The 57671-nt window shown below is 60.4% G+C and carries 51 protein-coding genes and 6 pseudogenes (1 of these 57 cut by a window edge); 32 read left to right on the forward strand and 25 right to left on the reverse strand.

What is annotated here, in order from left to right; translation table 11 throughout:
- Positions 1-596 carry the 5' portion of a response regulator transcription factor gene (locus PLD_RS03815; RefSeq protein ID WP_159889979.1) on the reverse strand. Its footprint begins 190 nt before the window's first position, so 596 of the gene's 786 nt are visible here — the first part of the coding sequence; it begins with the start codon at positions 594-596; the stop codon falls past the left edge of the window.
- Between the two features lie 138 nt (positions 597-734).
- Here PLD_RS03815 and PLD_RS03820 point away from each other — a divergent pair, with 138 nt between their 5' ends.
- Both PLD_RS03820 and PLD_RS03825 read left to right on the forward strand, forming a co-directional pair.
- Positions 735-1838, forward strand: a complete 1104-nt coding sequence (locus tag PLD_RS03820) for a polyamine ABC transporter substrate-binding protein (protein ID WP_159889981.1) — start codon at positions 735-737, stop codon at positions 1836-1838.
- A gap of 164 nt (positions 1839-2002) precedes the next feature.
- A complete protein-coding gene (locus PLD_RS03825) occupies positions 2003-3205 on the forward strand; it encodes a contractile injection system protein, VgrG/Pvc8 family (protein ID WP_159889983.1) in 1203 nt (400 codons plus the stop codon).
- A gap of 105 nt (positions 3206-3310) precedes the next feature.
- Here the strand turns inward: PLD_RS03825 and PLD_RS03830 are convergent, their stop codons facing one another.
- The 11 genes from PLD_RS03830 to PLD_RS03880 all read right to left on the reverse strand — a co-directional run bounded on the left by PLD_RS03830 (position 3311) and on the right by PLD_RS03880 (position 13384).
- The gene (locus PLD_RS03830) at positions 3311-4591 is read right to left on the reverse strand and encodes an MFS transporter (RefSeq protein WP_159889985.1); all 1281 of its coding nucleotides are present in this window, start codon (positions 4589-4591) and stop codon (positions 3311-3313) included.
- Positions 4588-7032: a lantibiotic dehydratase gene (locus PLD_RS03835; RefSeq protein WP_159889986.1), complete on the reverse strand. Its 2445-nt coding sequence runs from the start codon at positions 7030-7032 to the stop codon at positions 4588-4590. Before PLD_RS03835 ends, PLD_RS03830 begins: the two co-directional genes overlap by 4 nt.
- A 3-nt stretch (positions 7033-7035) precedes the next feature.
- Entirely contained in the window at positions 7036-7839 is an 804-nt protein-coding gene (locus PLD_RS03840) for a hypothetical protein (protein WP_159889988.1), read from the reverse strand.
- A complete protein-coding gene (locus tag PLD_RS03845; protein ID WP_159889990.1) occupies positions 7829-8743 on the reverse strand; it encodes a DUF692 family multinuclear iron-containing protein in 915 nt (304 codons plus the stop codon). Before PLD_RS03845 ends, PLD_RS03840 begins: the two co-directional genes overlap by 11 nt.
- Positions 8744-8806: 63 nt before the next feature.
- Entirely contained in the window at positions 8807-8965 is a 159-nt protein-coding gene (locus PLD_RS03850) for a TglA family RiPP precursor (protein ID WP_159889992.1), read from the reverse strand.
- Between the two features lie 10 nt (positions 8966-8975).
- Positions 8976-10049, reverse strand: coding sequence for a M50 family metallopeptidase (locus PLD_RS03855; protein WP_159889994.1), 1074 nt, complete (start codon positions 10047-10049; stop codon positions 8976-8978).
- Positions 10050-10117: 68 nt separating this feature from the next.
- Positions 10118-10927, reverse strand: a complete 810-nt coding sequence (locus PLD_RS03860; RefSeq protein ID WP_256674538.1) for a bifunctional 2-polyprenyl-6-hydroxyphenol methylase/3-demethylubiquinol 3-O-methyltransferase UbiG — start codon at positions 10925-10927, stop codon at positions 10118-10120.
- A gap of 121 nt (positions 10928-11048) precedes the next feature.
- Positions 11049-11795, reverse strand: a complete 747-nt coding sequence (locus PLD_RS03865; protein ID WP_102863393.1) for a methyltransferase domain-containing protein — start codon at positions 11793-11795, stop codon at positions 11049-11051.
- Between the two features lie 356 nt (positions 11796-12151).
- Entirely contained in the window at positions 12152-12583 is a 432-nt protein-coding gene (locus PLD_RS03870) for a hypothetical protein (RefSeq protein ID WP_159889998.1), read from the reverse strand.
- A gap of 60 nt (positions 12584-12643) precedes the next feature.
- Positions 12644-13030 carry a hypothetical protein gene (locus PLD_RS03875; RefSeq protein WP_159890000.1) on the reverse strand — a complete coding sequence of 129 codons (387 nt, stop codon included), beginning with the start codon at positions 13028-13030 and terminating at the stop codon, positions 12644-12646.
- A 69-nt stretch (positions 13031-13099) separates the two neighbouring features.
- Positions 13100-13384, reverse strand: a complete 285-nt coding sequence (locus PLD_RS03880) for a hypothetical protein (RefSeq protein ID WP_159890002.1) — start codon at positions 13382-13384, stop codon at positions 13100-13102.
- A 117-nt stretch (positions 13385-13501) separates the two neighbouring features.
- On the opposite strand from PLD_RS03880, the gene PLD_RS03885 reads away from it, so the two are divergent.
- Positions 13502-13939, forward strand: a complete 438-nt coding sequence (locus PLD_RS03885; protein ID WP_159890004.1) for a hypothetical protein — start codon at positions 13502-13504, stop codon at positions 13937-13939.
- A gap of 63 nt (positions 13940-14002) precedes the next feature.
- Positions 14003-14599 carry a hypothetical protein gene (locus PLD_RS03890; protein ID WP_159890006.1) on the forward strand — a complete coding sequence of 199 codons (597 nt, stop codon included), beginning with the start codon at positions 14003-14005 and terminating at the stop codon, positions 14597-14599.
- A gap of 157 nt (positions 14600-14756) precedes the next feature.
- Here PLD_RS03890 and PLD_RS03895 read toward each other — a convergent pair whose 3' ends face one another.
- Positions 14757-16007 (reverse strand): IS256 family transposase, encoded by a 1251-nt coding sequence (locus PLD_RS03895; protein WP_159890008.1) that lies wholly within the window; start codon positions 16005-16007, stop codon positions 14757-14759.
- A 339-nt stretch (positions 16008-16346) separates the two neighbouring features.
- Here PLD_RS03895 and PLD_RS03900 point away from each other — a divergent pair.
- Positions 16347-17515 (forward strand): IS3 family transposase gene (locus PLD_RS03900; protein WP_159890010.1). Its coding sequence is split into 2 segments (ribosomal slippage): positions 16347-16608 and positions 16608-17515, totalling 1170 coding nucleotides; the frame shifts between segments, so codons are not numbered across the junction.
- Between the two features lie 7 nt (positions 17516-17522).
- Here the strand turns inward: PLD_RS03900 and PLD_RS03905 are convergent.
- Together PLD_RS03905 and PLD_RS03910 are read right to left on the reverse strand one after the other, a co-directional pair.
- A pseudogene (locus tag PLD_RS03905) lies at positions 17523-17901 on the reverse strand (XRE family transcriptional regulator); the annotation flags it as partial.
- Positions 17902-18013: 112 nt separating this feature from the next.
- Positions 18014-18946: a LysR family transcriptional regulator gene (locus tag PLD_RS03910; protein ID WP_159890012.1), complete on the reverse strand. Its 933-nt coding sequence runs from the start codon at positions 18944-18946 to the stop codon at positions 18014-18016.
- A gap of 108 nt (positions 18947-19054) precedes the next feature.
- Here PLD_RS03910 and PLD_RS03915 point away from each other — a divergent pair, with 108 nt between their 5' ends.
- Genes PLD_RS03915 through PLD_RS03925 form a run of 3 tightly spaced genes read left to right on the forward strand, consistent with a single transcriptional unit; the run spans position 19055 to position 21399 of the window.
- The gene (locus tag PLD_RS03915) at positions 19055-20140 is read left to right on the forward strand and encodes a TauD/TfdA family dioxygenase (RefSeq protein WP_159890014.1); all 1086 of its coding nucleotides are present in this window, start codon (positions 19055-19057) and stop codon (positions 20138-20140) included.
- Between the two features lie 4 nt (positions 20141-20144).
- Positions 20145-20903 (forward strand): TSUP family transporter, encoded by a 759-nt coding sequence (locus PLD_RS03920; RefSeq protein ID WP_159890016.1) that lies wholly within the window; start codon positions 20145-20147, stop codon positions 20901-20903.
- 16 nt (positions 20904-20919) lie between these two features.
- Entirely contained in the window at positions 20920-21399 is a 480-nt protein-coding gene (locus tag PLD_RS03925) for a YbaK/prolyl-tRNA synthetase associated domain-containing protein (protein ID WP_159890018.1), read from the forward strand.
- Positions 21400-21951: 552 nt separating this feature from the next.
- On the opposite strand, the gene PLD_RS03930 is transcribed toward PLD_RS03925, so the two are convergent.
- Positions 21952-22215: a short-chain dehydrogenase gene (locus PLD_RS03930; protein ID WP_159890020.1), complete on the reverse strand. Its 264-nt coding sequence runs from the start codon at positions 22213-22215 to the stop codon at positions 21952-21954.
- Positions 22216-22675: 460 nt separating this feature from the next.
- Between PLD_RS03930 and PLD_RS03935 the strand changes: the two genes are divergently transcribed.
- The 12 genes from PLD_RS03935 (at position 22676) to PLD_RS03990 (ending at position 34911) form a co-directional block, all read left to right on the forward strand.
- Positions 22676-23473 carry a hypothetical protein gene (locus PLD_RS03935; protein ID WP_159890022.1) on the forward strand — a complete coding sequence of 266 codons (798 nt, stop codon included), beginning with the start codon at positions 22676-22678 and terminating at the stop codon, positions 23471-23473.
- 434 nt (positions 23474-23907) lie between these two features.
- Positions 23908-24510 carry a transposase gene (locus PLD_RS03940; RefSeq protein ID WP_159890830.1) on the forward strand — a complete coding sequence of 201 codons (603 nt, stop codon included), beginning with the start codon at positions 23908-23910 and terminating at the stop codon, positions 24508-24510.
- Positions 24511-24542: 32 nt separating this feature from the next.
- On the forward strand, positions 24543-26219 hold the full coding sequence (locus tag PLD_RS03945; RefSeq protein ID WP_371928903.1) for a ShlB/FhaC/HecB family hemolysin secretion/activation protein: 1677 nt from the start codon (positions 24543-24545) through the stop codon (positions 26217-26219).
- Positions 26220-26240: 21 nt separating this feature from the next.
- Entirely contained in the window at positions 26241-28064 is a 1824-nt protein-coding gene (locus PLD_RS03950; protein ID WP_159890024.1) for a DUF2341 domain-containing protein, read from the forward strand.
- An 11-nt stretch (positions 28065-28075) separates the two neighbouring features.
- Positions 28076-28501 carry a biopolymer transporter ExbD gene (locus tag PLD_RS03955; RefSeq protein ID WP_011061113.1) on the forward strand — a complete coding sequence of 142 codons (426 nt, stop codon included), beginning with the start codon at positions 28076-28078 and terminating at the stop codon, positions 28499-28501.
- A gap of 3 nt (positions 28502-28504) precedes the next feature.
- Positions 28505-29227, forward strand: a complete 723-nt coding sequence (locus PLD_RS03960) for an energy transducer TonB (RefSeq protein ID WP_159890026.1) — start codon at positions 28505-28507, stop codon at positions 29225-29227.
- Positions 29228-29267: 40 nt separating this feature from the next.
- Positions 29268-30968, forward strand: a complete 1701-nt coding sequence (locus tag PLD_RS03965; RefSeq protein ID WP_159890028.1) for a putative porin — start codon at positions 29268-29270, stop codon at positions 30966-30968.
- 17 nt (positions 30969-30985) lie between these two features.
- Positions 30986-31633, forward strand: coding sequence for a DNA repair protein (locus PLD_RS03970; protein WP_159890030.1), 648 nt, complete (start codon positions 30986-30988; stop codon positions 31631-31633).
- Positions 31634-31653: 20 nt separating this feature from the next.
- Positions 31654-32148 carry a YbjN domain-containing protein gene (locus tag PLD_RS03975; RefSeq protein WP_159890032.1) on the forward strand — a complete coding sequence of 165 codons (495 nt, stop codon included), beginning with the start codon at positions 31654-31656 and terminating at the stop codon, positions 32146-32148.
- The gene (locus tag PLD_RS03980; RefSeq protein ID WP_159890034.1) at positions 32145-33107 is read left to right on the forward strand and encodes a peptidylprolyl isomerase; all 963 of its coding nucleotides are present in this window, start codon (positions 32145-32147) and stop codon (positions 33105-33107) included. The genes PLD_RS03975 and PLD_RS03980 overlap by 4 nt, the downstream gene beginning before the upstream one ends.
- 153 nt (positions 33108-33260) lie before the next feature.
- Positions 33261-34238, forward strand: a complete 978-nt coding sequence (locus tag PLD_RS03985) for a LysR family transcriptional regulator (RefSeq protein WP_159890036.1) — start codon at positions 33261-33263, stop codon at positions 34236-34238.
- Positions 34239-34392: 154 nt separating this feature from the next.
- A complete protein-coding gene (locus PLD_RS03990; protein WP_159890038.1) occupies positions 34393-34911 on the forward strand; it encodes a GNAT family N-acetyltransferase in 519 nt (172 codons plus the stop codon).
- 154 nt (positions 34912-35065) lie between these two features.
- Here the strand turns inward: PLD_RS03990 and PLD_RS03995 are convergent, their stop codons facing one another.
- The gene (locus PLD_RS03995; protein ID WP_159890040.1) at positions 35066-35758 is read right to left on the reverse strand and encodes an aspartate/glutamate racemase family protein; all 693 of its coding nucleotides are present in this window, start codon (positions 35756-35758) and stop codon (positions 35066-35068) included.
- A gap of 78 nt (positions 35759-35836) precedes the next feature.
- On the opposite strand from PLD_RS03995, the gene PLD_RS04000 reads away from it, so the two are divergent.
- Positions 35837-36622 (forward strand): helix-turn-helix domain-containing protein, encoded by a 786-nt coding sequence (locus PLD_RS04000; protein ID WP_159890042.1) that lies wholly within the window; start codon positions 35837-35839, stop codon positions 36620-36622.
- A gap of 51 nt (positions 36623-36673) precedes the next feature.
- Here the strand turns inward: PLD_RS04000 and PLD_RS04005 are convergent, their stop codons facing one another.
- The 6 genes from PLD_RS04005 to PLD_RS04030 all read right to left on the reverse strand — a co-directional run bounded on the left by PLD_RS04005 (position 36674) and on the right by PLD_RS04030 (position 45304).
- Positions 36674-37729, reverse strand: a complete 1056-nt coding sequence (locus tag PLD_RS04005) for a lipopolysaccharide assembly protein LapB (protein ID WP_159890044.1) — start codon at positions 37727-37729, stop codon at positions 36674-36676.
- A gap of 74 nt (positions 37730-37803) precedes the next feature.
- Entirely contained in the window at positions 37804-38703 is a 900-nt protein-coding gene (locus PLD_RS04010; protein WP_159890046.1) for a bestrophin family protein, read from the reverse strand.
- 432 nt (positions 38704-39135) lie between these two features.
- A complete protein-coding gene (locus PLD_RS04015; RefSeq protein ID WP_159890048.1) occupies positions 39136-40551 on the reverse strand; it encodes an efflux transporter outer membrane subunit in 1416 nt (471 codons plus the stop codon).
- On the reverse strand, positions 40548-43727 hold the full coding sequence (locus tag PLD_RS04020; RefSeq protein WP_159890050.1) for an efflux RND transporter permease subunit: 3180 nt from the start codon (positions 43725-43727) through the stop codon (positions 40548-40550). The genes PLD_RS04015 and PLD_RS04020 overlap by 4 nt, the downstream gene beginning before the upstream one ends.
- Positions 43728-43742: 15 nt before the next feature.
- The gene (gene mexE, locus PLD_RS04025; protein ID WP_159890052.1) at positions 43743-44990 is read right to left on the reverse strand and encodes a multidrug efflux RND transporter periplasmic adaptor subunit MexE; all 1248 of its coding nucleotides are present in this window, start codon (positions 44988-44990) and stop codon (positions 43743-43745) included.
- 161 nt (positions 44991-45151) lie between these two features.
- On the reverse strand, positions 45152-45304 hold the full coding sequence (locus tag PLD_RS04030; RefSeq protein ID WP_159890054.1) for a hypothetical protein: 153 nt from the start codon (positions 45302-45304) through the stop codon (positions 45152-45154).
- Positions 45305-45443: 139 nt separating this feature from the next.
- On the opposite strand from PLD_RS04030, the pseudogene PLD_RS30995 reads away from it, so the two are divergent.
- The 3 genes and pseudogenes from PLD_RS30995 to PLD_RS04040 all read left to right on the forward strand — a co-directional run.
- Positions 45444-46220, forward strand: a pseudogene (locus tag PLD_RS30995) (PAS domain-containing protein); the annotation flags it as partial.
- A 99-nt stretch (positions 46221-46319) separates the two neighbouring features.
- Positions 46320-46757 (forward strand): annotated as a pseudogene (locus PLD_RS31000) (methyl-accepting chemotaxis protein); the annotation flags it as partial.
- A gap of 145 nt (positions 46758-46902) precedes the next feature.
- Positions 46903-47130 carry a hypothetical protein gene (locus PLD_RS04040; RefSeq protein WP_159890058.1) on the forward strand — a complete coding sequence of 76 codons (228 nt, stop codon included), beginning with the start codon at positions 46903-46905 and terminating at the stop codon, positions 47128-47130.
- Positions 47131-47585: 455 nt separating this feature from the next.
- On the opposite strand, the pseudogene PLD_RS04045 reads toward PLD_RS04040, so the two are convergent.
- A pseudogene (locus tag PLD_RS04045) lies at positions 47586-47972 on the reverse strand (3-(3-hydroxy-phenyl)propionate transporter MhpT); the annotation flags it as partial.
- A gap of 350 nt (positions 47973-48322) precedes the next feature.
- On the opposite strand from PLD_RS04045, the gene PLD_RS04050 reads away from it, so the two are divergent.
- The 8 genes and pseudogenes from PLD_RS04050 to PLD_RS04085 all read left to right on the forward strand — a co-directional run bounded on the left by PLD_RS04050 (position 48323) and on the right by PLD_RS04085 (position 56327).
- Positions 48323-49612, forward strand: coding sequence for an MFS transporter (locus PLD_RS04050; RefSeq protein ID WP_159890060.1), 1290 nt, complete (start codon positions 48323-48325; stop codon positions 49610-49612).
- A gap of 13 nt (positions 49613-49625) precedes the next feature.
- The gene (locus PLD_RS04055; RefSeq protein WP_159890062.1) at positions 49626-51101 is read left to right on the forward strand and encodes a glycoside hydrolase family 32 protein; all 1476 of its coding nucleotides are present in this window, start codon (positions 49626-49628) and stop codon (positions 51099-51101) included.
- Positions 51102-51203: 102 nt separating this feature from the next.
- Complete coding sequence (locus PLD_RS04060; protein WP_159890064.1) at positions 51204-52202, forward strand: LacI family DNA-binding transcriptional regulator; 999 nt, start codon at positions 51204-51206, stop codon at positions 52200-52202.
- A gap of 235 nt (positions 52203-52437) precedes the next feature.
- Positions 52438-52809 carry a DUF4156 domain-containing protein gene (locus PLD_RS04065; protein WP_218575849.1) on the forward strand — a complete coding sequence of 124 codons (372 nt, stop codon included), beginning with the start codon at positions 52438-52440 and terminating at the stop codon, positions 52807-52809.
- Positions 52810-53051: 242 nt separating this feature from the next.
- Positions 53052-53294: pseudogene (locus tag PLD_RS04070) on the forward strand (transposase); the annotation flags it as partial.
- 222 nt (positions 53295-53516) lie between these two features.
- The gene (locus PLD_RS04075) at positions 53517-54863 is read left to right on the forward strand and encodes an IS110 family transposase (protein WP_159890066.1); all 1347 of its coding nucleotides are present in this window, start codon (positions 53517-53519) and stop codon (positions 54861-54863) included.
- Positions 54864-55772, forward strand: a pseudogene (locus tag PLD_RS04080) (IS3 family transposase); the annotation flags it as partial.
- 123 nt (positions 55773-55895) lie between these two features.
- Positions 55896-56327, forward strand: coding sequence for a tetratricopeptide repeat protein (locus PLD_RS04085; protein ID WP_159890068.1), 432 nt, complete (start codon positions 55896-55898; stop codon positions 56325-56327).
- A gap of 286 nt (positions 56328-56613) precedes the next feature.
- On the opposite strand, the gene PLD_RS04090 is transcribed toward PLD_RS04085, so the two are convergent.
- Positions 56614-57528: a LysR family transcriptional regulator gene (locus PLD_RS04090; RefSeq protein ID WP_115582388.1), complete on the reverse strand. Its 915-nt coding sequence runs from the start codon at positions 57526-57528 to the stop codon at positions 56614-56616.
- Between the last annotated feature and the right edge of the window lie 143 nt (positions 57529-57671).

Below are 57671 nucleotides of genomic sequence, written 5' to 3' on the forward strand. Positions count from 1 at the left end.
GTTATCTGCGTGCCCAGTTGACTCATCGTTTCGGGCCATTGAGGCGGGGCACTGAGGTTTTTCTCTACATCAGTCTCAAAGCACATGCGTTGATGCATCAACGCGGTGACCCATGGCTTGATGAGATCCAGCATCGTGATCTGCTCTTGATTGAAGTGGACGCCGCTGCCAATGGAGATGCACAGGGTTCTGTCGGCATCAAGCTGGATGTTGTACTGGACTTCATCGACAGAAATATATTGCGCAAAGTACTTGTGGTAGTACTCGGTTTCCAGAAAGTACTCCGGTGCAATATCCAGCAAGTGAAAAAAACCGCTCTGTGGGTTTTCCCGATTGGCTATATAGAAAGGGTCCAGCAGATAAAGCCCCTTTACATAGAGGTGGATGAAGGCATCGACCTCTTCTACATCCGCAACTTCGGGAAGGCTGACGACTTGCACCTGTTGATTGCTGAAGATTAGAACAACCCAATTATCGATCTGCACATACTCATTGAGCGTCCGAATAAGTGAGCTCCAGAAGTCTGGGCGGTTCAACTGCATGATCAGTTTTCCAATCGATCGATGCCAGGCCAGGTTATGAAGGTCGAGTGGCATTTTCTACCCCTTTTGGGTTAGGGAATCGTAGGTCAAGGGTAAGTAATCGGAGGTATTTACTATTGGCGAAGGCTCGGTATATTCCCTTGCAGGATTTACGACAGCCATGAGGGCACGTCGTCTGGACAAGGATGTTGCATGAGAAAGTCACCGTTGCGAACCGTTTTTTCAGCCGCGCTTCTCTGTGCCGGTATCAGTACATCAGCCGTGGCGGTAGAGCCTGGGATGTACCTGTACAACTGGTTCGGGCTGCTCGCACCAGAAACCCCAAAAGAGTTCGAACGGGCCACCGGCACCCGCATTCACATGGATGCCTTCGACAGCGCCGAGATCATGCAGAGCAAGGTCATGGCCGGGCGCACCGGGTATGACGTGGTGGTGGCGACCTCCAATGTGCTGCCCAGCCTGATCCAGGCCGGCGTGCTGCAGCCGCTGGACCCGGCGCAACTGAGCAATCTGTCCCACGTCGACCCGGACATCCTGGCCCAGCTCGCGGTCAATGACCCTGGCAATCGTTACGCGGTGCCCTATCTGTGGGGCACCACCGGGATCGGCTATGACGTTGACAAGGTCAAAGCGGCCTTGGGTGACAATGCGCCGGTCAACAGCTGGGACCTGATCTTCAAGGAAGAGAACATCAGCAAGCTCAAGTCCTGTGGCGTGGCCATGCTCGACTCTCCCAGCGAGATCATTTCCATCGCCCTGAACTACCTGGGGCTCCCGAGCAACAGCAAGAACCCGGACGACTATCAGAAAGCCCAGGAACTGCTGCTGAAGATCCGGCCTTATATCGTTTATTTCGACTCGTCCAGAATCGACGCTGACCTGGCGGACGGCAACATCTGTGCGGTGGTGGGCTGGGCCAATGGTGCCCTGGCTGCGCAGGCGATAAACGAGAAGGCGAACACGGGGCGCAAGATTAGCTACAGCCTCCCCCGTGAAGGCGCGTTGGTCTGGTCGGAAAATCTGGTGCTGCTCAAAGATGCTCCGCATCCCAAGGCAGGTCTGGCATTTATCAACTACATGATGCGGCCGGAAGTGATTGCCAAGACCTCCAATCACACGCTGTATCCCAATGCCAATAAAGATGCCACTGAGTTTGTCGAGCAAACATTGCGCGACAATCCCTGGATTTATCCAGACAAGAAAACGCTCGCCACCCTGGTTCCACTTGAGCCGCTGCCATTGAAACTGGAACGGATTCGGACCCGGGTCTGGACCAAGGTAAAGAGCAGCATCTGATTTCGTTCGACTCTTCATCTTCTGCCCTGTGCAAGTTTCATCGCCAGTGCGGGCTCATTAGTTAAAACATTCGGTGAAATGTACTTGCCATGCGGAGATCAACTTTCCGCATGGCGGTATGTGCCTGCGTCCATTCAACACCTCAAGCAACAGGAGAACAGTGGATGTTCAGCCCAGCCCATCAAACACCCTTCAGCTTGACACTCGACGCGCTTGATCAGGACGTTCAAGTGCTCGCCTTCACTGGCGAGGAGGCGATCGGCCGGCCTTACTTTTTCAAGGTGGAGTTTGTCTGCGAGCGGCCAGAGCTGGAGTTGCAAAGCCTGGTCGACAGTGAGGCCTTCCTGGCCTTCGACCCCCAGGGCAACGGCGTTCATGGACGCATCTATCACATCGGCAAAGACGCTGAACATTCGTATCCGCAGCGCTACAGTCTGGCTCTGGTCCCGCATTTGTCCTACCTGCGCCATCGCACCAACCAGCGCATCTATCAACAGTTCACGGTGCCGGCCATCGTCGCCCTGATTCTCGAAGAACACGGGATCCTGGGCGATGCCTACCGCTTTGAGTTGGACTCGACCTACCCCGAGCGTGATTGCTGTACCCAGTTTGGTGAAACGGATTTGCACTTCATCCAGCGCTTGTGTGAGGAGGAGGGGATTCACTTTCACTTCCAGCACAGTGCTCAAGGTCATGTGCTGGTGTTTGGCGATCATCAGGCGGTTTTTCCCAGGATCGAGCAAGCCACGCCTGTCGCCCCCGAGGGCGACAGGCGGGCCAACGAGCGACTGATCAAGCCCGCCAGGCAGGTCACCCCGCAGGCCGGTGAGCACCGCCGCGCGGCCTACCGTCCGCTTGAAAGCCAAGGTCAGCAAACCGGGTTAGCCAGTGGTCATGTTCTGGAAATCCCCGGCCCGCCGGGCCAAGAGCGCAATGAGCCATGGCTTCTGACTCGGGTCATCCATGAAGGCAGACAGCCACAGGTATTGAATGAGTACGCCAGTGGCGACCCGGCTGACGATGACCGGCATCCGGGTTACTGCAATCGCTTCATGCTTGTGCCGGGGGATGCGCTCTATCGCCCGCCTTTGGCTCACGAGAAACCGCAGGTGCCCAGCCAGACTGCGCTGGTTATCGCCATGGAAGATGAAGCGCTGCGCACTGATGGGCGCTGCGCGAGGCTCAAAGTCAAGTTTCCCTGGGATCGGGAAGATCGGTTTGACGACAAAAGCAGCTGTTGGCTAGGGGGCGCTGCCAACTGGCAGTGTGAATTGACGCCACTGCGAACGGGCGTGGAAGTCAGGGTCACCTTTCTTGAAAGCGACCCCGATCAACCGTTGATCAGCGGTTGCCTGTGCTGTCAGTGATTCGATGCTGAGCATGCCTTGCTCGCTCATACGCAGCGCAACTGACGGGGTTTTGCGGCGGGTGGACGGACCTGTGGTCAACGAAGACCAGCTGGCCGCCAGCGTTTACCGCGGCGTCGCTGTTTTCAGTTGCCACGGTTTGAAACTCAGCCACAGCAACACCCCAGGTACCTGCAACGCAATCATCACGCCCAGCGACCACTGATAAGCCTCCACCGGATGCCCTTGTCCATTGGCCGGCCACAGGTTCAGGATCTCTCCCATCAACCATTGCAAGGCGAACGCCAGCACGAACACCACCAGGTTGAACGACGAGCTGACCCGCCCGGCCAGTTCAGGCGATACCGACTGAGCCACGATCGCGTAGTTCATGGTGGTGGAGGTGCCGAAGAAGCTGAACCCCATGGCAATCAGCAGCGGCGACACCGGCAGTCCGCTGATCATCAGCGATTGAAACACGATGAAGATCGAAACCCCGGCGCCGCACACCATGATCGGCTGCACACCAAAGCGGCGCAGGTAGTCGGTGATCGAGCCGAAGGCCAGCGAGCCTGCCACCATCGCCACGGTGCCCCAGAGCAAGGTATTGGCCATGCTCGACTCGCTCAGCTGGGCGACATCGCGTAGCCACGGTCCCATCCACAGCGACAGCACCGACATGTAGATCGCATGGGCAAACACCGAATACAACGCCAGTCGCCAGAATACCCACGAGGAGTAAAGCGTCCCCACGGCCTTGGACATTTCGGCCAGAGTGGTGTGTTTGGGTTTGTAAGTGCGCGGCACGCTCAGGTGAATGACCACGCTGACGAACAGAGTCAAGAGCGCCAGAATCAAGAACGCTTCACGCCATGAGATCCACTTGAGCAGTTCATGCAGCGGCGTGGTGGACGCCATGGCGCCCAGGCCGCCTACCGACAACAGGCACGCCGTACTCAGCGGCAGGCGCTCGACCGGCAGCCAGATGGTGCACGCCTTGATCGCACTCATCAGCGAACCGGCAACCCCCAGGCCAATCAGGCCGCGACCGATGATCAGACCCAGCTCGGTGTGGGAGACGCTGAAAATCAGCGAGCCCAATACCGCGAACAACAGCATGGGGGCCTGCACGCTGCGCGGACCGTAGCGGTCGAGCATGACGCCGAGCGGAATCTGCGCCGCGGCGAAGGTCAGAAAGTACACGCCGGTCAGCAGGCCCATGCTGCTGGCCGGCAGGTGCAGTTCCTGCTCCAGGTCCACATAGATCAAAGCGTTGACCGTGCGAAACAGGTACGAGACGAAATGGCCGAGGCCAAAGGGAATGAATATGGTCAAAAACAGGTACACAAACGTGTGCTTTATTTCCTGGTCGGCCTTGGCGCAAGAGGCTGTATTTTCTTTACTCATGTCGCAAGAGCCTCGCATGTGGAAAAGGTTGTGCGTATTTCACAGCAGAAACGTCCCCGTGCCTCTTCAAGCCAAAGTTCATCGGGGCACGGTCGCATTTCCGAGAACTTGACGTGGCCAGCGTTCTTCAGTGCATTGCTGATGCCGTCGAAGGACAAAGGGTTGTCGAAGTCGAGGAACAGCGGTTTGGGTTCGGTATCGATCTTGACGAAGGCATAGCGGGGCAAACCGTGAGCGTCAGCCCAGGCACGCCATTGTAGGGTGTATTCAAGCTCGTCGATCGAGCCCTTCGGTTCCGGCAGGCGATCGCGGGCAAATAGCCAGGAAGCGCGCTTGTAGAGGGTCCGGCCCAACCAGATACGGCGGTGATCGTGTTTGGCCACGGCGCTGCCGGCCAGGGCGAAGCCCAGCCGATGCAAGGGCGTGGAATACACGCACAGCAAGTCTTCGCTGAACTGACCCAGGGCGTCGACCACTTGCAGGCGACCGTTCACCCGCAGCACTTTTGCCCTGCCGGCGGCAAACTGCTGGTGCGCTGCGACACAACCGCCGCCAGACGGCAGCACCAATTGCAGGTAGGAGGGCTGCAAGGGCCAGTCGATGTGGGAGCGCTGATAGCTCTCCGGCGAGTCAGCCAGTACCAGGCGAGGGCGTTGGAAAATCGCCTCCACCTGTTGGTTTATCTGCGTATTGAAGGGGCCGAACGGGGCGGCAACGGGCTGGCTCAGCGTATGAACTGCCGGGTGCACTTCACCGACGATGATTTCGTAGTCGCCGCGATTGAAGGCCTCGACCGACGCGCTGGAGAGCAGGATATCCGGAGAGTGAAAGTCGCTGCCGAACACCTCGAAGCCTTCGACATCCAGACGGGTGTTCAGCAGGCTGATCAGGCGCTCGACGTCCGCAGCACAGAGACGCACTTCGGCATGCTCCGGGAAGTCCTGCAGCAGTTGTGCCCAAGCGGTTTCCAGGCACTGATCGAGGTTGCCGATGATGCGCGCTTCAAGTGCAGGCAACAGAGGGGCAAGGGTGTTGAGCAGGTCGAGAAAATCAACCGGTTTGCCGGGGTTGGCCACCTGGCGCTGCTCCCAGACCTCAATGAAGGCCTGATTGAGCTGGTGCGCGATGGCTTTGATCAGCCACTGATTGATGCGCATCAGCGGCACCAGTTCTTGGTTGACTTGGTCGAGCATGGCTTGCCCAAGGCTGATGTTCATGTTTCTCGAACAATCTTCGTACAGCGGGTAACGGCCGACATACATGGCGCCGGTTTCTCGGCTGAGGTCGACCCCGGCCTCGCCAAGCAGTTGGTTCAAGCGCTCCAGGCATTCGGTCCGACGCATCAGGTCGCCGTGGGCATAGTCACGGCGCAAGCCCTCCAGTGCTTCAAGGCGCGATTGCCAGAGCTGGTTGAACGGGTCGGATACCCCCGCGTTGGCCAAACAGCGTTGCAGCTGCACGATGGGGTGACGCTCACGGGGCGACATTTGCCAGCCTCGGCGCACGATACGTTTGCTCACCAGGTGCTCCAGCAGATCGCGCAATGTGCCAGCCGCCTCTTGCGGACAGTTGTTCAATATCCCCGCATAAGTGGCGGCTCGACCCGGGTGCTCGCTGATGTACTGCAGTACCTGGGCGGTTTGCGGGTTGAGGCGCTGGCTTTTGCCAATCGGCATGAACAGGGTCTGTTCGTGCAGGTAGCAACCGCTATTGAGCTGCAAGGGCATACGGTCGGTGTCTGGGCATTGCTGGTTGATCTGTTCGACCAACCGCTGTACCACCCAATTCTCGAAGAAGGTGTGGCGATCCTTGATCCACGCCGTGTCATCCTGGGTCAGATGCACATTGGCCGTCTGCCGGGTATCGAACCGGCCCCAGGCCAAAGGTCCGAAAAAACTGGAGGTATCGTTCTTGGCGCAGAAACGTTGCGCGTAACTCCAGCCCAAGCGCAGCTTTTGCTTTTTGCGGGTGTCGTTCCTGCTGTGCCGATCCCTGATCAGCTCACGGATGCGTGTCAACGCCGACGGGTTGGAGATGAACAAGGCCTCGGCCACCGCTTCGTCATCCAGGAAGTCGATCAGCCCTTGGCGGGCGCTCTCCAGATAGGCGTCATATTCCCGGGCGGCTTCTTCAGGCGCTGACGTTCGCGCGAGCAAAGCATTCCAGTGTTGCAAAGCCTCACCGAGAGGTTCGCGCAGTACTTCTGGCAGATCGGTGGGTTGCAGGGCCTGGTTCTCGTTGAGTTTGCGGATGAATTTGCGGCAGGCCTGGGGCGAATGCGCGTTGGCTTTTTCAAGTAGCGTCGCCTTCAGCGTCTGCAAGGAGCGGAAGTCTTGCTCGAAGACGCGGCAGGCTGGCAGGTCGGCGAATCGGCCCAGATCCGTCAAGTGATGAATGGGGAAGCCGGTCGAGCGCAGCCAGAAGTACTGTGAGCTTTCCATGGTCTAGGCCGGCATCCTGATGGCGTTGAGTCGATGCAGTTTATCGAGCAGTGCCAAGTCTTCGCCGCTGGGTTGTGCGGCGCTGGAACCCAGTATCTGCATCAAGCTTGCGAGTGACTGTGGTTGCTCCAGGCAGTGATAGAGGTACGCAGCGCGCGGGCTGATCAGGGTGAATTTGTGGCGCGCCTCAGGGGTGGGCAAATACACCAAGATGTGCTCGCTGGCTTCCTCCGGTCTGCTACGCCCGAGCAGGCTTTTATCACGCAACCAGTGCGACAGCGCATAGCGGCTCTGGTAAATGCGTGCGCCGTCGGTGCGTTGATAAGTGCCCGGCACTGCGGCACTGGTTTCCACCAGCCCGATGTAGAGGCGCACAGATTCGCGCTCAAGGCCCATCAGGTCGCGAATCTGCGGGTAGTCGGCGAGTTCCTGGCGCTCGAGCAGAAAGCCCAATGCCGCATCGCAATAGCCATACACTCTTGGCCCGTAGTCGAACCACTCTTGTTGGTGCAGGAATGCCTTGGACAGTGCCGGCAGGTCCAGGTCGATGTTGAGCAGCGCGCGCAGCGTCAATGGCGCGCCGGTTTCCAGCGCATTGATAAAGGAATTGACCAAGCGGAACTGATAGTTTTCGACGAACCATTTCACTCTTTCAAACTGACTGCCATAGGCCTGCAGAATCACCCGCTCGTTATCAGGAAAGTGTTCCAGCCATTGAGTCGCGCCTTGAGCTTCGAACAACTGCTGCTGCAGTGTTTCATCGCGTAGCAGGCGTCGCCACAGCTTCCAGACCTGCTCAGCATCCATGCGTCAGCTCCTGTGCCGTTTTTGTGTAGTGATTCCAGATGTTCTGTGCGCGCCGCACATCGGTGACGATCATGTGTTCGTCGTTGGCGTCCATCACGCGTGTCAGTGCGTGGTGAGCCTGCCCTTGGTATTCGAGGATGATCGCCGAGGGTTGGCAGCGGGACATGAGTTCCTGGTACAGGTCCCAAACAGGTTCGGGCACACACGAATCATGCCAGTCGTGGTAGAGCCCCTCATGCCAGCTGCCACCTGCCAGATGCACAGAGATCACCTTGTCCAACGGCAAGGTGTCGAGGTAGTCGCGCAAGTCGAAGTTTTTCAGGTTCAGGTGGTTGGTGTAGATGTTGTGCAAGTCCAGGTGCAAGAAGGTGCCGGACTGCTGCACGAGACGGGCCAGGAACTCGGCTTCGCGCATTTCTGCACCCGGGCATTGCAAGTAATAGGCGGCGTTTTCATGGGCCAGTGGCATCCCATAATGTGCCTGCAAAGCCTTCGCGCGTTCGGCGCAGCGCATAACCTCTGCATTGGAAAACTGCAGCGGGCTGCTCCAGATATCCAGCCAGGAGTTGTCGCCATAAAAACAATGGTTGGCGACCCATGGGCTGTTCAGCATCTTGGCCAGGGGCACATGGCGTTGCACAGCAGCGGTGTCTTCAAGCGGGCTGAAACCAAAGTCGCAACCGTAGTTGGAATGCGCCAGCAAGGTGAATTTCTCAGCCAGCCGATTGATCATCGCCTGGGCCGCGGGCTTGATGATCTGCGGGCCGTCCATAGGGGCCATGATGTTGTCGAGCAGTATTTCCAGCACATCAACTTCGATGTCCTCAAATGGAAACCAGTCGAGGATCTCGGGGTTGTACTGGATACCCACACCAATCGGTTCGGGCTTAACGAAGTGAGCCATGTGGTTGCCCAGTTTGAGGAAGGGGAGGCTCCCTCGACGTCAAGCCGAGGAAGCTCGAAGCGATCAGGCGAAAACTTTGCTTTCGATGATTTCGATATCGTCGAGATCGAACTCCTCGAACGGTGCATCGGTGGGGGCTTGCGGCGCGACGTCGGCCGGGGCGGTTGTGGTGGTCGCTTCATCCATGGCGGCAATAGCCGGAGTCACTGTAGGTTGAGTCATGACACTGTCCTTATGGGTGGTTGAAAAGGCGAATCAGGGTGGCTGCGATGAAGCTCCAGGCGATGACCCAGCCCAGGCAGGTCAACAGGAATGTGCTCCAGTAGAGCCTGCGCAATGCAGGGGAAAGGCTTTCCTGCGGTGCGCTGCGCCAATGGCGCTTTACATAGTTGAAAGCACGCTGGCGCAGGCGCGGTTGCCCCAGCACTTCGGTAATCGCCAGGTAGGTGTCGCCATTGAAGATCGGCAGCAGGGTGGGGATGAGGGAAATGCACGAAGCCACGATCATCACCACGAAAAGGGCGGGTAAAACCCCTTGGGTGTCACGGAACATCGCCCACAGGGCAATGCCCACTCCCGCATACAGAAGGCTGACCAAGGGGCCTGCCAGAATGGTGATCACCCGTTGGTTCAGCGGTAGCTGCGACCATTGCGTCTGCACCGGACGTACCCAACCGGTGGCGAGCAACAAGTAGATGCCGATCCCGAAATCGTTGACCTTGACCCCGTAGTGACGACAGGCCATCGCGTGCCCCAGTTCGTGCAGGGCGATGGAGGTCAGGATCACCGGGAAGTGCCAGAGCAGCCAGCGGTAACTGTGGATATAGGTGGCGCTGGCATCGGCCATGAAGCTGTCCAAGTGCGCGCCCAGGTACACGAAGCTCAACAGGGACAAGGCCAGCAGCGGCAAAATGAATGCCGCACGGCAGCACCAGGGCGCCAACCGGTAAAGATGATCAAGCAATGGCTGCGGGTTGGTTTTAACCAGGTTAATCAGCAAATGCTCTTTCAGCGGGCCATAGGTTATGCCCGTGGCGGGATCGCGCAGGTCCTTTTTATGATCCGTTTTCTCGCTGCTCAGCAGTTTCAGGTTGAGCAGTTTGCGCTCGAACTGCGCAAGCTTCTCGGGGCTGACCTTGATTCGATGCTGCGCCAGGGCGGCGTCGACAATCGCTTGCAGGTTTCGCTCGCCATCGAAGAGTAAGGCAAGTGAGTACTCGGCCTGGCCCAGTTCAAAACCGATATCACTACGGGGGTCGTAGAGGTTGTAGCGTCGGGTGACCGAATCTGCTGGTGGTGGTGTCACGACCAGATCATCCCTGAAGCAGGAATGGACGCGGGCACTCGACTTTTCGAGGGCATAGGCCGAGGCACTCATGTGCGGGGTCGCATCGAGTGCAGGCTTGGCATGTAGGACTCCTGCAGTGCCTTGCGGCCCTGAGCCTTGATGCTTTCGAGGTGCTCGGTGGCAGGCTGGGCACAGGCTCGCCCCAGTACGAACACCGCCCCCGGTCGGGTCGGCCCGCACACGGGCTCATGGGTGGTCTGGATCGGCTCCCAACCATGCCGGTACATCAGGTGCTCGATACTGCTGGCACTCAAGTAGCGGCGATGGTTATGGGTTAGAAACCCTTGTTTGATGCCATAACCCAACGCGCGACCTTCAATCAGCAGCAATCCGTCCTCGGCACTGGCCTGCCGGCAAAGCTGCATGACCTGGTTGACGTCATGAACATGCTCCAGCGAACCATTGATGATGATCAGGTTGTAATCACCCGTGGGGCTCATGTGTTCGGCGCCCACCAGGTCGATGTCCAGGCCGATATTCTTGCCGTATTCGACGTAGGCCCGGTCGGGGTCATTGCCTCTGACTGTCCAGCCGCGCTTGGCAAAAGGAATCATCAGGCCGCCGGCGGAGCAACCGACGTCAAGCATTTTGCCTTTGGCGGGAAGCACATCTTGCAGGTACTGATACAGGTGTTCGCCGCGGCGTACCTGGTCCAGAAAGAAGGCGCGCTCCGGCTCCGTATTGCCGAACAAACTCAGGCGGTAGAACTTGTCGTAGTAAGCGCTGTAGAAGGCTTCGTCGAAGCGGTATTGCTGGAAAATATGCCCACAATCCTGGCAGCCGAGCACTGGCAATGCCACCGCCTGGTCACCGGGCCCCTGGACACTTTCCAGCAAAACCCGATGATCTTTGGAATTGCAAAGTTCACAATCCATTTTCTGCGCACGAAAGGTTTCAGGCATTTGCAATAGTTGCAAATACTGTTGTTCTATAGTTGTACTCACAATGAAGCCCCATTCACTTAATGCAGAAGAAGCCTTCAAAGCAAATGTATTTGAAAATACTGGTTATATCCTTGAAGCCGGCGCGGGATAACATGTCGATATTGCCGGCCGTGGAAAAAGGCTCAAGTACACCTTTCAAACTTCTGGTCTTCGCCAGGATTTCATCGGCGTTATAACCTTGGTCGCGCTTATAATCGACATACAGGCTGCTGAGAATGTCTTGAAAGCGTGCGTCTGGGCCGCGTACTTTTTCAAACATGATAAAAGCACCGCCCCAGTTCAAGGTTTCGTAGATACGATCGAACAAGGCTTGGCGAATGCGCGGGTGCACGAACTGAATAGTGTAATAAGCAACTATCAGATCACTTTTTTCATAGGGAAAGGTCAGGATGTCGTCGGTAACGAAGCTGACGTTGTGCTGCGGCGACGCGCTCAAGAGCTCATTCGCCTTGCGCGTCATGGCCTCTTCCACATCAATGCCCACCCACTTCACCGAGGCGCAGTGACGCTGTGCAAGTTGTCGCGTGAGGGTGCCGGTGGAACTACCCAGTTCGTAGCAGGTGCTATCACTCTTTACAAAAAAGTCGCTGAGCGACAGCACGATGTTATGCCCGTCCTTATATTTAGGTACGGACTTCGAAACATGGGAGTCAAAGTGTTGCGGGGTACTGCCTCCGAAACTCCATGAGGCATTACTCGACTCTACGCCGTCACCGACGGTTTCGTAGAGAGTGGCAGGCGAGGTAATTAGGGAAGACATGTATGTCACATCCTTGTCCGATACCAATAGGGGTGTACTAGTACAACGAGATTCCTTTCTCTTGGACGGGAGAGTATCCAGTCTTAGTTAACGTGTCATCATTTTTTTTTTGCGAATAATAAAGGTGCGGGCGCACCAAAAAGGTGCGATAAATCGCTGTTGAGAATAGTCCGCAGTACACACCGATTGTTGATGTTCTCGGTACTTGAGGTTGCACTGTTTGAGGCGGTGGATCTTCCATCGCCTTGAAGGCGCATCAAGCCGCCAGGCAGAGGGCTCGGACCGCGCTCGACAGTGATGCGTTGTTTGACATCATCGGCCTGATTTCCGGTATCGATCCTGAGGCCAGGGCTTCTTCATGACCTTTTGGCAGCGTAGGTCTCGCCAGTCAGCAGCAGGACGCCTTCTTTTGAGCTGACGCGGGTGATGCTGTTGATCACGACATTAAGGCCGCTTGAATGCGGGAACAGCGAAAACAACAACTCGAAATACAGGTAGTCCTGCACCAGGCGCGCCGCCAGATCGGGATGGTCTTGCAAGAGCGCCCTGAAGCTTGGGTAGCCCAGCTGTGCAAGCTCCGGAATGTCGACAAAACCCTGGTCGATATCGTCGGTTTTGCATTCGGCGGCAAAGGTGTCGGCGCAGTCAAGAAAGCACTGCGGCAGATCGCCGTGGTGGATGCGCAGTTCATAGGGCGTTGCTGGGATCGTCAGTGCCTCGCCGAAGCCCAGGCTGCGATAGCCGATGGTTTTTGGGTCGATGAGTTGGTCGGCTGAGGTGAACTTCATGGGGATTGGCGTCTGAGTTGGCAGGGGCAGGGCGTCAGTTTGTTTTCGCAGGTTCAAGAGCTAACCTCCTTTCGGTCGTTGCAAGCGCCCGCGGCCGTGGTAGTTCAGGAAGTCCCACATCGGTGCGGTGAGCGTTTCCTGTGAGGCAATGCGCCAGAAGGTTGTTTCCCCCAGCAGCGGTTGCAGGCGATTGATCAGTTCCTGCGCCGCATTGTGGTGCCCGGTGTGCAGCCAGTACCTGAACAGTTGCTGGTTTTCCTGCCTGGGTAATTGCGCCGCCTGGAGCAGTATCAGTGAGTATCGGAAATCAAGGGTCCACAGACGCTTGAGGAAGTCGACCCGCTCGGGGATGGGCAGGCTCACCAGCCATTTTCGCGCCTGATGGTCCACGACAGCTGTGCCGGTTCTATTGGCCAGTTGTTCGGGAGTGAAGTGAGTGTCATCCATGATTTGCAATCGTCAGAGAAGCCGAGAAGGGACTGTACTGTGTCCGATGTGATGCGGTAACACGCGGCGCTATTTCTTTGCATCATCTTCAAGGTAAACCTCGGAGCCTGCGGGTATGGATTCCTTCTTGATCATGCTGGGTAGCGAGAACGGGGTATGACTCAAGGGCTGTGTTTTCTTGACTGAAACAAAAAAATCAATGTGTGTATAAATGTGCTCGCCTTGTGGTGTGCAGATGAGCAACGGGGCCCCGGTTTTGAGTTCGCGCATAAAGGCCTGGGGGACACCAGGAGCGAGCACGCAACCTTGGCCCGTTATGCTGAAGACGTCTTCAACTTCAAAAAGAAATTGCATCGGGTGCGCCTGATCTGGTCATTCTTTCATGTGATCCGACTCTATCTTTTAGTGGCGGCGCTTCCAACTGCTTAATGCGCTACTCAGGTTTGAACTATCTGGATTTGGAGCTTGGAAATGGGGTTCTCCACCACTGTCTGGGAATGGTACGGGCAGGATGAGTACAAGCGGGTGCTGGCGGTGGGCGAGGCGATTGATGCCCTCGGATTCCTGGTATTGGATTCCGGCGCTCAGCAGGCCAGCATTCCCGATTGCGCCGCCTGTGAAGCCTGGTCCATGGCGATGTTGCCATTGGAGGCACTGCTTGCAACGTGCGCGAGCGCTTTGCCGGATGAGGTTCGGGCTGGAGTGCAAAACCTCTGGGAGCAATGCAACGGGTTGTCCGAGGCGGCCTTTCATTGTGGCGATCGGGGGATCTTCGAGCATGGGCAGTGGCAGTTGTTGCGGGAGGCTGCTGGGCAGTTGTTGGGTGTGATGGAAGAGGCGCAGTTGCGCCCCTTTCTGGAGGAACTGATGGTGGATTGTGGACGTGCGGTGCATGGCGTGAAGTCTTGACCCAAGTGTTGGCCTGAAGCTGTTAACGAATGCGGCAAGCTGTGACTGAGTGGAAAGAAACGGATGTTTGACGAGCTGATATTTACCGCTGAAACGCCTGCAAAAGATGATGCCTATGTCGGTGTCGGGGCCTACCTGCCTACTGATCTGGCTTGGCCCTGTTCGCCTGATGGCGTGCCGCTGACACATCTGATGGCCTTTCCTGGACGTTGGTTTTCAGGAGCCTTGATTGATGGGGAGTATTGGGTTTCGGTTTTTATGCCTTATCAGCTGGGTGACGTGGCTCACTATCGAAAGCTGCGCGCCATTGACGGTCGTTCGCAAGCAGTTGTCATGGGCTATGTTCGAGCCGGTTCCGAGCGGAATGAGGCGGCTCAGCCGATTTCAGATCGCGGGACAGTGCGGCTGGGGGTGAACGCCGACGTGGACGATGATGAAAACCTGGCCTCGAAGTTGGATGGCGTGGACGCCTGGCTACAGTCGCCTGTTTTATCGGGGACAGGGCGCAGAAGGATTTCCATTTATGGGGGCGATCTGGATAGAGCGCTGCCTGAGCACAAAGGCGTGCTTTCGGATGGTATGGGGTATCTGTTTCTGGATGAGGACTTTTCAGAGAGGACAGGCGCGGGGATTGGTCGGTTCTTTTTACAGTTGGGGTAGGGCGATAGGGCGCTCTTGAACTGATGCTCAGAAAGGCAGCATGGAAACGCCCTATCACTTGGTCGGAGCTTTGCCTAAGTGTCTGCGGTTCTTGGAGGGACTGTCAGATTTTTTGTGTGCGGGCCGGTAACGGCCTGCCGCTAGGCAGGCCATGCTTTTACCAGGTCGGCCTGATAAATCGATCTCCGTACAAAATCGCAAACTGATTCATCGCACTTTTCCAATCATGCGCCGCTGAGCCCCAGTTCGCTGTGATGTTGCGCAGCCCCAGCCAGATCAGTTTGGTCGCCGCATCATCGTTCGGGAAGTGGCCACGGGTTTTTATGATCTTGCGTAACTGGGCGTTGATGCTCTCGATGGCATTGGTGGTGTAGATCACTTTCCGGATGGCGGGTGGGAAGACAAAGAACGGAATAACTCGATCCCACGCCCGTCGCCAGGCAGCCACCACCGTTGGATATTGCTTACCCCAGGGCCCGTTTTCAAACTCATCCAGCGCCTGTTCAGCAGCTTCGGCGTTAACTGCCTGATAGATCGGCTTGAGGGCCTTGGCCAAGGCTCTACGTTTGTCCCAGGCCGCATAGTCGAGGCTATTGCGGATCAGGTGCACGATGCAGGTCTGCAGCGTTGTGTCCGGGAACACCGCACTGAGCGCCTCTGGCATCCCTTTAAGGCCGTCGGTCACAGCAATCAGCACGTCCTCGACGCCACGGGTCTTGAGGTCGTTGAACACCTTCATCCAGAACTTCGCGCCTTCGGTGTTCTCGATCCAGATGCCCAGAATATCGCGGGTGCCATCGGGCAAAACGCCCAGCGCCAAGTAGACCGCCTTGTTACGAACCAAGCCTTCTTCGCGGATTTTGACTCGCAGCGCATCAAAGAAAATGACCGGATACATCGGCTCCAGCGGGCGCTGCTGCCAGGCACCAATCTCTTCCATGACCTCATCGGTCACGGAGCTGATGAAGTCATGTGATACGTCCGTTCCGTACTGCTCGGAAAGAAAGGCCCGGATCTCCCTAACCGTCATCCCGCGGGCATACATGGCGATGATCTTGTCGTCGAAACCGGTGTAACGGCGCTCGTGCTTGGGAATCAGAATGGGCGAAAAGCTGCCATCCCGGTCACGAGGAATATCAAGCCGTAGCGGGCCATCACCGGTGAGTACCGTCTTAGCGCTCTTGCCATTGCGCAGGTTGGTTTCATCCTCCGGCCGCTGTGCGCCCGGAGGATAGCCCAGGTGATGACCCAGCTCAGCATTCAGGGCTCGCTCAATCAGCGCCTTCTTGAACGCTGCAGAGGCTTCTTCGATGGCTTCTGCGGTCATCAGCGGAGCAGCGGAAAACTGCTCAAGCAGCTCTTTCGGAACCTTTGGTAACTCTCGAAGCGGTTTCTTTTTGGTTGGCATACATGCACCTCTTACTCATGGTATGCCCGAACACAAAATTTCTGACAGTCTCTTCTTGGAAGCTACCCGTTTGGACTCGCCGGTATCGGCACGTTGCTCTGGGCGTAAGTTCCAGGAACTGTTGCGAAGGCGGTAATAAGCTGGCGTGTTCTTGGCCTTCGTCCGAACGGTTTAGAGTGGCGCCGCCTTTCCCGAAGCTGCCGATACGAACGCCCTAGGCGCCATCGAAAATCGCTCTGCCAGCGCCATCTTGTGACTGATGGGGCGATCTCCACTGTAGTGGTCTACTAACTCCGGACACCTTTTTAGGCGAAGATGATCGCCACACAGAGGTGTTCAATGAGCAGACAACGACGTACTTTCACCCCTGCCTTCAAGCGTGAGGCTGCCAGCCTGGTGCTCGACCAAGGCTATAGCTGCCCTGAGGCCGCCAAATCCCTCGATGTAGGTGAGACCGCATTGCGGCGCTGGGTTGCCCAGTTGCAACTGGAACGTGGAGGCGTTACGCCGACTGCCAAGGCGCTTACACCGGAGCAGCAGACGATTCAGGAGCTTCAGGCCCGCATCAACCGGCTGGAGCTTGAGAAAAAAATCTTAAAGGAGGCCACTGCGCTCTTGATGGCCGAGGAACACGGGCGCAGACGTTGAAGTCGATTCGGCAGTTGGCCAAGCACTATCCCGTCCAGCTGTTGTGTTCAGTGTTCGAGCTGCCCCGATCCTGTTATTACGCCCATTTGGCCCGGCGGCGTCGTATCGATGTTCGCCGGGTGAGCCTGCGCAGCCGCATCAACGAACTGTTCAGCCAAAGCCGTAGTTCTGCCGGCAGCCGCAGTATCGTTGCCATGCTTCGCGACGAGGGCGTTGAGGTGGGACGCTTCAAGGTCAGAAGCTTGATGAAGGAACAAGGATTGATCAGCAAGCAGCCCGGTTCTCACGCTTACAAGAAAGCCACGGTTGAACGTCCTGACATTCCCAACCTCCTCGATCGGCAGTTCGCCGTGGCAGCGCCGAACAGGGCCTGGTGCGGCGACATCACCTACATCTGGGCGCAAGGGCGATGGCATTACCTGGCCGTTGTATTGGATTTGTACAGCCGCAGGGTGGTGGGTTGGGCAATGTCTTCCAGGCCTGATGCCGATCTGGTCATCAAGGCGCTCGACAGGGCGTATGAAATGCGTGGCAGACCACGGGGCGTCCTATTTCACAGCGATCAGGGAAGCCAATACGGCAGCCGCAGTTTCCGACGGCGACTGTGGCGCTATCGGATGACTCAAAGCATGAGCAGACGGGGAAACTGCTACGACAACTCGCCAATGGAGCGGCTGTTTCGTAGCCTGAAAACCGAGTGGGTGCCGACGGTGGGCTACATGACGACGGCGTTGGCCGAGCAGGACATCGGCCGATACCTCATGCAGCGATACAACTGGACACGGCCACATCAGTACAACGGCTTCGTGCCGCCAGCGGTTGTTGAGGAAAAACTCAATTCAGTGTCCGGAAATTGTTGACCACTACACCACTGAGTACCTTGGACACCGCTGTTTTATCGCCAATTTCAGGGAGGTCAGAGCCCGTGAGCCCGAGCGTTTCCATTAGATCCTTGATCAACTGCACGGGGGGGCAGGTCGCCTCAAATGCGGCGTTCGATTCGCGAAACTGCTCGGAGTGGCGCTGGTAGGCCAGGATTTCATCCTCGAGTTCGACAAGAACTTTCTCTTCGACCTTGCTCAGTTCGCGCCCGTCAGTGAGTTCATCGAGCAGGTTGGTCGCACGCTCATAGTCGGCGGGAGTCTTGATGCCGTGCACAAACTGCACCACGCAGGCGCTCCAGTACCGCGTGCAGTTCGCCAAGCGTTGCGATCACGGTTTGAAGTTCGTTTCGGGCTTGGCTCATCGTTTACCCCTTGGTTTCTTGCATACCAGGCGTTGGCAAGGTCGTAGTCGGCATGTGTGTAGATGCGTTTGACGTAAAACTTCTGTCAGGTGTAGTTGACGCCGCCGTAACCTCATATCGGTGCCGAGCCGCGTTTACATTCGAGGCTTTCACCTAAGCCACGGATCATCTCCATCAATGCCTTCACCCGCAGCGGCAAATTTCCGGCCGGGTACACCGCGTGCATCTGTGGGCTCTCACCGCTGCTGGAGGTGAGCTTGTACTCAGGACAAACCCGGAGCAGGCGCCCCGTTTCCACTTCGGGCTCCGCCATCCAATCCGCCAAGCGGGCGATCCCGACGCCCGCCAGGGCTGCCTGGAATACCGCCAGACCAGAGCTGAAACGAAATTTTGGGTGAACCCGAAAGCTGATGGCCTGCGTCTCACTGCGAAAATTCCACTCCTTGAGAATCCGCGGCGCCGTATGCAGGATCAGCGAATGCGCCTCCAGTGCCTCGATGGAGTCGGGCATGCCGTTGCGCTCCAGGTAGTCGGGGCTGGCATACAGATAACGTGAGTAACTCCAGAGCGCAACGCCGATCAAGTCGCTGGATTGGGGAAACGCGCCGCGAATCGAGAAGTCCAGCTTGCTCTTGGCCGGGTCGATGATCTCATCGGTGAAAATCACATCGATGTTGACCTCTGGATAACGCTCGCAGTATTGCGCCATCAACCGGGGCAGTACCCCGTGTCCGAGAAACTCGGGGGCGGAAAAGCGGATCCAGCCGGAGGCCAGGCCGCTGAGACCGGCCAGGTCTTCATCCACCTCACGTTGCAGGTCGAGCATTTTGTAGGCGTGGGGCAACAGGCATTCACCCGCTTCGGTCAAGCTCACGGCATTGGACGAGCGATTGAACAACTTGAGCCCCACACTTTCCTCCAGGGCTTGAACGGCACGGGTCAGTGCGCTGGGGGAGCGCCCCAGCGTCCGTGCCGCGGCGACGAAGCTGCGCTTGCGAGCCACGGTCGCGAAGGCTTCAAGTTCCCCCAACATATTCAATGCCACTGTCCACCTCATTGCATTTTTCACAACGCGGCATTGCAACACAAAAAAGGCCCTTCCGTTAACCTTCCCCTGCAACCCACAAGGATGAGGCAAACAGGAGCGCAGGACGTGTCGAAGCTGGATGAAGTAATTGGGAAAGCCGCAGCTTGTGTTGATGAAGTCAGTCATGAATGGTTGGAAAAAAAATCACCGACTTCGCCCCGACGGGAGATACCGCAAATTCATCTGTCGCTCGAAGAACAACGCGCGCTTGGGGCCGGTTTGGCATCACTGGACGTGACCGATAGCGCCTCGGGTATCCGCCACATGCCGGTCCTGGGGCTGTTGCTGGAACGTGCGCTGAGCACCGAGAAAATCCAGCAGCTCCGCGATTTTCCACAGGCCCGTGAAGTGGCGATGATCGTCAGGGGGTTGCCGCTGGACCCGCCACTGCCCGCCACGCCCTATGACCTGGAGCCGGGCATCGAGAACGTGTCGACGCTGGCCGGGGCTATCTTGTCCGTGCTGCAAACTCTGCAAACCCGTCCGCTGGCGTACGAGGGTGAAAGCAACGACAGCGTGTTCCGTCACGTATCGCCCAAGCACAAGCGCGAGACCGAAAAGAGCTCCTATGGCTCGCGCGCGGATCTGGACATGCATGTCGACAACCCGCATCTGCCTTTGACCTGCGAACCCGTCGCGCAATTGTCGGCTTGTCCGGAGTACCTGTCTCTGACCGGCCTGCGTTGCGAGCCCGACGTGCCGACGCGGATCGTCGCCATTGACGAGGTGCTGGCCATTTTGCCGGCCTGCGTCGAAGAAGAATTGTCACGGCCGAACTTTACCGTTCGCCGACCGGCCTCCTTCGGCAAGCAGGGGAATGTGCTGGAAAACGTCCCCTTGCTGTACAGAAGCGCGACCGATCGCCTGTATTGCCGCTACAACAAAGCGAGTGTCGAAGCGACCTGCGCCAATGCGCAGTTTGCCCTCCAACTGTTCGCCGCTGCCGCCAATCATCCCGATGTCGTGCACCACATACTGCTGCAACCAGGGGACATGCTGATCTTCAAGAACCAGCAAACCCTGCATGCCCGGGATGGTTTTACACCCCGCTACGACGGCCTTGATCGCTGGATGTTGCGGGTCTTCGGGGTCAATGACCCGGCACGCGTGGTGCCGCTGGACCCTCATCAACCCTACATAGGAAGAGCCTGATTTCATGGTCGATATTGTCATCCTTTGTGTGTTCGCCTTCGCCGCCGGCCTGATCGACGCGGCGGTGGGCGGCGGTGGACTGATCCAGATTCCCGCGCTATTCAACGTGCTCCCCACCGCTCAACCAGCGGCGCTGCTGGGGACCAATAAGGTCGCGGCCGCCTGCGGCACCGCATTCGCGGCCCGCTCCTTCGTGCGCAAGGTGGTGATCAACTGGGGGCTTGTGATCCCCGCCGCCTGCGCGGCCTTTGTCATGGCCTTCTTCGGAGCCGCCACGGTGTCGTTCGTGCCCCAGTCGATGATTCGGCCGGCGGTGCTGGTGTTGATCGTACTGATGGCGATCTACACCTTCTGGAAAAAAGATTTCGGCGCCCTGCACAAACCCATGCACATCGGTACCAAGGAAAAACTGCTGGCGATTGTCATCGGCGGCGCCATCGGTTTCTACGATGGTCTGTTCGGTCCCGGCACTGGCAGCTTCCTGATCTTCCTGTTTATCCGCTGCTTCGCCTTCGACTTTCTGCATGCCTCGGCATCGGCCAAGCTGGTGAACATCGCGACCAACGTAGCGGCGCTCATGTTCTTCATTCCAACCGGTAACGTGCTCTACCTGATTGCCATCCCCATGGCGGCATTCAACATCCTGGGCGCGCTCACTGGCACCTGGCTGGCCGTTCATAAAGGCGTGCCCTTTGTCCGGGCGCTGTTCCTGGTGTTGCTGGTGATTCTGATCAGCAAACTCTCCTATGACCTGCTCGTGTAAACCAGAGGAAACCTGCATGCATCCCATGTTCGATCGCCTTGTGGCACTGCTCGATGCCCGCTCAGCCTCCTACCGGGTGTTGATGCACGATGCCGAGGGCCAGTCGGCGCGCGTCGCCGAAATCCGCGGCACCGAGCCCGGCCAAGGCGCGAAAGCCATGTTGTGCTCCCTCAAGGGGCAAGCCGGGCCCTATGCCCTGGTGATACTGCCGGGCGACCAGAAGCTGGACATGAAGAAAGTCGGAGCGGCCCTGGGCGGGAAAAAAGCCGAGCTGGTGAAGGCCGAAACCGCCATGGCGCTGACCGGGTGCCGGATCGGCGCCATCCCTCCTTTTGTCTTCGATGAGCGAATTGAATTGATCGTCGATCCGGCCTTGACCACAGGCTACGCAGAAATAGCCTTCAACGCGGGGCGGCTGGACGCGTCGATGGTGCTCGATACGCAGGATTATCTGGCGATTGCCAGCCCTCGATTGCTGGACATCAGCCAGGCCTGAGCCGAGGTTTTCACATGCACCGCAAAAAGCGGCTTTATTGAACCCATGCGCCACCCCTTAGGAAACCCCGGAAGCCCGGGCCAGTATTGAACGCGATCTGAAGCTCAGCGCAGACGCAGTCGTCACGGTCACCGAAACCCACGGGGCTTGTTTACCTATGGCGATTTGCACGTGTGCAGGCCCAGACAAAAACTGGGTCTGCTGACAAAGCGCAAGCCAGTGCTGGCCTTCTATCAGGACGGCATCTACCAGCAGGCTGAAGTCATCAGCGCCAGCGATGTGCCCTGTGTCCACCTGCAAAGTGGCAGAGTCGCAGCCGACACCTTCTCGCTATTCAGTGAACGTTGGACCGCCATGCTGGCGCCAATTGCCGCGGGAGGTGCCTTGGCCCGCGACAAGAAAACCCAGTTCCTGGGCATGCCAGTGCCGCCAAGCACTGAGCGCTTCACGGCTGCGCAAGGCAATTTCATTCAGGTCACCGATCGTACAAAAACATATCCCCGACCCCATAAGAAATGCACCGCGCCGCCCAGCAGCGCGGAGCGCAACGCGTCAGGCTTGCAGTCGCCAGCCGATGACACCCAACAGGTCGCAACTGTCACGCAGCAGAATCGCCGCAGTGTTGGATATTTGTTGCGGATCGGTGTCGTCGGCATTCTTCAGCTCGGTGCGGGAGAGGCTTTCCAGCAGTTGAGTCACTGCCAGTAAACGTGCGGCGCCGTTGGCGTGCAGCACGTCCAAGGGGGCGGTCTTGTCGATAAAGAGGCAGGGAATCAGGCAGTCGATGCCGGTGATGGGGATGTATTGCTGAGTCATGGGAACCTCCGCTTGTGGGTAAGGGAGCTGTCCTGTCGTCGCCAGTCGAATAGGTGGCAGCTATACGCGGGTTCGCGAGCCGACTCATCCCACAATAATCGGCAGATCCGAGGATCTCCCGCGTACAGCCGCCATGAAAGATCGCCGTGAACATAAAGGGTCCTCGGCAAAGCTTGCAAGCGGAAGTGCCTGTGGGTGAGTTGCCAGGTCGCCAAACCCGGTCGCCATTGGGGCGAGTGGGGACTATGGACCTTGGGTCTTGGGGGGACAAGTCAGACACGTCTGCAAGCTTTGTAGGATTGCGGAGGGGGACTTGGCGACCTGTGAGCCGGCCAATTTTGCTCGGGGGTTGGGGTACATATCCGTTGCTGCACTCGAGGTCTTGTAGCTCTCCGTTTGACCCGGCTTTTGCATCTGCGCAAAGATTCGCGTCCCCCTCCCACGGCACAGGCACTGGATCTTGAATCACAAACAACTACTGGGTTATCTGCCGCGTGATCTTGTTGATCCAGTGGTGCATGACGTTGCGCGGCTCACGGCGTGGGTGATGCTGGGCGCGAAAAGAAGTGCGCCTGAGGCACTCGCGGCAGGGGTGCTCGCTCCGCTGCTGTTGCGCTGGAATTGTGTGTTGGACGCGCCGGGGGATGAGGTCAGCGAGCATTACAAGGATCTGGTGCGCCTGACCCTGGCCGTGGTGCTGCACCGTCATGGGTTTCAGGATGACGGTTTGACCAAGGCCGCGCTGCAGGCGATCGATCGGCTCAACGACAAGGTGGTTTTGAGCGACACTTTTTATTGCCATCGCGAGGCGATTAAAGCCTTGGTTGTTTCGCCGCCGATAGCGCTGAGTCGGCGTCCCGCCACCGGCAAGAACCAGACCTTCTGGAGGGCGGGGGATGCGGCTTCGGTGCAGATCGGCGAGTGGTTCTACGCGATTTACGTGCAAAGCATCGTCGGTAATCACGAGGCGCCCATTGTCGAGATTTATGATTTCGCCTCGCGCCAGCGGCCCGGGCCGGAAGACATCCGTGGGTGTCAGGCCAAGGGGCAGCGTTATAACGATGGCGTGGAGCGTATCTCGCTGTATGCGGCTTACGGGCTGCGGGATCTGCCAGACCGGGCGAATCAGTTTCAGGTCATTGCCAGTGGCGTGCCGGCTCCTCGTGTCGATCATTTGCAGCCGGCGATCGGTCTGTACGCGGTCAGCGACCACTTCAGGTTGTTGAAGGACATCCAGGCGGTGTTTGGCCACGCCTGAGGTTTCGCTCTTTGTGGTGTCGCTCCGAGGTCTGTCAGGGCTAGCGTTCTGAAGCTCTGGCGCCCTTAGAACTGCTGCGACCGCTTCGTCGGGGTGCCGCCCAGCTCGTTCGCAGCCTGCGGCAGCGGCTACAAAAAACACCTCGACATTCCCCCTGTAGCCGCTGCCGAGCCTTCGGCGAGGCTGCGCCAAGGTCCGCAGGACCTTGCTTGGCACTCTCCCGCCGTACCTCTAGCACCCTTGAAGTCCCCGCGTCCCCGCAGGCTGTTTGCCGCCTTGTCGGCAGGGCAGCGCTGGTTTGTGAATGAAGCTTTTATGACAAAAGTTCGGTAGCACATGGCCACGCGCGTCTTGGGTATGTAACGCGCTTGAGGGGGCCGCCAGGCCACTTTTTTAAGCCGAGGCGGGACGCCGGGAGTGAGGCTATGGGGACTATGGAACGCTACTCGAAAGTGGGCATGCAGGAGCTGGATCAACGGCTGTCGAAGATCGTCGAGGCCGCGCGCAAGAAGCCGGTGTCGGTCTATCGATACGGGGCGCCGTGGGTCTGGATCGTGTCCCAGGATGATTGGCAGGGCGCGTTGAAGGAGGTGTCGAGCTATATCCCGGCCGGCCATTCGCTGGTGCTGCTGCGTCCGCAGATCGATGAGTTGCTCGATCAGCACGGCGATCTGTTGCAGGGGCTCAACGCTGAGCCGGGTCTGCTGATTGCGCCGCGCACGGTGGTGCACATCCTGCTGTTGCAACTGCTGTATTCGGTGCCCAGTGAGCAGCAGTTGTACGAGCAGCTCAATTACAACCTGTTGTTCCGCTGGTTCGTCGGCCTGGATCTGAATCAGAAGGTCTGGAATTTCGGGGTTCTCAGTCGTGACATCGGCGCGCTGCTGAACGATCCGCGGGCGGTGCGCCTGATCCAGAAAATCATCGGTGAAGTGTTCTGCGGTGCCTTGCTGCAAATGCCCGAGTTCTCGCTGAACTTCGCGCTGTTGCACACCTGGCTGGCCCGCCACGAAAACACCTCGATCAGCAGCAATTGAAGCGGCCAAACGCTGGGCAGACGGCGACGGCAATGCGCGTGGGCGCGCCAATTTTAAGATTTCTAGGGGGCGGTGTGGAGTATCTGGGCAAATCAGGGCGATCCGGCAGTGGCGGGCGCTGGTGGCCGTTGTGCGGTTGGTTGGCGGTGCTGGCGCTGGCGCCGGCGGTGCAGGCCGAGGAGGGCGAGCCGGTGCCGGTCGCAGCCACGGCGGCGCCGCGCTTGGTGGACGTCAACGAATACTTCGTGCGCGGCAATACGGTGCTCGATGCGCGGGCCATCGAGGAGGCGGTGTATCCGTTTCTCGGTCCGCAGAAGGCCTTGGCGGATATCGAAGGCGCCCGGGATGCGCTGCAGAAGGTCTATCAGGAACGCGGCTACCAGTCGGTGTTCGTCGAGCTGCCGGAGCAGAAGGTCGAGGACGGCATCGTTTACCTGCAGGTCAGTGAAACCAAGGTCGGCCGGGTACGGGTGGTGGGCGCCAAGCATTATTCGCCGGTGGAGATTCGCGAAGAGGTGCCGGCGTTGAAAGAGGGCCAGGTGCCGGATTTCGCCACGGTGCAAAAACAACTGGCCGGGCTCAATCGCGGTGCCGGGCGCCAGGTCATGCCGCTGGTGCGTGAAGGCCAGCGCCCGGGGACCATGGACGTGGACCTGCAAGTGGAAGATCAGAACCCCTGGCACGCCAGCGTCGGCCTGAACAACGACTACAGCGCCGACACCGAGAAGCTGCGCAGCGTGGTCAGCGTCGGCTACGACAACCTCTGGCAGTTGGGCCACAGCATTTCCCTGACTTATTTCACCGCGCCCCAGGACACCGACAACGCCAAGGTCTGGTCCGGTTCCTACAGCGCGCCCCTGAGCGAGCGCTGGGCCCTGCAGTTCTCCGGCTACCAGTCCGACAGCAACATCGCCACCATCGGCGGCAGCAACGTGCTGGGCAAGGGCCATTCCTACGGGGTGTCGGCGATCTATAGCTTGCCCGCGGCCGGCAACTGGGCCAACTCGCTGTCGGTGGGGGTGGACTTCAAGGACTTTGACGAAGAGATGCGTTTTGGCCGCAGCAGTGACCAGATCCCGCTCAAGTACGCGCCGCTGACCTTCGGCTACAACGGCTATCGCTATAGCGAACAATCCCAGCTGGGCCTGGGCCTGAACCTGATCATCGGCACCCGGCGCTTCTTCGGCTACGGCAGTGACGCCGAGGAGTTCCACTACAAGCGCGACGAGGCCAGTGCCAGTTTTTCGGTGCTCAAGGGTGACCTGAGTTTCACCTACACCTTCGCCAACGACTGGCAGTCGGCGTCCAAGACCGCCTTCCAGCTGGCCTCGGGGCCCTTGGTGTCCAACGAGCAGTATTCCGCTGGCGGCGCCACCTCGGTGCGCGGCTACCTGGCGGCCGAGCGCACCGGGGATGAGGGCTACCTGTTCTCCCAGGAACTGCGGACGCCGTCGTTGGCCAAGTTCCTTGGCAGCTATGTGCAGGAGTGGCGCTTCTACGCCTTTGCCGAAGGCGCACAGCTGTCCCTGCACGAGCCGCTGCCGGAGCAGGAGGACCAATACAGCCTGGCCAGCGTCGGCCTCGGCACCCGCGCCAGTTTGAGCAAATGGCTGTCCGGCAGCCTCGATTGGGGCTACCCGCTCAAAGACGGCCCCAACACCCAGAAATACGACCCGCGCCTGCACTTCAGCGTGCAAGCGACGTTCTGACTTTTTACGGAGACCCTTCCCATGCAACGCTTATTCCTGAGCCTGTTGATCTGCCTGGGCTTCGTGCTCCCGGCCACGGCCCACGCCTGGTGGCAGGACGACTGGCATTACCGCAAGCAGATCTCGGTGGACACCACCGCGCAAGGCGCGGCCATCAACGAGGCCCTGGGCCGCACCGCGCTGCTGGTGCGCCTGCACACCGGCAACTTCACCTTCGATGGGGTCAAGGAGGACGGCGCCGACCTGCGTTTTGTCGCCGCCGATGACCAGACCCTGCTCAATCACCAGATCGAAAGCTTCGACCCGCTGATGGGCATGGCGCTGATCTGGGTCGATGTGCCCAAGGTCGAAGGCGGCCAGCGCCAGGACATCTGGATGTACTACGGCAACCAGAAGGCTCCGAGCACCGCCAATGGCCAGTTGACCTTCGACCCCAGCTACACCGCCATCTACCACTTCGATGGCAGCAACGGCACCCCGGCCAAAGACACCACCGCCTACGGCAACACCGCGCAGAACGCCACCGGCGCGGCCATCGACGGGGTCATCGGCCGCGCCTTGCAGTTCAACGGCCAGCCGCTGTTGCTGCCGGCCAGCCCGTCGCTGCAGCACAACGCCGGCGGGGCCTTTACCTTCAGCGCCTGGGTGCGCTTGGATCAGGCCAGTGGCGAACAGCTGATCCTGGCCCGCCGCGAAGGTGCCGGCAGCCTGCTGATCGGGGTCAACCAGGGCATGCCTTTTGTGGAGGTGGACGGCCAGCGTGTCGCTTCCACCCAGCCGCTGAACCCGGGGCAATGGCAGCACCTGGCCGTGAGCGGCGAGGGCAGTCGTTTGGCCCTGTACGTCAACGGCCGCGAGACCGCGAGCCTGGCTCAGGCCATTCCGGCCTTCAACTCGGTGCTGGCGATCGGCGCTGACCTGCCGGCGGCAGACGACGTCGAGGCCCAGGCCAGCCAGTTCCTGCCGTTCACCGGGGCCCTGGACGAGCTGCGCCTGTCCAAGGTGGCGCGTCCGGCGGCGCTGATCCTGGCCGATGCCAGCGCCCAAGGCGCCGAATCGAAGCTGGTGGTCTACGGCGTCGATGAAGAGCAATCGGGTTTTGGTTTCGGCAGCCTGGGCTTCTTGCTCAAGGCGGTGCCGGTGGATGCCTGGGTGATCATCCTGGTGCTGGTGGGGATGATGATCCAGTCCTGGGTGATCATGCTGCGCAAGAACCGCATGGTCGGTCGGGTCAGCGCCGCCAATGTGCTGTTTCGCGAACAGTTCGCCAAGGTCGGCACGCGCCTGGAGATGTTCGCCGACGATCAGGTCCTGGCCACTCGCCTGGCGCATTCCTCGCTGTGGCGCCTGTACCTGGTGGCGGTGAAAGAAATCCGCACCCGCCGCGAGCAAGGCGCCGATACCTCCTCGGTGTCGGCGGCCACCATCGAAGCCATCCGCTGCTCCATGGACGGGGTGCGCACCCGGGAAAACCAGCAGCTGAGTTCCAAGCTCTCGACCCTGTCCAACGCCATTGCCGGCGGCCCCTACATCGGCCTGTTGGGCACGGTGCTGGGGATCATGGTGGTGTTCCTCGGCACCGCCATGGCCGGTGACGTCAACATCAATGCCATCGCCCCGGGCATGGCCGCGGCCCTGCTGGCCACCGCCATGGGCCTGTTCGTCGCGATCCCGGCGCTGTTTGGCTACAACCGCCTGATCACCCGCAACAAGGAAGTCGGCGCCGACATGCGGGTGTTCGTCGACGAATTCATCACCCGGCTGGCGGAGCTGCATGGCGAGAGCCAGCACAGCGAGAACGCCCATTGGCGGGTCAATCACAGCAACGCGTCGGTTCCGGCCTGAGGAGAACAGCCATGGCTTCCGTGAACGCCTCCCATGACGACGAAGACGATGCGGCCGTCGACAGCATCAACATCACGCCCCTGGTGGACGTGCTGATGGTGGTGCTGGTGATGTTCATCCTCACCGCCACCGCCCAGGTCTCGGGCATCCAGATCCACCTGCCCAAGGCCAGCGCCTCGGTGTCGCTGTCCGAGGCCAAGACCAAGGCCATTTCGGTGAACGACGGCGGTCAGGTGTTCCTCGACGCCTACCCGGTGACCCTGGGCGAGCTGGAGGAGCGCCTGCGCATCGAGAAGGCGCAGAACCCGGACTTCCCGATCATCGTCCGTGGCGACGCCACGGTGCAGTACCAGAAGGTCATTGAAGTCCTCGACCTGCTGCGCCGCCTGGAGTTGTCCCAGGTCGGCCTGGTCACCGGCAAACCGAGCCAGGGCTGAGTCATGACCGCACAACAACCCATTCAGCCGCCGATCCCGCCCGCGCCGGTGCGCCACAAGCCGGGCCCGGTGCGCCTATTGAAGTGGGGCGCCGGGCTGTTGCTGGGCGCCGTGGCCGCCTGGCTGCTGTGGCAGTGGGCCAACGACATGGCCGGGGTGCGCCGGGAAGCGCCGAAGGTGCCGACCATCATCCCGCTGCCGCCGCTTCCGGAACCGCCACCGCCTCAGGAGCCGCCCAAGGAGCCGGAGCCGGTGGAGGAGAAGGTGCCGGAACCCGAACCCACGCCCACCCCGGAGGAGGTCAAGCCGCAAGACGAGGCGCCGCCATCGCCGGTGGACGACCTGGCCAACCCGATGCAGATGGACGGCGAGGCCCAGTCCGGCAACGACGCTTTCAACGTCGGCGCCGGCAAGGGCGGCGGCATGGCCGGCGCCGGTGGCGGGCTCGGCACCGGCACCTACAAGCAGTACCTGGCGGTGACTTTTCAACGGGCGCTGCGCGAAGACCCGGAGCTGCGCCGCAAGGCCTATGCGTTGCAGGTGGACTTGTGGCTGGGCGCCGACGGGCAGGTGAGCCGCGTTGAGCTGGCCCGCTCCAGTGGCAATCCCGAAACCGACCAGCAAGTGCTGGCGGCGCTGCGGGCCACGCCTCGCTTGAAAGAACGTATGCCAGCGTCCCTGACCTTGCCGGTGCGCTTGTCCCTCAAGGGCCGGCGACCGGATTGAGCAAACCCTTATTTGCAGTTTCTACAGGAGTTGTGTGCAGATGATTTCCACCGTGAATCGATTGACCCTGGCGCTCGGCATGGTCGCCCTGACCCTGGCCGGACAGGCCTCGGCCGCCGCGGCCGCGCCGTCGGAGAACGCCACGATCAACCTGATCCGCCTATTGGTGCAGCAGGGGGTACTGCCCCAGGCCAAGGCCGAAGCGCTGATTGCCCAGGCCGAACAAGAGGCCCAGCAGGCCCGTCAGGCCAGCGCGGCCATGGCGGTGGCCGCGGGCCCCGCTGCCGCGCCAGGGGATGTACGGGTGCAATACGTGCCGGCCATCGTTCGCGAGCAGATCCGCGATCAGGTCAAGGCCGAGGTCATGGCGACCGCCAAGCAGGAAAACTGGGCCCAGCCCAACACCTTTCCGGACTGGGTGTCGCGCATCAGCTTTGACGGTGACATCCGCCTGCGCCAGGAGTCGCGGTTCTTTGCCGACAACAACAGCAACGAGATCGTCGACTACGCCAAGCTCAACGACAACGGCCCCTACGACGTCAACAAGGACACCAACAGCAAGCTGCCGCCGCTGCTCAACAGCCGCGAAGACCGTGACAACCTGTTCCGCCTGCGGGCACGCCTGGGGATGAAGGCGGTGATCTCGCCGGAATGGACCGCCGGGATCCGCATCGGCACCGGCTCGGACAACAACCCGGTGTCCACCACCCAGACCCTGGGCGGCGGCTTTGGCAAGAAGGACATCTGGCTCGACCAGGGCTACCTGACCTGGAAGGCCACCCGGGACCTGACCCTGACCGGCGGGCGGATCGCCAACCCGTTCTATGCAACCGACATGCTGTATTCCAACGACCTGAACTTCGACGGCGTAGCGGCGATCTTCAACCACAAGCTCAACACTGACTGGGGCCTGTTCGGCACCCTCGGCGCGTTCCCGGTGGAGTACACCAACGACACCGCCACCAGCAACGGCTTCGACAAAAACGAAAGCGACACCAAGTGGCTGTTCGGCGGGCAGATCGGCGCCAACTGGAAGATCAACCGCAGCAACAGCCTCAAGGGCGCCTTGGCCTACTACCGCTTCGACGACATTGAAGGCCAGCGCTCCAGCCCTTGCGCACCCTGGGCCGGAGCCCCGGGCTGTGACAGCGACGGCTCGCGGGTGGCCTTCATGCAAAAGGGCAACAGCGTGTTCCTGCTGCGCGACATCACCCCCAACCCGGCGACGCCGGGCCTGACCCCGCAGCCGCAGTACGTCGGCCTGGCCTCCAAGTTCGACGTGCTCGACCTGAACCTGGCCTGGGACACCGAGCTGCCAGATGACTTGCACCTGCGCAGCCAGACCAACTTCATCCGCAACCTGGCCTACGACAAGGGCGAGATGCTCAAGCGCAGCGAGGGCGAGATCGTCAACAACATCAACCGCAACGGCCAGTTCGAAAGCGGCGGCAACGCGCTGCTGGTGCAGTTCACCCTGGGCAACGCCCTGGAGATGAAGAAGTCCGGCGACTGGAACCTGCTGGCTGGCTACAAGTACATCCAGCCCGACGCCTTGCCCGACGGCTTCAACGATTCCTCGTTCCATCTGGGCGGCACCAACGCCAAGGGCTATTTCGTCGGCGGCAATTACGGCATCGACAAGAACATCTACGCCACGGCCCGCTACATGAGCGCCTCGGAAGTCTACGGGCCGCGTTACGAAGTCGACGTCATGCAGCTTGAACTCAACACGCGCTTCTAAGCATCGGGAGGAAGGTTATGAACAGCCGAGTGAGGGCAGGGGCGGTCAGCCTGTTGCTGACCTGGGGCGTGCTGGCCAGCGCCGGCGCCAGTGCCGAAGGCATGGAGGAGCGCCTGCGCACCCAGTTGCGCAGCACCACCCAGCAGTTGCGGGCGCTGCAAAGCGAGCAGGCCCAGGCCGCGGCGGCGCGGATTGCCGCCGAGAACGTGGCCAAGCAAGCCCAGGCCCAGGTCAAGCAACTGAGCGCCGAGCTGGCCAAGACCCGCGGCGTGGCCGAGCAACTGGCCGGCCAGCAGCAGGCCCTGCAAAACCAGGCACAAGCCCAGGCGAGTGCCAGCAACGAGCAGTTGGGCAAGTTCAAGAAGGCCTACGAGGAGTTGCTGGTGCTGGCTCGGGGCAAAGAGGCCGAACGGGCCAAGTTGCAGGTGCAATTGGCTGAGCGTGACACACAAGTGCAGCAATGCGCGGTCAAGAATCAACAGATGTACGGCATCGCCAAGGACATCCTCGCCGCCTACGAAAAGATCGATGTGGCTGAGGTGATGAGCATCCGCCAGCCCTTCGCCGGCGGTGCCCGGGTCAAGTTCGAGGAATTGGCCCAGGGTTTTGGCGATGAGCTTTACCAGACCCAGTTCGATGCCCCCCGGGCCGCGAGCGCCCACTGATCACCAGGGAAGAAACGACCATGACTCAAGCAACCTTGATTACCAGCGTGACCACCGAAAGCCTCACCGACCTGCTGCAAGGCGCCGGCTATCGGGTCAACCAGACCGAGCAGAACGGCATCGTGCAGTTGCTCAGCGCCAGCCAGGGCATCGGCTACGCCGTGCGCTTCGGTAACCCGGCGGCCGACGCTGGCCACTATGTGGATTTCACCTACAGCTGCGCCTTGCGGGTGCAGGGCGAACTGCCGGCCGGGCTGGCCCAGGTGTGGAACGCCTCGCGGCGCTTCGCCCGGTTGTCGCTGCAGGGCGAGTTCCTGCTGATGGAGATGGACGTGGTGGTGGCCGGGGTCGGCGAGACGCACCTGCGCAGTCAGTTGGAACTGTGGGACCGGCTGCTGCAGGAGTTCATCGTCTACCTGCGCGAATACAGCCAGCAGGCCGCGCAGTTGCAGGCCCAGACTGAGCAGGTCACGGTGGCTGAACCCCAACCCGACGCAGAGGTGGCCAGCCTGTGAAAAAACCGACCCTGGTCGTCGGTGCCGGGGCACTGACGTTGTTCGGCCTGGCACTGGGGCTGGCCCTGCGTCCGGGCAGCGCCCCGGTGGCGGCGCAGCAGCCGGCCCCGGAGGTGCAGCAACAGGCGCTGGCGACAACCCCGGCGGTGGCCCGCCTGGGCAATCAACAGGTGGCGGCCGAGGAACTCAAGGCGCTGTTCGCCAGCCTGCCCGAGGATGCCCGGACGCAACTGCGGGGCAATCGCCCGGCGCTGGAGGCCTGGATCCGTTCACGCCTGGCACAAAAAGCCGTGCTGGAACAGGCCGATGCCCAAGGCTGGCGCCAGCGCCCGGAGGTGGAGCAACAGACCCGCGTCGCCGTCGAGCAGATTGTGTTTCGTGACTACCTGCAGTCGGTCAGTCAGGTGCCGGCGGATTACCCAAGCCCGGCCGAACTGCAACAGGCCTATGACAGCGGCAAGTCGACGTGGATGACCCCGCCGCTGTATCGGGTCAGTCAGATCTTCCTCACGGTGGCCGATCCCCAAACCCGCGAGCAGGTGCGGCGCCGGGCGGTTGACCTTAGCCGCAAGGCCCAGGCGGCGCCGGGGGATTTTGCCAGCCTGGCGGCGCAGTATTCCCAGGAGGCGGACACTGCCCTGCGTGGCGCAGATACCGGCCTGCAACCCCTGCAGCAGTTACTGCCGCCGGTACGTAGCGTCGTGGCCCGGCTGAAGGTGGGCGAGGTGTCCGAGGTGGTGCAGAGCGAGGCAGGTTTTCACATCCTCAAACTCACCGAGCAGCAACCGGCACGGACCGCCACCCTCGGCGAACTGCGTGAGCGCCTGACCCAGGCCTTGCGTGCCCAGCGCCAGGAGCAGATCGCCAAGGCCTATCTGGAAGGCATGCTCAACACCGCCACCCTGAGCCTCGACGGAGCCGCGCTCAACCAGGTGCTGGAGGACAAACACCCGGACTGATGGCGAACTCACCGGCTGCTTCGCCGGCGAGCCGGCGCCCGCCAAGGCAAGGCGCCGCATTGATACGGGTAGGGGCTGGCGAGCGAGGGAGGACCTTCTGACGGGCGCCGCCCGCACGCCAAGGAAGCACATCACTACGACAGGGAGTCACTCATGGTATTTCTCGAACCCGCTTCATTCCAGGGCGTCGCGCCCAGCATCGCCCCCCAGGAACCCCGGGAAGCCTGGCTGGCCCTGGCCGCCGGCATTGACCCGGAGGTCGCGCAGTACTTTCTGGTCAGCGCCCGCTGCGGTTGCTTCATGCAGGCGGCCCGCAGCTTGAACATCAAGGCCACGCTGTTGCGCAAACAGTTGGTCTTGCTGGAAGAGCAGCTGCGTCGTTCACTGTTCTGTTTTCAGGGCAACGCCTTGAGCCTGAGCCGCGAAGGCCTGCAACTGCGAGCGCAACTGATCGCCCTGGCGCACCAGCGGCGGCTGCCGGTGATCGAGCAACCGCTGATCCGCGTCGCCGTGGCGCAAACCATTCTCCACGACATCCTCGGCCGCGACCTGATCGCCTTGCTGCGACGCAACGCCAGTGCGCGACTGGAGATCATCTCCATCGACAGCGATCTTTCCCTGCAGGCCCTGAGCGCTGATCTGGTGCTGTGGCTGGCGGCCGACGACTCGCCCTTGCCGGGGCCCAGCTTCGCCACCCGCGAACCGATCTCCCTGGCGCGAATCGATTACTTGCCGCACATCGCCAAGCGTTATTCACGGGTCGCCGCGCGTCCCGACAGCCTCGACGACCTGACCGACTACATGCTGGTGCAGTGGCAACACGACCGCGAGGTGGAGCCATTCCGCCCCTGGAACCACCTGGTGCAGCAGCGCCTGGCGGGCGTGGTGCACGTGCATTCCTATGAACTGATGCTGGAAATGATCCGTTGCAGCGCCTGCATCGGTCTGCTGGCGCAGTACATGAGCCATTTCGACCGTGGCCTGAGCGCCTTGCCGGGGTTGTTCGCCGAACCCATGCAACGCCGCGCCTGGCTGGCGGTGAATGCCCAGGTGCAGCACGAAGGCGAGGTGCAGCAACTGGTGGAGCTGATCTTGCACGCCTTCGCCGAGCGCGAGGACTGGTTCGTCTGACCGGTCCGCGGGCAGGGCGCGCAGTTGCTGCAAGGTCGGGCGCCGCAACGGTCGAGCCCGCCCTGGCCAGGCGCGGCGAGTGCAGGCGCCCTCGTCACCGAGCGAGGGGCGCTTTACACTCCGGGGTCCCTTGGTTATCACGGACGACCGCAACATGCCCAACGCTTGTGCCTCCATCGTTATTGAACGCTGCAATGAATCCCATATCGACGGTTTGACCGCGCTGTACAGCGAACCCAGCGTGGCGGCCCAGACCCTGCAACTGCCTTATCAGTCCCGTGAGTTGTGGCGCAAGCGGGTCGGGCTGGGTCAGGAAAATGAAGGCCTGGTGGCCCTGGTGGCGCTGCACCAGGGCTCGGTGATTGGCAGCTGCAGCCTGATCCAGGTGACGCGGGTGCGCCGTGCCCATTGCGCGGACGTTGCCATGGGCGTGTCCCCGGCGTGGCAGCGTCAGGGCGTCGGCAGCCGTCTGCTGGCGACGGTGCTGGAGGTGGCCGATAACTGGATGAACCTGCGCCGGGTCGAATTGACGGTGTATGCCGACAACCAGCCGGCCATCGGTCTGTACCAGAAGTTCGGCTTTGAAACCGAAGGCCGGTTGCGAGACTACGCCGTGCGCGGTGGCAAGTATGTCGATGTGCTGAGCATGGCGCGCTTGCGCTGCCAAGCCTGAGCAAGCGCGCCGCAGCCTGGAGTCGAGATTGGCGCCGCTGCCGCAGATTGCGAACGGCTTGGGCGGCATGTCGACGTAGCAGACGCGGCGCGTGGGATCGCTGAAGGTCCTGCGGGCCTTGGCGCAGCCTCGCGGGCTCGGCGGCGGTTACGGTTTATGACTCCAGGGCAAACGCCACCGCCGCCCGGGCATGCAGTTTGGTGGTGTCGAGCAGGGGCAGGGGGCTGTGCTCGGGCTTGAGCAACAGGCCGATTTCCGTGCAGCCGAGGATGATGGCCTGGGCGCCGCGGGCCCTGAGTGATTCGATCACCTGCTGGTACACCCGGCGCGACGCGTCGCTGATGACCCCCACGCACAACTCCTCATAGATGATCCGGTGCACCGCTTGGCGCTCCTGCTCATCGGGCACCAGTACGTTCAGTCCTTGCTGCGTCAGGCGGCTCTTAAGGAAGGTCTGTTCCATGGTAAAGGCCGTACCCAGCAGCCCGACGTTCAGGGTGCCGGCCGTCAGCGCGGCCTGGGCCGTGGGGTCGGCGATGTGCAGGAAGGGCACCTGGGTCGCCGCCTGAATCTGCTCGGCCACCTTGTGCATGGTGTTGGTACAGAGCACCAGGCACTCGGCGCCGCCGTCCTGCAGGCGCTGGGCGGCATCGATCAGAATCTGCGCCGCTTGATCCCAGCGCCCGGCGTGCTGGGCCCGTTCGACAGGCCCGAAGTCGACGCTGTACATTAGCAACCGCGCCGAACGCAGCGACCCCAATTGATCACGAACCTGCTGATTGATCAGGCGATAGTATTCGGCGCTGGACTCCCAGCTCATGCCGCCGATCAGGCCAATGGTACGCATAGACAACGCCTCGAATTCAGTGGTGAAGGGGCTGCAGTCTGCCGTGGCCCGGAATCACGATCTATCAGGAAATTTCACATGCCCCAGGTGCTGGAACGCAGCTTGCTCAATGGCCGGCTCTGCCTGCAACTGTTACCCGCAGTCGCCTACAGCGCCCGTGATCCGGCGCAATGGCAGACCGTGGGCGTGACCTTGGAGCGCCAGTGCGGGGTGCATGCGATCGACTCCGACCGCCGCGAAGATTTCGACACCTGGCCCGGCACCCTGGCTTTGACGCCCAGAGGCGTTGAAGTGTTTTCCGAATCCGCCAGCGGCGGCGAGTATCTGCTGGCGCGCTGGCAAGACGACACACCGTTGCTGACCGGCCAACGCCGCCTGCACAGCCCCGGGCATGCCAGTGCCCTGGCCTTGGGCCGCGAGGTGCGGCGCCTGTTGCTGGCAGCAACAACGGATGAACTGGCCCTGGAACAGCGCGCCCTGGCCTTTGTCGGCCTGACACAGGTGATCCGTGCCAGCTCGGTGCCGTCGCCAGGCTTGGGTCGGGTGTTGCAACAAATGACCGATGAGTACGCCCAGCCCCTGTCCCTGGCGCAGTTGGCCTTGACCTATGGCCACAGCGAGCTGCGCCTGCTGCGAGACTTTCGCCGCGCCGTGGGCATCACGCCCCACGCCTGGATCACCGAAGTTCGCCTGCAAGCGGCCCGGCGCTTGCTGGAACGCACGGACCTGCCGCTGGCGGCAGTGGCCCAGGATTGCGGCTTTGCCCATCAATCGCATCTAGGCAGCGCCTTGGGCAAAAGCCTCGGCCTGACCCCGCGCCAATACCGCCTGCAGTTTTCCCGCGTTTGTCATCCAGGCGCGTAGGTGCGGCCTCGCCGGGGCTAGAGGATGGTAGGAGCCCGTTGGGACGGGGTTTTACAAGCCTTGCTGCAAGGCGGGGTCGTCGGGATTCTGTTGTTCCAGTTGGGCCAGCAGGACCTGGACGTTCTGTAACTGGCCACTTTCTTTCCAGTAGGCAATCAACAGCACCCGCGCTTTGCGGTTGTAGGGCTGGCGCTGGACGATTTCCTGCAGTTGTTTCTGCGCCGCTTCCTGCTCCTGCTCGCTGTGCAAGGTGGTGGCCAGGTCGTAGCGGTAGGCGGCGTTGTTGGGTTCCAGTTCCACCGCTCGGGACAGGCCCAGCAAGGCGAATTCGCCCTGGCCATGGTGCAGTAGCCAGAGCCCCAGGGTGTGTTGCAGGTAGGCCGAGTCCTGCTGCGCTCGCAGTTGCTTGGCCAGCAGTTGGCGAGCGGCATCGCTCTGGCCCTGTTTATCCAGCACTTCGATCTGCAATACCACGGCTTGCAGGTTGTCCGGTGCCAGGCGCAGGGCCTGTTCCAGGGTCTGTTGGGCTTTGGCCAGGTCGGCGTTGTGCAGGTACAGCCGGGCCAATTGATACTGGGCCTCGACGTTATCGCCCTGGGTCTTGAGCACTTGGGTGTATTCATCGATCACCTGCTGCAACGGGCCGAAGTACAGGCCTTGATCATCCGGTGACAGCCCCAGCAAAGCGTTGACCGCGGCAAAACGCACGCTTTGTTCGTGGTCCTCCAGCAACGGCCCGATGAGCAGGCTACGCTGGCCGTTTGGCACCAGGCCGAGCACGCTTTTGATCGCCGCTTTGCGCACGTCGGCCGAAGGGTTAAGGAGGTCGGCATCGGCCAGCTTCAGGGCTTGCGGGCTGGGGTAGTTGGGCAAGACCGCCAACAAGCGGATGCGCCGCGGGGCGTCGAGGTCGGGCCGTGCCAGTTGCTGATACAGCACTCGCGCAGCCCCCGGCAGCCCCTTGCGGGCTTTGTCCAGGGCCTGCTGGTAGCCGTGCCTGATGGCCTCGGGCACCACCGGAGCACTGCTGCGCATAAAGCCCCAGGCCAGGGTCAGGGCGATGACGAGAAACAGGCTGATCAGCAGGTAGCGACGGGGCGGGGGCATGCAGGAGTCCGGAAGCGGGCGACTTGGGGAAGGCGCAAGCTTCGGTCAGGAACCGGCTTGAGTCAAACCCCGGTTCAGCTCAGGACATAGTCCTGGGGTTGCAGCAGCGGCGGCAGTTGGCGCTGCCCCAGCGCCGCCAGGACTTCACGCTCGATCCCGCGTAATAGCGCACTGCAGGCCAGGTCGTTGTCGTCGTAGCCGAAGGGGTCTTCGAGGTCGTTGCTGATTTCGTCGAGGCCGAGGAAGGTGTAGCTGACGATAGCGGTGAAGATCGGCGCCAGCCAGCCCAGCGGTTCGGCCATGGCGAACGGCAGGAGCAGGCAGAACAGGTAGATGGTGCGGTGCAGCAGCAGGGTGTAGGGAAAGGGCAGCGGGGTGTTCTGGATGCGCTCGCAGGAAGCCTGGACCAGACTCAGGCTGACCAGGCGGGTTTCCAATTGGGTGTAGCGCCATTCGCTGATCAATCCTTGTTGCGCCCACTGCGAACAGCGCTGGCCGATGCGCTGCAATTGCGCATCGGTGGGGTTGGGGTGCTGTGGGTCGATGTCGGCCTGGGCCCAGGGCCGCAGGGCGGCGGCTTGGTCTTCATGGCGCAGACGGGCGATCAGGCTGTGGGCGAAACCGCACAGATCGCGCAACAGGCCTTCGCGTTCGGCAGGGATGTCGATGATCAGGCTTTCACGGATCAGCGAGCGCACTTCAATGATCAACTGACCCAGCTGTTTACGGCCCTCCCACCAGCGCTCATAACACGCGTTGTTGCGAAAGCTCATGAAAATCGACAATGACAACCCCAACAGGGTGAACGGGGTGGCGTTGACCTTGGCGAAGTAACTCGGTTGCAGGGTTTCCACCAGAACGATGGCCGAGGCCAGCAGCGTGACCAGGGCACAGCGCCAGGCTATGCGTTTGGCGATCGAGCCCTTGAGGGCGAACAGAATGCCGATCAGGTTCGGCTTGGGGCGGACAATCATGGGCTTGAGGCCAGGGCGACTACGCGGCGTGTGAAGAGTAGGAGCGTGCCGTTGGGCTGTCCAATCGCTATGGCCGACTGCGTGATCGAGCGCCTCTATCGGCAACCCATGGCCTGTAGCCGCTGTCGAGCCTTCGGCGAGGCTGCGCGAAGGTCCACAGGACCTTGCTTGGCAATCTCCACCGGCTCCCTAAACCTGCGTCTGCCGCGCAGCCGCACTCAGCCGTACGAAGCCATAACCAGCGCACTCAGCCGCGCGGCCGCACTCAGTCGCAGGCAGCCATGCGCGCCATACGCAAGCGCACGCAGCCTTCGGCAGCGGCGACATGCATCGGTTTGCGGTGCTGGGGCAAAAAAAGGCCCCGTGACCGAATGAGTCACGGGGCCAAACATTGGTTGGTTGCGGCCAACCAAAGGAGCTCGGTGCAAATCGTTATCGGCTGGCGACTGCCGGTGGTTGCCAGCCGCCGCCCAGGGCTTTGTAGATGGCGACGATGCCGCGGTACTGCTCGACTTCGGCCTGGGCCTGGGCGTCTTCGGCGGCCAGACGCTCGCGTTGGGCGTCCAGCAGTACCAGGAAGTCCACGGTGCCTTCGCGGTAGCGGATCTCGGCGAGGTCGGCGGCGGCACGGCTGGATTCGCTCTGGCGGATCAGCGCGAGCAGCCGCTGCTGGCGTTTGGCGTAATCACTGAAGGCGTTTTCCGATTCTTCCAGGGCCAGCAGCACGTGCTGTTCGTAATTGGCCAGGGCACCCTCGGCGTTGGCGTCGGCGGCGCGCAGGCGGGCCCGGACGCTGCCCAGGTCGAAGGCCGCCCAGGTGATGCTCGGGCCCAGGGCCCAGGCGTTGGCCGCGCTGGAACCGATCTGCGAACCGCGCCCGGCGGTGAAACCGAGGAAGCCGCTGAGGCTGACCCGGGGGAACAGGTCGGCCTTGGCTACGCCGATTCGCGCGGTGGCGGCCGCCAATTGGCGTTCGGCGCTGAGAATGTCGGGCCGGCGTTGCAACAGCTCGCCGGGATCGCCAATTGACAAGGCCTTGGCAATCGCCGGCAGTTGCGCCGGTGACAGGTCGACGCTGAGTGCGTCCGGCCGCTGGCCCAGCAGGGTGGCGATGCGGTTACGCTGGCGGGCCTGTTCGGCTTGCAGTTGCGGCACGCTGGCTTCCACCGAGGCCAGGCGGGCGTCGGCGCGGACCACGTCAAGCTGATCACCGACGCCGGCGTCGCGCAGGCTTTCGGTGATCTTGCGCGAGGCTTGCTGGTTGCTCAGGTTGGCCAGGGCGATTTTTTCCCGCAGTTGCGCACCACGCAGTTGACCGTAGGCGTCCACCAGTTCGGCAATCATTGTCACCTGCAACTGGTAAAGGTCGGCTTCGGCGGCTTGTTGATCGGCCTCGGTGGCCTCCAGATTGCGCCGGATGCGGCCGAACAGATCCAGCTCCCAGGCCATGTCCAGCCCCAGGTCGTAGCGCTCGCTGCTGACCCGGCGGGTGGTCTGGCCGGGAATCTGCCCCTTGGCCAGATCGCTGCTGGCGCGGCTGGTGATGGTCGGCATGATGTCGTTGCTGGCGTCATCGCGGATCGCCCGGGCGGCCCGCAGGCGGGCGAAAGCCACCCGCAGTTCGCGGTTGCCCTGCAACGATTGGCTGACCAGTTGGTTGAGGGTCGGGTCATCGAACTGCTGCCACCAGATGCCTTCGAAGCGGGCGCGGTCGAAGTTGTTCTGCGCGCTGGCGTCGGCGGCGCTGATGTGCGCCGCCTCGGTGGCCGGGGTCTGGTAGTCCGGACCGACGGCGCAGGCACCGAGGGCCAGCGCCAGCAGGCTCGGCAGGAAGACTTTGGCACTCATTGTTGGGCCTCCAGTTGCAGGGCGCGGGCGGCTTTGCGGGCCTCGCTGCGCTCCACGTAATTGCGGATCAGGACATAGAACACTGGGGTCAGCAGCAGGCCGAAGAAGGTCACCCCGAGCATCCCGGAGAACACTGCGACGCCCATGGCGTGACGCATCTCCGCACCGGCGCCGCTGGAGATCACCAGGGGCACCACGCCCATGATGAAGGCGAAGGAGGTCATCAGGATCGGCCGCAGACGCAGGCGGCAGGCTTCCAGTACCGCCGCCAGCGGATCGAGGCCTTCCTCTTGCTTGTCCTTGGCGAACTCGACGATCAGGATCGCGTTCTTGCAGGCCAGGCCCACCAGCACGATCAGGCCGATCTGGGTGAAGATGTTGTTGTCGCCACCGGAGATGATTACCCCGGTAATCGCCGACAGCAGGGTCATTGGCACGATCAGGATCACCGCCAGCGGCAGGCTCCAGCTCTCGTATTGGGCGGCCAGCACGAGGAAGGCCAGCAGCACGCAGAGCGGGAAGACGAACAGGGCGGTGTTGCCGGCCAGGATCTGCTGGTAGGTCAACTCGGTCCATTCGTAGGTCATGCCGTTGGGCAGTTCTTCCTTGAGCAGTTTCTCGATCGCCGCTTCTGCCTGCCCAGAGCTGTAGCCCGGGGCTGCCGCGCCGTTGATTTCCGCGGTGACGAAGCCGTTGTAGTGCATTACGCGGTCGGGACCGGCGGTGTCGCTGACCTTGATGAAGGTCGCCAGGGGGATCATCTCGCCCTTGTTGTTGCGCACTTTCAGCTGGCCGATCTGCTCGGGTTCGAGACGGAACTGCTGCTCGGCCTGGACGTTGACCTGGTAGGTGCGGCCAAAGCGGTTGAAGTCGTTGGCATACAGCGAGCCCAGGTAGATCTGCAGGGTGTCGAAGATGTCGGAAATCGCCACGCCATGGGTCTTGGCCTTTTCCCGGTCGATGGCGGCATCGACCTGGGGCACGTTGACCTGGTAGCTGGTGAACAGCCCGGCCAGTTCCGGCACGTTGCGGCTCTTGGTGATGACGTTCTGCACTTCTTTATACAGCTCGTCGTAACCCAGGCCGCTGCGGTCTTCCACTTGCAGGCGGAAGCCACCAATGGTCCCCAGCCCCTGTACCGGCGGCGGTGGGAATATCGCCATGTAGGCGTCCTGGATATCGGCGTATTTGCCGTTCAGGGCTCCGGCGATGGCGCCGGCTGACATGCTTGGGTCCTTGCGCTCATCGAAGGGCTTCAAGGTGACGAAGACGATGCCGTTGTTCGGGCTGTTGGTGAAGCCGTTGATCGACAGGCCAGGGAAGGCCACCGCGCTTTCCACGCCGGGTTGCTTGAGGGCGATGTCGGACATGCGCTTGATCACGTCTTCGGTGCGGTCCAGGCTGGCGGCGTCCGGCAGTTGGGCGAAGGCCACCAGGTACTGCTTGTCTTGCGCCGGAACGAAACCCGTGGGGGTATGGGCGAAGCCGAACCAGGTCAGCACCATCAGCCCGGCATAGAGGAACAGGGCGATGCCGCTGCCGCGGATGACCCGGCGCACGGTGCCAACGTAACCGTGGCTGGCACGTTCGAAGAAACGGTTGAACGGCTTGAACAGCCAGCCCCCCAGCAACTTGTCGAGGAACTTGGAGAAGCGGTCCTTGGGCGCATGGTGTTCCTTGAGCAAGACCGCGGCCAGGGCCGGCGACAGGGTCAGGGAGTTGAAGGCCGAGATCACCGTGGAAATCGCGATGGTCAGGGCGAATTGCTTGTAGAACTGCCCGGTCAGGCCGCTGATGAAGGCCGCCGGGACGAACACCGCGCACAGCACCAGGGCGGTGGCGATGATCGGGCCGGTCACTTCACGCATGGCGCGTTGGGTGGCCTCCACCGGTTTCAGGCCCAGACCGATGTTGCGTTCGACGTTCTCCACCACCACGATGGCGTCATCCACCACGATACCGATGGCCAGCACCAGGCCGAACAGCGACAGGGCATTGAGGGAGAAACCGAACAGGTGCATGACCGCGAAGGTGCCGATCAGCGACACCGGTACCGCCACCAGCGGGATGATCGAGGCGCGCCAGGTCTGCAGGAACAGGATCACCACCAGCACCACCAGGATCAGCGCTTCGAACAGGGTGTGCACCACCGCCTCGATGGAGCCGCGAACGAAGATGGTCGGGTCGTAGACGATGCTGAAGTCCATGCCCTGGGGGAAGCTCTGCTTGAGTTCGGCCATCTTGGCCCGCACTTCATTGGAGATCTCGATGGCATTGGAGCCCGGACGCTGGAAGATCGGGATCGCCACCGCCGGCTGGTTGTTAAGCAGCGAGCGCAGGGCGTACTGGCTGGACCCCAGCTCGACGCGGGCAATGTCTTTCAGGCGGGTGATTTCACCGTTTTCGCCTGCGCGAATGATGATGTTCTCGAATTCTTCCTCGGTGACCAGGCGGCCCTGGGTGTTGACCGATAGCTGGAAGCTGGTGGCGCTGGGCGCAGGTGGCGCGCCCAGGGCACCGGCGGCGACCTGGCGGTTCTGCTCGCGGATGGCGTTGACCACGTCGGTGGCGGTCAGGTTGCGCGAAGCGGTCTTGTTCGGATCGAGCCAGACCCGCAGCGAGTAGTCGCCCATGCCGAACAGCTGCACATCGCCCACGCCGCCCAGGCGCGCCAGCTCATCCTTGATGTTGAGCAGGGCGTAGTTGGACAGGTAGAGCATGTCGTAGCGTTTGTCCGGCGAGGTCAGGTGGACCACCATGGTCAGGTCCGGAGAGGCCTTGTCCACGGTGATGCCGATGCGCGTCACTTCTTCCGGCAGCTTGGGCTGGGTGCGGGTCACGCGGTTCTGCACCTGCACCTGGGCATTGTCCAGGTCGGTGCCCAGGGCGAAGGTGATGGTCAGGGTGATCTTGCCGTCGGCGGTGGACTGCGAAGACATGTAGAGCATGTTCTCGACCCCGGTGATCGCCTGTTCCAGCGGCGCGGCCACGGTTTCACCGATGACTTTCGGGTTGGCCCCGGGGAAGTTGGCGCGTACCACCACGGTGGGCGGCACCACTTCCGGGTATTCACTGATGGGCAGTTGGAACAGTGAGATGGCACCGGCGATCAGGATCAGCAGCGACAGCACCGCGGCGAAGATCGGCCTGGAAATGAAGAACTGGGAAAAATTCATTTTGAGCGTCGTCCCTTAACCGCGCGGTGTCGCAGCGGCGAGTTTCACAGCCGGAGCCGGCTTGGCAGGGGTAACCTGCGGCAGGTTGCTGGCTTTCAGTGCTTGGCGTTGTTGGGCCAGAGCGGCGAGGGTTTCCTGGCTGGCCATGGGGATCAATTCAGGCGTTACCGGCGATCCCGGACGAGCCCGTTGCAAGCCCTTGACGATGATGGTGTCGTCCTTGCTCAGGCCGCTGCGCACGATGCGCAAACCTTCGATCTTCGGCCCCAGCTCGACGGCGCGGTAGGCCGGCTTGTTGTCGGCGTCCATCACCAGCACGAATTTCTTGCCCAGGTCGGTGCCCACGGCCTCGTCGTTGATCAGCATGGCCGAGTAGGTGCCGCTGCCTACCAGCTTCAGGCGCGCGTAGAGCCCCGGGGTGTAGCTGCCATCGTTGTTGTCGAACACCGCACGACCGCGAATGGTGCCGGTCTTGGGGTTGACCTGGTTGTCGACGAAGTTCATGTGCCCCAGGTGCGGATGGCCTTCTTCATTGGACAGGCCCAGGTACACCGGGGTGCTCTGGCCGCGCTGACCCTGGCGGGCCAGTCGGCTGTACTTGAGGTACACACGCTCGTCGGCGTCGAAGTAGGCGTAGACCTTGTCGGTGGACACCAGGCTGGTGAGCGGGGTGACATCGGCGGTCACCAGGTTGCCGGCGGTGATCTGCGCGCGGCTGACACGGCCGCTGATGGGGGCCACTACACGGGTGAAGCTGAGGTTGAGCTTGGCCAGATCCAGCTGGGCCTGGATGGCGTCGACCCCGGCGCGGGCTTCCTGGGCGGCGCTGGTGCGGTTATCCGCCAGTTCCGCAGAAATCGCGTTGCTGGCCAGCAGGCGTTGGCCACGCTGAGCTTCGTTGGCGCTGCGGGTGGCGGTGGCCCGGGCCTGTTGCAACTGGGCTTGCAGGCGGCGTACTTCAGCCTGGAACGGCCGTGGATCGATCTGGAACAGCACATCGCCTTGCTTCACCAGGGCGCCTTCGGTGAAGGCCACGCGATCGATCTGACCCGAGACCCGAGGACGTATTTCCACGGTTTCCGGGGCTTCCAGGCGACCGGTGAATTCGTCCCATTCGTTGACTGGCTGCTCCAGCACCTTGGCCACACTGACTTTGGCGGCAGGCGGCGCCGAAGCGGTGTCTGGCGCCTTGCCGCAGGCGCTGATAACCAGTACGGCGAGGGCGGCTAATGGGTAACGCAAGAGTTTGAGTGACTGGTCCATGGTTCATCCGCCAAGGTTATTTGAGATGGGCGGATGATCCTCGGCAGGGTTCTATGGCACGAATCGAATGAAGCAAAGGTAACTATCATTCAGAATGATATAAGCACCGCGCGAGGTCTCTGGCGGGGGCGTTAGGACGCTATCAAATTTTTCGGGCCCGTTCAGCGCTTGCGCCAATGCACAGTCCAGGCGTCGTCGGCTTCGGCGATGAACCGCTGAGCGTTGCCGGTATCCACGGTCGCACTTTCAATGCAACTGCGCGACTGCACGCCGAAGTCCCATGGAGTGTGGTGGTGGTTGGTATAGAAAAACATGAGGCGCGCATCCGCCATAGTGAAAATGGAGTGATTCAAACATTGCTTCTATAGTCGTTGTGGAGGGTATTAATCCCCCCTCAAAAAGCAGCCCAGATTGCCGAACGTAAAAGATAATCCCTTTCATTAAGGTGCGGTTATGTTTAACACTCGCTTGAAAACGGAATTGCAGGCACTTCAATCCGAACTTTCAGTGGCTCGTCAACTGCTGAAAGGGATTGAGACATGCCTGGTGCGTGCGGTGCTTGACGCCCAGTATCGTGTTATCGATGCCAACGAGGGCTTTCTCGCGATGCTGGGCTGCGGCGCCGATCAAGTACTGGGCAAGCCGATAGATAACTTCATTCCGCAATATGTAAGGCAAATGGATTGTTATCGTAAGTTACTGGACAGCGTGGATAACCATGACGCAGTGATTGATACGTATCGCTTTCAGCGTATTGATGGTGAGCTGTCCTGGTTTCGCGGCCTCTGGCAGCCGATTGTGGGGGCTGATGGGCACCTGGAAAGTATCCATGCCTTTGGTTCAAACATTACCGAGACAGTCGATACAGCCGCTGAGAATGCCGCCTTCATTCAGGCACTATTGCGTTCTACTGCGGTGATTGAGTTCGACCTTAGTGGTCATGTTTTGCAAGCGAATCAGCAGTTCCTGAGTGCAATGGGTTATGACCTGGCGCAGATCAAAGGCAAGCATCACAGCATCTTTTGTGATCCCGTCGATGCCGCTTCCAGTCATTACAAAGAGTTTTGGGCCACGCTCAATCGCGGCGAGTTCGTGGCTGATCGTTTCAAGCGCATCGATGCGCATGGTCGAACAATTTGGCTGGAAGCGACCTACAATCCGGTGCACAACGCGCAGGGCAAACTTTATAAGGTGGTGAAGTTCGCCACGGTCATTACTGATCAAGTGGCGCGTGAGCAAGAGGTGAATGAGGCCGCAACCATTGCGTTCGACATTTCCCAGCAGACCGATGTCAGCGCGCGACGTGGTGCCGAGGTGGTACAGAATACGGTGCAAACCATGCGCATGATCTCCGATGAGATGCAATCGGCGTCCGCGGGGATTGAAGCCTTAGGCAAGCAGTCGCTGTTGATCAGCTCCATCGTCCAGACCATTGGTGGCATCGCTCAGCAAACCAACCTCCTGGCGCTCAACGCTGCGATTGAAGCCGCGCGAGCAGGCGAGCAGGGCCGAGGTTTTGCCGTGGTGGCCGACGAGGTGAGGCAACTCGCGGGGCGTACCAGCGCGGCCACCGAAGAAATCGTGACGGTGGTGCAGCAGAACCAGAGCTTGGCAGACGCCGCGGTAAGCGGCATGGCCAACAGCCGAGGTCAGGCTGAAGAAGGCCTGATACTGGCCAACGAAGCCGGCTCGGTCATTCTCGAAATCCAGGAAGGCGCACGCCAGGTCGTGGGCGCTGTAGGGCGTTTTGCGAACCAACTGAAGTAACGCGCTGCGACTACCGGTCGATGTGAAGGGGAATCAGCGCGCCATCAAGGGCGGCGCGCATCACATCGGCGGACCACTCGACAGCGGCCCAAGCCAAGGCGCTACGCCACTCTGAACCAGGAGCAGTGGTCCAGTGGCGCTGGCTGTGCTTCAACAGCAAGACATCGCCTTCGGCAACGTCGCGGCGAATGGCGGCAGCCGCTATGGCAGCCCCGGGTTCCTGCGCCTCAGTGACCGTCTCATGAACATCTATCTGCGCAATTCTGGCGAGGTCACCGTTGAATTGGCGGCCGAACTGGCGCAAAAAGGGGCCGATCTGCAACCAGGGGGCTCAATCAAACATATCAACGACTCAGCGCCACAGGCCCAGTAGATCAGGCGCTTGAAGGTGTAATTGCGTAGTAGGTAATCGTCAATGTCCTGGTTTTTTGCAGCCTGAGTCAGCGCGGCGCCCCCGTTTCTGATGGCCTGCATTGTGGCCCTGGTCATGGGTTGCGCGCCTGTTCGGTGGCAGTGCCTTCACAGACCTGACGGGCTTGCATCAGGTCATGAAGACTCTTCCGGGACATCGCAGACAGCACCAGTGAGTCGTTTGCCAAATGGGGCAGGGGTCTGAGCGACTGGCGCTTGTTGAGCGCGGCGTGCCCGGTGCGGCGCCCGTGCAAGCGTTGGCTGCGGCCAACCCGATGGAGGTGGAGCAGGCCAGCTGTTATCAGTGCTTCAAGGAGGCTCTGCAGGACAACCTACTGACGCTGAACGCTTGCTTTGAAAGCAGGCCGAGAACCGCACCGAGGGCAACAAGTGGGCACTCGATTGGCTGCGCACGTTCTAGGCGTTGCGGTGCCCGGCCGCTTCCGGGGTGGGCAGGTTCGATGGCGTTGTACGCACCATGACCGTGATGATGGTCAGTGCCGCAATCAGCACCCCGGGGGCGGTTGCCAGCAAAACTCCCGTGGTGCCGGCGCCCGCTGCAAGGAGTTGCCCGGCCGCCAGCGGCCCGGCCACCGAACCCAAGCGGCCGACGGCCACGGCTGCGCCGACGCCGGTGGCGCGTACCGAGGTCGGGTAGGAGGGCGGTGCCGAGGCATAAAGCACCAACTGCGCGGCCATCACGAACAGCCCGGCGGCAAAGCCGGCAATGGCCATCGGCACGATGCCCACTGACAGCCCAACGCCGGCCAGGGCGGCGAGCAATCCGGCATACACCCACAGCACCGTACCTCAGTACCTCAGTACCTCAGCGTTTCAGTACTTCAGCACCTCAGTGACCCAGTGACCGTATGAACGGCTCACCGGCGAAGCAAGGGACGGCACCAGCAGAAAAAGCCAGCCCAAGGCCGGCACACCGTAGAACGTATCGGTGACCCTCTTGTTTTTGTATCAGGGCATGCCAGGCATCTTCGAACGCTTCACAGGTGCCCGTCGGGCAGGGGGCCTTCAGCGGGTCACCCAGGGGGGCTTTGAGTGACTTTTAAAGTGACGCCACTTGACAGCGAAGCGTTGAAAGAAGCGTAATGTGTTGTTGGTGTTAACGTTAACTTAGATAAAAACAAGAGGGTCGTTACATGCAGCTTGCCGCCAAACGCGAATACTGGCTTATCAGTGGTTTGTTGTTTTTCTTCTTCTTCTCGTGGTCATCCAGCTATTCGCTGTTCTCTATCTGGTTGCATCGAGTCATTGGTTTGAATGGCACGGAGACCGGTTTCGTTTTCGCGGCCAACGCCATTGCCGCGTTGCTGGTCCAGCCCTTTTACGGTGCTCTTCAAGACCGCCTTGGGTTGTCCAAAAAGCTCCTGGTGTGGATTGGAACCTTGCTGTGTGCCGCCGCCCCCTTTGCCATTTACATCTACGCCGGTCTGTTGGCGCAGAACGTGGTGCTCGGCGCGTTGCTCGGTGCGGCGTTCCTGGCCCTGGCGATGCTTGCCGGCGTGGGGGTGATCGAGTCCTACACCGAGCGAGTGTCGCGTCATGCCGGATTCGAGTTTGGAACCACCCGAATGTGGGGGTCGTTGGGCTGGGCCAGTGCGACAGGCGCGGTGGGTGTGGTGTTCAACATTGATCCAGACATCGCGTTTTACATGAGCAGCGCCGCCGGCGTCGTGTTCTTGCTGATCCTGTCCCGCTTGGATCTGAGCAGATTGAGCCAGTCGGCCGCACAGGCGGGGGGGCTGGCCAATCCCGTGCGCCTGAACGATCTGTGGAAACTGCTGGCACTCCCGCGGTTCTGGGCGTTCAGCCTCTACCTGACGGGGGTGTGCGGGATCTACATGATCTACGAACAACAGTTTCCGGTGTACTTCTCTTCGTTTTTCTCGACCCCGGAGGAGGGGACCCGCGCCTATGGTTACCTGAATTCGTCTCAGGTACTCGCCGAGGCCGTATTGATGCTGTTTGCGCCCTGGGTGGTCAGCCGCACAGGCGCCAAATACGGGCTGATCCTGGCGGGCAGCATCATGTTCGTGCGTATCCTCGGCTCCGGTCTGGCTACACAGGCCTGGGCCATCGCCGCCTGCAAGATGTTGCACGCACTGGAGGTGCCCATCTTGCTGGTCTCGGTATTCAAATACATTTCGCTGAACTTCGACGCTCGACTGTCCGCCTCGATCTACCTGGTGGGATTTCAGTTCGCCCAGCAATTGACCGCCATGCTGTTATCGCCGCTGGTGGGCTATGGCTACGACCATTTCGGTTTCTCCAGCGTCTACGTGCTGATGGCAGGCCTGGTCGGCGTTTGCCTGGTGCTGTCATGGACCTTGTTGCGCAAGGACCCCGTGCGAGACGCCGCTCAAGACCTGCCTGGCGATTCGCCGGAGCTCCCCACCATTGCTCAATCCGCCCCACGTTATAACCCCTAGACAGGACCCCGCCATGCACGCTGCACGGTTAGACCAAGCGCATCGCGCTATCGAAAAAAAGCTACCTGGGCGGAGTAATGACTATCGCCTGGCCTATCACCTTGCGCCGCCGGCGGGATGGATGAATGACCCGAACGGTCTGGTGTTCTTTCGCGGCGAATACCACGTGTTCTATCAACATCACCCCTATTCGGCGCAGTGGGGACCGATGCACTGGGGGCATGCCAAGAGCCGTGACCTGGTGCACTGGGAACATCTGCCCATCGCGCTGGCCCCTGGCGAGGCCTATGACTGCGACGGGTGCTTTTCAGGGTCGGCGGTGGTCTCGGACGACACGCTTCACCTGATCTACACCGGCCATACCTGGCTGGGCGCGCCGGGTGACGAGCGCAATATCCGTCAAGTCCAGTGCCTGGCCAGCAGCACCGATGGGATCGCGTTCAGCAAGCATGGACCGGTGGTCGATACGCCGCCGGAGCCGGACATCATGCACTTTCGCGATCCCAAGGTATGGCGACGGGGAGGGCAATGGTGGATGGCCCTTGGCGCTCGGCAAGGCGATCATCCGCAGTTGCTGCTCTATTGCTCCCAAGACCTGCGGCACTGGACGTACCTGAGCCGTGCACTGCAAGGACGATGCGAGTCGGACGGCTACATGTGGGAGTGTCCGGACTTGTTCGAACTGGACGGCTGCGACGTCTTTCTCTATTCGCCCCAAGGCCTCAAGCCCAGCGGTTACGACAACTGGAACAAGTTCCAGAACAGCTATCGGATGGGCCTGTTGGACGATCGCGGGTACTTCAGCGAGTGCGGCGAGCTGCGTGAACTGGACCACGGTCACGACTTCTATGCCGCGCAGACCCTGCTGGCACCGGACGGGCGCCGTCTATTGTGGGCCTGGATGGACATGTGGGACAGCCCGATGCCGAGTCAGGCGCAGCACTGGTGCGGTGCGCTGTCGCTGCCTCGTGAGCTGAGCCGCAATGGCGAACGGCTGCGCATGCGGCCGGCCCGCGAGTTGATAGCGCTGCGCCAGTCGCAACACACGCAGGCGATCGGCGTGCTCGAATCCGGCAATTGCCTGTTCGCGGAACGAGGGGCGCTGTTGGAACTCGAGCTGACCCTGGATTTGGCTGGCAGTACCGCTGAGCGTTTTGGTCTGGCGCTGCGCTGCAGTGAGGATCAGCAAGAGCGGACCCTGGTGTATTTCGATGCGATGGCGCGCCGCCTGGTGCTGGACAGGCAACACTCGGGAGTGGGTGTGAGCGGTGCGCGCAGCGTGCCGATAGCCAAGGGACAAACGCGGATAGACCTGCGGATTTTCCTTGATCGCTCATCCATCGAGGTGTTTGTCGATGACGGTGCCTATAGCTTGAGCAGCCGGATCTATCCTGGTCCCGACAGCCAGGCGGTCATGGCGTTTGCGGTCAATGGCAGCGCTGGGTTTGGCGATGCGTCGGTCTGGCACCTGGCTGATCTGCGCCTCTGACCCTGTGGGTTGGCCACGGATGGCATGGCTTCTGGCGGCGTGTTGTCAGGCTTTTACCAAGCATGACATGATGCTCGGCCATATCAGCAATGGCACCTGCGAATGGCCTCAGTTAAAGATGTCGCGCGCCTGGCAGGGGTTTCCTTGATGACGGTGTCCAGGGCGCTCAATACCCCGGAAAAAGTCAATCAGGACACCCTGGCGAAAGTTCTGCAAGCGGTCGAGACTCTGGGTTATGTCCCCAGCCTTTCAGCCCGAAAGATCCGCGGCGGTGCCTCCCGTGGCAAGACCATCGGCGTCTTCGCGCTGGATACTGCCACCACGCCCTTCGCGGTGGAAATGCTCCTGTCCATGGAGCGCACCGCCCGGGAACACGGCTGGAATGTTTTCATCCTGAACGTGTTCGAGGTGCCGCCGAGCCAGCAAACCATCGACCTGATGTTGTCCCACCAGCCTGACGGGATCATCTTCAGCGCCATGCAATTGCGCACCGTCGAGATCCCCCCGGTGCTGCGCAGCCTGCCGCTGGTCCTGAGCAACTGCATGAGCCTTGAGTCCGGGGTGGCCTGTTATGTGCCTGACGATGCCGACGGCCAGTATCAGGCTGTGCGGCATGCGCTCAAGCGGGGCTACCAGCGTCCGTTGTGCATCAACCTGCCACAAGCCAGCCTGGCCTGGGAACAGCGTCAGCTGGGATTGGCTCGGGCCCTCGCCGAAGCCGGCATAGCCGTGGCCGATGTTCCTCAATACAGCCTGTCCCAGGATGACGCCTATCAGGAAACGATCACCGTGCTGGAGGAGCAGTTGCGAGACGCGCAAGGTGCGCCAGCGTTCGATCTTCTTATCTGTGGCAACGACCGTATCGCTTTGCTGGCTTACCAGTACTTGCTCAGTCGCGGTCTGCGTATTCCGCAGCACGTGGCGGTTTTGGGGTACGACAACATGATCGGTGTTGCAGAGTTGTTCTACCCGCCGCTCAGCACTGTGCAGTTGCCGTATTACGAAATGGGACGGCGCTCTGTCCAATACCTTATTGAAGGCAGGGGCGATTCCACGATTCACCGGGTTGAATGCCCCCTGGTCGAACGTGAGTCCTGTTAACAAGCTATTCGGGTCGATTGGCGCCTAACTAGATGGGACTTGGTTAAGTTGCTGGTGGCGAGTCGTTGCCAGCATCTTGATACGACGTCTGTGGGCCGGGTTTTACATTTTCAGACTATAAGTTTGCTGATTAATACACCTGCAGTTTGACTAAAGCTTGATACTGCGCGCCCTAGCGCCCTGAAAAGTTTATCCCCAAGGGCATCGCTCTCATCGTACGAAAGGAATCATGTCGATGTATCTCTCCCATACTCTCGCGGGCATCAGTCTGTGTGCGGCGTTATTTGGCCTGATGGGTTGTGCGCCCACCTCCATTGCCGGAGCGGGCGCCAATAATGTGCGCATCACCCATAATGAGCCGGGCCGAGAATGCCAGTTCCTTGGTGATGTTACGGGGAGTCAGGGCAACTTCTTATTGGGCAGTATCACGGGCAATGCCGATCTGGAGACCGGGGCGCGCAATGATCTTAAAAACAAAGCAGCGGCAATAGGGGGTAACAGGGTCTATCTCCTCACTCAGCGTGCAGGGCAAACCGGCTCGGATAATCGATTGGAGCAAACCAACGTGACTCTCTCAGGCAATGTCTATCACTGCCCAGAGCGTTGAGTCAGGCCTCGCTACCTGATCCCTGAAATTTTGCGCCCGTCGATACCAGCCCCATCAGGCCCATTGCTCCTTGCCGATCGGCCCTTTCTGAACCAGGCCTGGATTACCGGCCGGCCAGGGAGCGGGCGGCCGGGTTTCAACGGCCTGAGTGCGGACCTTTGGCCGACGATAGTGCAATACTGAATCGCCCCGGGTTTCGTAGACACCTCCATGCCTTAAACTGAGGCCAATCAGGAGGTGCCATGAGCAACCCACGTTATCCCGAAGAATTCAAAATCCAAGCGGTCAATCAAGTGACCGAAAAGAAGCTGCCTGTCGCTGATGTGGCGGCGCGTCTTGGCGTGTAGTCGCATAGCCTCTATGCCTGGATAAAGCGCTACAGCAAACCTCAGGCAGAACGGCAGCAAGACGATGATCAGCACGCTGAACTGCGGCGTCTGCGAGCGGAACTCAAGCGGGTCACCGAGGAGCGAGACATCTTAAAAAACTGCCTCTCCGGCGCTCCGCAGCCCATTGCATTAGAAACACGGGCGCTACACTGAGTTCGTTGGACAGTGGTCGCTAGCTTTTTGGAGGCTTTGACCCCGTCAAAAAACATGACCCAGGGGAAGCTGCGGACCCGTGATTGGTGGCACGCGCCGTGACCCCGTTTAGGAATGTGATCTGATCCGAGTCCCCGTCCAACATCTCTGCGTTGGAGGGTTGTCATGAAAAAGTCTGCTGCTCAAAGCGGCCTGCCGATCATCAATGAACGGGCGGCCGGCATCGATATCGGTTCAAGGTTTCACGTCGTGGCGATTCCGTCGGGGCTGTCCGAGGAGCCTATTCGAACCTTTCAAGCGTTCACCGGCGATATCGAGAAGATGGCAACCTGGCTGATCGACGTCGGCATCCAAACAGTAGCCATGGAGTCAACCGGTGTTTACTGGATTCCAGTTTACGAAATCCTCGAGACCCATGGACTTCACGTCATATTGGCGAACGCTCGCGATGCTCGGGCCGTACCCGGGCGCAAGACGGATGTGAATGATGCTCAGTGGATTCAACGGCTGCATGCCTGTGGACTGCTGCGCGCAAGCTTTCAGCCTGATCGTGCCATCTCGGCGTTACGCAGTTATCTCCGGCTCCGAGAGCGCCATCTTGACTATGCAGCGGCTCATATCCAACACATGCAAAAAGCGCTCACCCATATGAATCTTCAGTTACATCATGTGGTCAGCGACATCACGGGCGTGACCGGTATGCGGATCATCCGGGCCATCGTGGCCGGCGAACGCGATGCATCAAGGCTGGCAAGTTTGCGTGATACGCGCTGCAAATCCAGTGAACAGACGATCCACGACGCGTTGATTGGCAACTACCAACCCGAACATGTCTTTGCCCTTACGCAAGCGCTGGCCATGTACGATGCTTATCAAGAGCAGTTGCTCATCTGCGATCAGCAGATTGCCAGAAGCCTCTCCAGCCTTTCCCTGCAACAGCCTCCGCCGACAGAACCCTTGCCGAAGGCCCGACATAATACTCGGCAACCCAACGCTTTGGCCTTTGAAGTGCGCCCCCTGCTTTACCAGCTAGTCGGCGTCGATCTGACGCAAATACACGGCATTGGCCCCTATCTCGCGCTCCGCCTGGTGGCTGAGTGCGGCACGGATCTCAGCCGATGGCCCACAGCTCATCATTTCACCTCCTGGCTGACACTGGCTCCTGGTTGTCGCATCAGTGGCGGAAAGGTGCTGTCGGCCCACACCAGGAAAACCAAAAATCGGGTGACCGCGCATCTTCGGCTCGCCGCGGTGACTATCGGTCGAACGAGCACGGCCCTTGGGGCCTTTTACCGACGGCTGTCAGCCCGCATCGGCAAGGCGAAAGCGGTCACTGCCACCGCACGGAAAATTGCCATCTTGTTCTACAATGCCATGCGGTTCGGCATGGCCTATCAGGATCCAGGCGCAGACCACTACGAGCAGAAGTACCGAGAGCGCGTCCTTAAGAGCCTCCATCGGCGTGCTGCGGAGTTTGGATTTTCGCTACTGCCTGTGGAAGGTGTTTCTTAGGAAGGCCGCCGCGTACTTTGCCAAGGAGTGCGGTTGAAGTACGCCTTTATCAAGCAGCGAGCGGGCGACTATTCCATTCGGCGGCTTTGCCTGACGCTGAAAGTCCATCCCAGTGGTTATTACGCTTGGTTGTCTGAGCCGCAATCTGCACGCGCTAAAGACGACCAACGATTACTGGGTTTGATCAAGCATTCATGGCTGGAGAGCGGCGGTGTTTATGGCTATCGCAAAATTCATGACGATCTGCGCGAGGTCGGTGAGGATTGTGGTCGCCATCGTGTGGCGAGGCTGATGCGTCTTGAAGGTCTGCGCTCTCAGACAGGGTATCGACGCCGCCCTGGCAAGTACGGTGGTAAGCCAGCGGTCGCCTCTCCCAATTTGCTGAAGCGCCAGTTCGATGTCGTAGAACCCAACAAAGTTTGGGTCACCGACATCACCTACATTCGCACGTATGAAGGCTGGCTGTATTTGGCGGTCGTGCTGGATCTGTTTTCTCGTCAGGTCGTCGGCTGGTCAATGAAATCGCAGATGACCAGTGATTTGGCCATTGATGCGTTATTGATGGCGGTTTGGAGGCGAAAACCGAAACAGGAGGTGATGGTTCACTCCGACCAGGGCATCCAGTACAGCAGCTCCGATTGGCGCAGTTTTTTGAAAGCGAACAATTTGGTTGCCAGCATGAGTCGCCGCGGCAACTGTCATGACAACGCCGTGGCCGAGAGCTTTTTCCAGCTTCTGAAACGGGAACGGATCAAGCGGAAAATCTATTCCACGCGCGAAGATGCTCGTAGTGATGTGTTCGATTACATCGAGATGTTCTACAACGCAAAACGCCGGCATGGTTTCAACAATCAACTGTCACCGGTAGAGTTTGAAAAGCGTTACGCAATGAGCTTGCAAGGTGTCTAAAAAAACCGGGGCGATTCACACACTGCAGCCAAGCTCAATCAATCGTTCGGAGGGTGCAAGGCTCGGTCAACGATACCTACCACCATTAGTGCCGGAATTTACAGAAATCAAGAGGTGAAATAAATGGCTAGTGAAGAACTAAGTGCTGCGTTACATGAGGAAATAAAGTCATTTTGCGACGTGGGCGATCAACTTGCGGATTTGGAGCGATATGAGGAGGCCATTGCGCAATATAATAAAGCTTGGTTGCTAGTCCCTGAGCCAAAAAATGACTGGGAGGCTTCGACATGGATTCTGGCAGCTATAGCTGATGCATGCTTTCTCTCAGGTTATAAAACTTCTGCTCGTGAAGCTCTTCAATATGCGATGACTTGTCCTGGTGGAGTTGGCAATCCATTTTTACATATGAGGCTTGGTCAAGTACTATTGGATGATGGCCATGAGGATAATGCTGCGGATGAGTTGATGCGTGCTTATATGGGGGCGGGTCAAGAGATTTTCCAGAAAGAAGAGCCTAAATATTTTAATTTTCTGAAGAGTAGGATGAAGTTATAGGGCTTTCTAATAAATAGTGTGAGGTGTGATTGGGAAGTGTCTAAAGGAGGCATGTAGTGCCTCCTTTGTTAATGAGTTGATGTTCACGCAAGTAATTGGGCGAGGCTTTATCTATTAGGTTGTGGTTTGCTCTATTTTAGTTCTCTGAAGGAACATGGCTGAATTTTTCAGCAATCAATGCCCTTGGGGAACTCTGAAATAGACTTCAAAATTTGGCAGAATGTCTTATCTCAATCGCCGAGACGCCTGATTTTTAAACGAGTTTATGGGCGTCAGTGGAACTCGATCAAAGACTCTCAGGGTCGCCAAAGAACATCTGAATTCTTGACCGTAACCAGCGCTCTCCCGGGTCGTTGTCCTGTGAGCCGCGCCAGGCCATGTGCAGTTCGAAGCTGCGCACCGGCAGGGGCGGGTCTTCGGCGCGTACGCCACCGGCGGCGGTGAGGGCCTCGGCGGTGTAGTCGGGCACGGTGGCGAGGATGTCGGTGCCGGCCAGCAGGGTGCTCAGGCCGTTGAATTGCGGCACAGCGAGCACTACGTGGCGTTTGCGTCCGAGCTTCTCCAGTTCTTCATCGATAAAACCGCTCAGGTCCCCGGCAAACGACACCAGGGCGTGGGGGCGGGCGCAGAAGTCGTCCAGGCTGAGGGCGCCGGGCACGGTGTCGGCACGCAGCAGTTTGGGCAGGCTGCGGCGCAGGACTTTGCGCTTGGCGTTGGCTGGCAGGTCGGCGGTGTAGCTGACGCCGATGGAGATTTCGCCGGAGGCCAGCAGCGACGGCATCAGCAGGTAGTTGGCCCGGCGCACCACCAGCACGATGCCCGGGGCTTCGGCCCGCAGGCGCTTGAGCAGCATCGGCAGGAGGGCAAACTCCGCGTCGTCGGACAGGCCAATGCGGAACACTGTGGTGCTGGTGGCTGGGTCGAACTCGGCGGCGCGGCTGACGGCGGTGGAGATCGAGTCCAGGGCCGGTGAGAGCAGGGCGAAGATTTCCACGGCCCGGGCCGACGGCTCCATGCTGCGGCCGGTGCGTACAAATAGCGGGTCGTCGAACAAGTTGCGCAGCCGCGACAGGGCGGCACTGATGGCCGGTTGGCCGAGAAACAGCTTCTCGGCGGCGCGAGTCACACTGCGTTCGTGCATCAGCGTTTCGAATACGATCAACAGATTCAGGTCGACACGACGCAGGTCATTACGATTCATCTGGAGTCCTGGCAGAGTCAGCGAGTTTGACGGGAGCGACCCTGTCGCAACAAAGGTCGGCGTGAATCTTACGGGTAAAGGCTGTTACTCTGCACCGGCTAAATGTTATTGGTTTGTGGGCAGATACGATTCCGGCAGGCGGT

The organism is Pseudomonas sp. LD120 (genome assembly GCF_009861525.1).
In the GTDB taxonomy this organism is placed as follows: domain Bacteria; phylum Pseudomonadota; class Gammaproteobacteria; order Pseudomonadales; family Pseudomonadaceae; genus Aquipseudomonas.

Coding starts and splice junctions, on each gene's coding strand:
- PLD_RS03820 (WP_159889981.1), top strand. CDS start 735: ATGAGAAAGTCACCGTTGCGAACCGTTTTTTCAGCCGCGCTTCTCTGT.
- PLD_RS03825 (WP_159889983.1), top strand. CDS start 2,003: ATGTTCAGCCCAGCCCATCAAACACCCTTCAGCTTGACACTCGACGCG.
- PLD_RS03830 (WP_159889985.1), bottom strand. CDS start 4,591: ATGAGTAAAGAAAATACAGCCTCTTGCGCCAAGGCCGACCAGGAAATA.
- PLD_RS03835 (WP_159889986.1), bottom strand. CDS start 7,032: ATGGAAAGCTCACAGTACTTCTGGCTGCGCTCGACCGGCTTCCCCATT.
- PLD_RS03840 (WP_159889988.1), bottom strand. CDS start 7,839: ATGGATGCTGAGCAGGTCTGGAAGCTGTGGCGACGCCTGCTACGCGAT.
- PLD_RS03845 (WP_159889990.1), bottom strand. CDS start 8,743: ATGGCTCACTTCGTTAAGCCCGAACCGATTGGTGTGGGTATCCAGTAC.
- PLD_RS03850 (WP_159889992.1), bottom strand. CDS start 8,965: ATGACTCAACCTACAGTGACTCCGGCTATTGCCGCCATGGATGAAGCG.
- PLD_RS03865 (WP_102863393.1), bottom strand. CDS start 11,795: ATGTCTTCCCTAATTACCTCGCCTGCCACTCTCTACGAAACCGTCGGT.
- PLD_RS03870 (WP_159889998.1), bottom strand. CDS start 12,583: ATGAAGTTCACCTCAGCCGACCAACTCATCGACCCAAAAACCATCGGC.
- PLD_RS03875 (WP_159890000.1), bottom strand. CDS start 13,030: ATGGATGACACTCACTTCACTCCCGAACAACTGGCCAATAGAACCGGC.
- PLD_RS03880 (WP_159890002.1), bottom strand. CDS start 13,384: ATGCAATTTCTTTTTGAAGTTGAAGACGTCTTCAGCATAACGGGCCAA.
- PLD_RS03885 (WP_159890004.1), top strand. CDS start 13,502: ATGGGGTTCTCCACCACTGTCTGGGAATGGTACGGGCAGGATGAGTAC.
- PLD_RS03890 (WP_159890006.1), top strand. CDS start 14,003: ATGTTTGACGAGCTGATATTTACCGCTGAAACGCCTGCAAAAGATGAT.
- PLD_RS03895 (WP_159890008.1), bottom strand. CDS start 16,007: ATGCCAACCAAAAAGAAACCGCTTCGAGAGTTACCAAAGGTTCCGAAA.
- PLD_RS03920 (WP_159890016.1), top strand. CDS start 20,145: ATGGTCGATATTGTCATCCTTTGTGTGTTCGCCTTCGCCGCCGGCCTG.
- PLD_RS03925 (WP_159890018.1), top strand. CDS start 20,920: ATGCATCCCATGTTCGATCGCCTTGTGGCACTGCTCGATGCCCGCTCA.
- PLD_RS03930 (WP_159890020.1), bottom strand. CDS start 22,215: ATGACTCAGCAATACATCCCCATCACCGGCATCGACTGCCTGATTCCC.
- PLD_RS03940 (WP_159890830.1), top strand. CDS start 23,908: ATGGAACGCTACTCGAAAGTGGGCATGCAGGAGCTGGATCAACGGCTG.
- PLD_RS03945 (WP_371928903.1), top strand. CDS start 24,543: ATGCGCGTGGGCGCGCCAATTTTAAGATTTCTAGGGGGCGGTGTGGAG.
- PLD_RS03950 (WP_159890024.1), top strand. CDS start 26,241: ATGCAACGCTTATTCCTGAGCCTGTTGATCTGCCTGGGCTTCGTGCTC.
- PLD_RS03955 (WP_011061113.1), top strand. CDS start 28,076: ATGGCTTCCGTGAACGCCTCCCATGACGACGAAGACGATGCGGCCGTC.
- PLD_RS03960 (WP_159890026.1), top strand. CDS start 28,505: ATGACCGCACAACAACCCATTCAGCCGCCGATCCCGCCCGCGCCGGTG.
- PLD_RS03965 (WP_159890028.1), top strand. CDS start 29,268: ATGATTTCCACCGTGAATCGATTGACCCTGGCGCTCGGCATGGTCGCC.
- PLD_RS03970 (WP_159890030.1), top strand. CDS start 30,986: ATGAACAGCCGAGTGAGGGCAGGGGCGGTCAGCCTGTTGCTGACCTGG.
- PLD_RS03975 (WP_159890032.1), top strand. CDS start 31,654: ATGACTCAAGCAACCTTGATTACCAGCGTGACCACCGAAAGCCTCACC.
- PLD_RS03985 (WP_159890036.1), top strand. CDS start 33,261: ATGGTATTTCTCGAACCCGCTTCATTCCAGGGCGTCGCGCCCAGCATC.
- PLD_RS03990 (WP_159890038.1), top strand. CDS start 34,393: ATGCCCAACGCTTGTGCCTCCATCGTTATTGAACGCTGCAATGAATCC.
- PLD_RS03995 (WP_159890040.1), bottom strand. CDS start 35,758: ATGCGTACCATTGGCCTGATCGGCGGCATGAGCTGGGAGTCCAGCGCC.
- PLD_RS04000 (WP_159890042.1), top strand. CDS start 35,837: ATGCCCCAGGTGCTGGAACGCAGCTTGCTCAATGGCCGGCTCTGCCTG.
- PLD_RS04005 (WP_159890044.1), bottom strand. CDS start 37,729: ATGCCCCCGCCCCGTCGCTACCTGCTGATCAGCCTGTTTCTCGTCATC.
- PLD_RS04010 (WP_159890046.1), bottom strand. CDS start 38,703: ATGATTGTCCGCCCCAAGCCGAACCTGATCGGCATTCTGTTCGCCCTC.
- PLD_RS04015 (WP_159890048.1), bottom strand. CDS start 40,551: ATGAGTGCCAAAGTCTTCCTGCCGAGCCTGCTGGCGCTGGCCCTCGGT.
- PLD_RS04020 (WP_159890050.1), bottom strand. CDS start 43,727: ATGAATTTTTCCCAGTTCTTCATTTCCAGGCCGATCTTCGCCGCGGTG.
- mexE (WP_159890052.1), bottom strand. CDS start 44,990: ATGGACCAGTCACTCAAACTCTTGCGTTACCCATTAGCCGCCCTCGCC.
- PLD_RS04030 (WP_159890054.1), bottom strand. CDS start 45,304: ATGTTTTTCTATACCAACCACCACCACACTCCATGGGACTTCGGCGTG.
- PLD_RS04050 (WP_159890060.1), top strand. CDS start 48,323: ATGCAGCTTGCCGCCAAACGCGAATACTGGCTTATCAGTGGTTTGTTG.
- PLD_RS04055 (WP_159890062.1), top strand. CDS start 49,626: ATGCACGCTGCACGGTTAGACCAAGCGCATCGCGCTATCGAAAAAAAG.
- PLD_RS04060 (WP_159890064.1), top strand. CDS start 51,204: ATGGCCTCAGTTAAAGATGTCGCGCGCCTGGCAGGGGTTTCCTTGATG.
- PLD_RS04065 (WP_218575849.1), top strand. CDS start 52,438: ATGTATCTCTCCCATACTCTCGCGGGCATCAGTCTGTGTGCGGCGTTA.
- PLD_RS04075 (WP_159890066.1), top strand. CDS start 53,517: ATGAAAAAGTCTGCTGCTCAAAGCGGCCTGCCGATCATCAATGAACGG.
- PLD_RS04085 (WP_159890068.1), top strand. CDS start 55,896: ATGGCTAGTGAAGAACTAAGTGCTGCGTTACATGAGGAAATAAAGTCA.
- PLD_RS04090 (WP_115582388.1), bottom strand. CDS start 57,528: ATGAATCGTAATGACCTGCGTCGTGTCGACCTGAATCTGTTGATCGTA.